The organism is Massilia sp. UYP34 (assembly GCF_056279385.1).
This window is the reverse complement of sequence record NZ_JBWBRF010000007.1, coordinates 1-57,671: the sequence shown is the minus strand read 5'-3', so window position 1 is coordinate 57,671 and position 57,671 is coordinate 1. Positions and strand designations below refer to the sequence as shown.

The following is a 57,671-nucleotide window of genomic DNA, read 5'->3' as shown; positions in this document are numbered from 1 at the left end:
ACACCAGCACGTCGGCCTGCCCGCCGATCCTGGCCGCGCGCAGCTGCGCGTGTTCGGAAGGGTCGAACTCCACGGCGACCGGGAAGCGCTGCGCCTGACGCAGCCAGTCGCGGCTGTTGTCGATCTCGGGCAAGGTGCCGGCCTGGGGCTGCCGGCCCGCATTGACCCCGCTGCCCACGCTGCGCACCCGGCCCTTCAATACCCTGCCCGGCAAGACGTCGAGCACGATGGCGACCTCGTCGCCCGGCGCGATATTGCCGAGGTTATTCTCGGTCATGTCGGCGCTGATCCAGAGGTCGTGGACGGCGATCAGCGTCATCGCCGCCGCACCGGCCTGCAAGACCTGGCCGACATCGGTGCGCAAGTCGGTCACCAGGCCGCGCGCGGGCGCGGTCACGGCCGTACGCTGCAGATCGAGCACGGCCTTCTCGACCGCCGAGCGGGCGCTGAGCAGCTGCGCATTGCGCTCTCCGGGCTCGCCGGCCGCCTCTTCGGCGCGGCGCAGTTCCGCCTCGGCGGCGATTTCCTGGCTGCGCGCCGTGGCCAGCGAAGCGCGCGCATTCTGGACCCGGCGGATCGACAGCGCGCCGGGGTCTTCGGCAAAGATCTGTTCCATCCGGCCCGCATCCTGGCGAGCGAACACATGCACGGCCCTGGCGGCCTGCAGCGCCGCCTCGGCCGCCTTGACCGCCAGCGCCGAGGCATTCACCGAACGCCGCACCGATTCATAGTCCGCCAGGCTGCGCCGCAGGGCGATGTGGTAGGTGCTGGGGTCGATATGGAACAGGAGTTGCCCTTCCTCCACTTCGTCGTTGTTCTTGACGTAGACCTCGTGCACCATGCCCGTCACCTCGGACGCCACCGGCACCACGAAGGCTTGCACCCGGGCCTGCGAGGTGTACGGCGTCAGGCGATCCGCCACCAGATACCAGCCCAGGCTGACCGCGATCAGCACCAGCACGACGATCAACCCCAGCCGGCTTTTCCTGCCCGTCCGCGCCGGCGCCGGCGCGGATGCCGGAACGGGCGCCGGCGCCGCGTCGCCGGGCGGCGCCGCCTGTTCCAGCTTGACCGGATCAAGGTTCATGGCCGGTGCTCCCCGCCCGGCGCGCCCTCGGCGCCGGGCGCCGGCAAGGGCGCGCGCAGGATGTCCTTCCAGTCGCTGCGCCGTTCCATGACGGCGCGGGTCGCCTCATCCACGGGCGGGCGGCGCCTGCCCTGCTCCCAGCCGCCGCCCATGGCTTTATAGAGGGCGATCAGGTTCTGCGCCAGACTGCCCTGGGTCGTGACCAGGAGCTCCTGCTGGCTATACAGGACGCGCTGGGAATCGAGCACGCGCTGGAAATCGGTCAGGCCCTCGCGATACTGAAAGCTGGCGATATCGAGCGAACGCCGGGCGGCCTTGACGCCATCGGCCAGCAGCACGATCTGCGCGCCCGTCCGGACAAAGCCGGCGGCCGTATCGTCGACCTCGCGCGCCGCATTCAGCACCGCTCCCTGGTATTGCTCGTAGAGCTGCTGGAAGCGGGCATCCTGCACCAGCACGCCGTTGCTCAGCCGGCCGTGATCGAACACATTCCACAGCAGGCCCGACCCGAGCGCCCAGTTCAGCACCCGCGGCGCCCCATCCAGCGAGGTGGCCGACAGGCCCACCGATCCCAGCAGCGAGATCGAGGGATAGAGCTCGGCCGCGCTCACGCCGATCAGGGCCGACTGGGCGGCAAGCTGCATCTCCACCGCCCGCACATCCGGCCGGCGCCGCAGCAGATCGGCCGGCAGCTCGGTGATCAGCTCGGCCGCCAGGTCCACGGGCAGCCGGATCATCGTGTGCTGCTCGCCCTGCGCCATCCCGTCTGCGCTCGCGCTCATCTCGGGCAGGGGGCCGGGCGCGCGCGCCAGCAGCGTGCTCAAGGCATTCTGCGCCTGGCGCTGGGCGATCTCGAGCGGCGGGATCGTGGCGAGGGTGCCCAGGTACAAGGTCCGGGCCTGTTGCACATCGAGCTCGGCTTCGTTTCCGCCTCGGAACAGCAGCTCGGTGATCTGCAGGCTGCGCAATTGCAGGGCCGCATTGTCGCGCGCGACCGCCAGCCGCGCCTCGGTGGTGCGGATCGTGCAATACAGGCTGGCCACCTGGGCCGCCATCAAGACCTGCACGTCGTCGTAGCGGGCGATGCTGGCCAGGTAGCCGGCGTCGACCGCCTCGATGCCGCGTTTGAACTTGCCCCAGAAATCGATCTCCCAACTGATGTCGAGATGGGTGTCGAAGTTGCTCAGGCTGCTGTCCGGCCCGCCTGCCCGCCGCTGTCCCGCGCGCAGCAGCTCGCTCCTGAGCTGTTGGCCCTGCGGATAGCGTGTGCTGCCGGCGATCCCGAGCTCGGCGCGTGCTTCCATGATGCGCAGGCCAGCGGCGCGCACCGTCGGGTTCACGCGCTGCGCCTCGGCGATCAGCGCGTCGAGCACGGCGTCATCGAAGCCGCGCCACCATTGCTGGATCGATGCGCTTTCCTGCGCGCCGGCGCGCGGCTTCAGGGAAGCCAGCGAACCGCCGTCCCAGCCAGCCAGCGCGGCCGGCATGGCGGGACGTTCGAAGTCGGGCCCGACCGTCGTGCAAGCACCCAGCAGGGCCGCGCCCGCCAGCGCCAGCGCGCCCCTGCCCGACCGCTTTCCGAGCGCGCCGCACACAATTACTCCGGCGGCGGCGCCGGCGCGGGCGCCGCCACCGCATCGGGGCTGTTCGCCACCCACCACATGAAGGCCTGGTAGCTCAGGGCAAGGAAGACCGCGCCGACGAACATGCCCACCAGGCCGGCGCTGGCCAGGCCGCCCAGGGCGCCGAGCAGGATCACCGGCATCGGGGCATTCACGCCGCGTCCCAGCAGGAGCGGCTTGAGCACATTGTCGAGCGAGCCGGCGAGCAACAGCAGCACGGAATACGTGATCGCCTGCGTGTTGCCGTAGTCCCCGCTGGTCCAGATATAGACAATCACCGGCAAGGTCGCCAGGATGGCCGGCACCTGCACGATGCCCAGCACCAGGACGAGCAGGGACAGCAGGCCGGCAAACGGCACGTCGGCGACGATGAACACCAGGCCGACCACGATGGCCTGGATCAGGGCCACGCCCAGCACGCCCAGGGCCACCGCGCGGATGGTCGCCGTGCACAGCACGACGAACTCTTCGCCGCGCTCGAAGCCCACCATGCGCACGAAGATGGCCCGGATGCCGTTGGCGCTGGCCCGGCCCCAGGCCATGATGATGCCGGCGACGATGAACGAGAACAGCAGCAGCAGCATCGCGCCGGCGATGCTGGCCACCGCCTGCAGCGCCCTCCTGGCCAGGTCGGCCACCTGCTCATGCCTGCTGCGCAGCAGCGCCGGCAAGTCGGCGGAGGCCTCAGCCCACACGTCGTGGATGCGCTTGCCGATCAACGGCCATTCGGCCACGTTGGGTGACGGCGCGGGAATCTTCAGGGTGCCGGCGCGGACGCTGTCGACGGTGTTCTGCAGCGATTCACCGAGCGAGGTCATCAGGATCGCCGTGGGCACCCCGATCGCGACGACGACGACCAGCACCAGCAGGGTCGCCGCCAGTCCCTGCTTGCCCCACAGGCGCTGCGCCAGCTTCTGGTGCGCCGGGTACAAGGTCACCGCCAGGATCACCGACCAGGCCATCAGCGACAGGAAGGGAGAAAAGATGCGGTAGCTCAGCAGCGCCAGCCCGAACACGATGCCGGCCCGGATGAACACATCCAGCAGTTTTCTCGACAGGCGTTCTTCGAGCTGGCTATCGAGCTCGTAGGGTGCGTTCACGGGGCAATCCCTTTCTATCGTGGTCTACTCCATGAACCACCCATGGCTCACGATCAGCGACTGGCCGGTGAGCGCATTCGAGGGGAACGTGGCGAAGAACAGCGCGACCCGGGCAACGTCCTGGACCGTCGTGAACTCGCCATCGACGGTTTCCTTGAGCATCACGTTCCGGATGACCTCTTCCTCGGAAATGCCCAGCTCGCGCGCCTGCTCGGGAATCTGCTTGTCGACCAGCGGCGTGCGCACGAAACCCGGCGCGATCAGGTTGGCGCGCACCCCATGCTTGGCGCCTTCCTTGGCCATGACCTTGGTCAGGCCTTCCAGGCCGTGCTTGGCCGTGACATAGGCCGACTTGAGCACCGACGCTTCTTTCGAGTGCACCGAGCCGATATAGATGATGCTGCCGCCACGGCCGCCCGCGTACATGTGCCGCACGCAGGCGCGCGTGGAGAGGAAGGCGCCGTCGAGGTGAATCGCCAGCATCTTGCGCCAGTCGGCATACGGAAACGCCTCGATCGGATGCACGATCTGGATGCCCGCATTGCTCACCAGGATATCGATGCCGCCCCATTGCGCGACGACCGCGTTGATGCCGGCATCGACCTGCGCCTCATTGGCGACGTCCATGCCCACGCCCAGCGCATCGTGGCCGGCGGCGCGGATCCCGGCCGCGGCCAGCTCGGCGGCATCGAGGTTCAGGTCGGCGATGGCGACGCGCGCGCCTTCGCGCGCATAGGTGAGCGCGATTTCCTTGCCGATGCCGCTGGCGGCGCCGGTGATGACAGCAACTTTTCCTTCGAGCTTCATGACACCTCCCTGGACTATCTGCCAGATGCTCGACCGCCCGCACGGTTCGGACAATTGGACCTTGGTCGCATCAGGCGACGAGACCGGCGCCGCGCGGTGTTCGGCGCCGTGTTCAGCGCCTTGTTTATTGACCGACTGGCGCCATCTGCATGGTTTGCCCCATGTGGGCGCACGATGACCACCGAACACGGAGGCGCCATGGATGACGACATTCTGGTCAGCAAGGCCGGCACCATCGAACGCTGCTGCCGGCGTGCCCGCGACGAGTATGAAAAAGATCCGAATACTTTCTCTGAAGACATCACGCGCCAGGACGCCGCCACCCTGAACGTGATCCGCGCCTGGGAAGCGGCGATCGAGATGGGCGACTATGTGATCGGCAACGCCCGCCTGGGCCTGCCGCGCGACGAACGCGAAGTCATTACCCTGCTGGCCGAACACGGCTGGATCGCGCCCGCCCTGGCCGAAGACCTCAAGCGCACCGGCGAGTTCTGCCGCGCCGAATGGGATCATCAGGCGTCGCCGCTGCCGGCGCTGGTGACCATCGTCAAGCGCGGCCTCGACGATTTCACCGATTATGCGGCGGCCTTGCTGGGCGGCGTACATATCATCGAATAAACTTTTGCCCCGGTTGCCAGCGCGAAAAACAGGCGCCAACTGGTATGATTCGCCTTTTCCCGGGTGGTCCTCTGTTGTCTGACATGACAGGCAGCCATCCCGCACCTGATGATCAAGAAAAAATGAACACACCTTCCAATCTGCCCGGCTTCTTCAGCCGTCTGTCGATCGCCTTCGGCGCCCTGTTCAAGTCGCTCGGCGACGCCGAGTTCGCCGCGCGCGTGCGCGATGACGGCGTCGGCCCTACCGCTGCGCCTGCGCCTGCGCCCGTCCCGACTCCGGCTCCGGCTCCAGCGCCAGCTCCGGCCCCGACGCCACTGCGCGCCCCGACCCCGGATTCGGCCCTGCAACTGCTGAGCCTATTCCAGCGCGAAGCGCGCCTGATCGACTTCGCCCACGAAAACCTCGCCGCCTATTCGGATGCCGATATCGGCGCCGCCGCCCGCGTCGTGCACGAAGGCTGCGCGCGCGTGCTGCGCGAGCATTTCGCCATCGAGCCGGTGCGCCCTGAGTCCGAAGGCAGCCGCGTCACCCTGAACGAAGGCTTCGACGCCGCCAGCGTGCGCCTGACCGGCAACGTGGTCGGCAAGGCGCCGTTCACCGGCACCTTGAGCCATCGCGGCTGGCGCGCGGCCAAGGTCACGCTGCCGCAACTGGCCGAGCGCCACGACGCGCGCGTGCTGGCCCCGGCGGAGGTGGAACTGTGAGCCAGCCGGAAAACCCACGCTACGCCATCGGCATCGACCTGGGCACCACCCACAGCGCCCTTTCGTATGTGGACCTGCAGGCCAGCGACGGCGAGAAGGCCGTCGAGTCGGTGCTGCCTATCCCGCAGCTGACCGCGCCCGGCACGATCGAGGCGCTGCCGCTGCTGCCGTCCTTCCTCTACCTGCCGCACCCGGACGAGATGCCGGCCGGCGACCGCGCCCTGCCCTGGAGCCAGGGCGAGGAAAACGCGGTGGCCGGCGAGATGGCGCGCAGCCGCGGCGCCACGACGCCGATCCGCCTGGTGTCGTCGGCCAAGAGCTGGCTGTGCCACCCAGGCGTGGACCGCCGCGCCGCGATCCTGCCGCAGGATGCGCCGGACGAAGTGCCGCGCGTGTCCCCGCTGGCCGCCTCCGCCCGCTACCTCGAACACCTGCGCCAGGCCTGGAACGCGGCGCACCCGGAAGCGCCGTTCGACCAGCAATCGGTCACGGTCACCATCCCGGCCTCGTTCGATCCCAACGCGCGCGAACTCACTCTTGATGCGGCGCGCCAGGCCGGCTTCGCGCCCACCCTGCTGGAAGAGCCGCAGGCGGCCCTGTACAGCTGGATCCAGGGCAGCGGCGGCCGCTGGCGCAAGCAGGTCCAGCCGGGCGACATCATCCTGGTGGTCGACGTCGGCGGCGGCACCAGCGACTTCTCGCTGATCGCGATCCTGGAACGCGACGGCAAGCTCGAACCGCACCGCGTGGCCGTGGGCGACCACATCCTGCTGGGCGGCGACAATATGGACCTGGCGCTGGCCCACTTCGTGGCGCGCAAGCTCGCCGCCAACGGGACGCAGCTGGACGCCTGGCAGATGCGCGCCCTCACCTACGGCTGCCGCAGCGCCAAGGAAGAACTGCTGGCCAATCCCCATGCCGCCACGCATCCGATCGTGGTGCCGAGCCGCGGCTCGAAGCTGATCGGCGGCTCGATCCGCACCGAACTCACGCGCGAGGAAGTCACGTCGTTCATCACCGACGGCTTCTTCCCGCGCGTGGAAGCTTCCGCCCGTCCGGCCGTGCGCACCCGCGCCGGCCTGACCCAGCTCGGCCTGCCGTATGCGCAGGACGCCGCGATCACGCGCCACCTGGCCGCCTTCCTGGCGCGCCAGGCCGGCGCCACCGCCGACCTCGAAGGTTTCAGCGGCCGCGTGACTGCGGAACATACTTTCCTGCATCCGAGCGCGGTGCTGTTCAACGGCGGCGTGTTCAAGTCCGGCATCCTGGCCCAGCGCGTGATGGACACCATCAACGACTGGCTGTACATGGAAGGCGCAGAGCCCGCGCGCATGCTCGAAGGCGCCGACCTGGACCTGGCGGTGGCGCGCGGCGCGGCCTATTTCAGCTACGCGCGGCGCGGCGGCGGCGTGCGCATCCGCGGCGGCACGGCGCGCTCCTACTACGTCGGCGTCGAATCGTCGATGCCGGCGATTCCCGGCATGGAGCCGCCGCTGGAAGCCCTGTGCGTGGCGCCGTTCGGCATGGAAGAAGGCAGCGAGCTCGAATTGCCCGGCCAGGAGTTCGGCCTGGTGATCGGCGAGCCGGTGACCTTCCGCTTCTTCGGCTCCACCGTGCGCCGCCAGGACCGCATCGGCGACGTGCTCGAATTCTGGGGCCCGGACGAGCTGCAGGAACTGAACGAGATCCAGGCCACCTTGCCGGCCGAAGGCCATGCGGCCGGCGACGTCGTGCAGGTCAAGCTGCATGCGCTGGCCCTCGACACCGGCACGCTGGAACTGGCGGCCGTCGCCCGTGACGGCCAGCGCTGGAAGGTCGAGTTCGACGTTCGCACCGCACCCGACGCACAGTGACGGCGCCAGGCGCTTACCTCGTCGGCATCGACCTCGGCACCACGAATACGGTGCTGGCCTATTCAATGCCGAGCGACAACGGCAAGGGCGCGATCGAGCTGATGTCGATCGACCAGCTGGTGGCGCCCGGCGAAGTCGCCGGCGCTCCGCTGCTGCCGTCGATGCGCTACCACCCGGGCGCGGACGAACTCGCGCCCGGCGAACTGCAACTCCCCTGGAACGTCGCGGACGTGGCCGGCGTCGAACGCGTCGCGCTCGGGCGCCTGGCGCGCGCGCTCGGCGCGGCCACGCCGGGGCGCCTGGTGGCCAGCGCCAAGAGCTGGCTGTCGCATCCCGGCGTCGACCGCATGGCGCCCATCCTGCCCTGGGGTGCCGATGCCGACGTGCCCAGGGTGTCGCCGGTGGCGGCCAGCGCCAGCTACCTGGCCCACCTGCGCGCCGCATGGAACACGCGCTTTCCCAGGCAGCCCCTCGAGCGCCAGCAGATCGTGCTCACGGTGCCCGCCTCGTTCGACGAAGGCGCCCGTGCGCTGACCCTGGAGGCGGCCCGGCAGGCCGGCCTGCCGGACGTGCGCCTGCTGGAAGAACCGCAGGCCGCGCTGTATGACTGGCTGTACCGGCATCGCGCCGACCTCGGCGCGCAGCTTTCCGATACCCGCCTGGTGCTGGTGGCCGACGTCGGCGGCGGCACCACCGACTTCAGCCTGGTCAAGGTCGAGACCAGGGATGGCGAACCATCGCTCACCCGCATCGGCGTGGGCAACCACCTGATCCTGGGCGGCGACAATATGGACCTGGCGCTGGCCCGCCTGGTCGAGGCGCGCATGGCGGAACAGGCCGGCGAAGACGCCGCGCGCACCCGCCTGTCGAGCGCGCGCCTGGCCCAGCTCACCGAACGCTGCCGCGCCGCGAAAGAACGGCTGCTGGCCGACGATGCACCCAGCCACGTCACCGTCACCCTGCTCGGCGCCGGCAGCCGCCTGATCGGCGCCAGCCGCAAGGCGAACCTGGAGCGCGCGGACATCGAGCGCATCGTTCTCGATGGCTTCTTCCCGCTCAACGCGACGCAAGAGGACGCGAAGCGCGCACGCGCCGGCATCGTCGAATTCGGCCTGCCGTATGCGAGCGACCCGGCCATCACGCGCCACCTGGCGGGCTTCCTGCGCCAGCACGCGGCCGCCGCGCGCGAGGCGCTTGGCCTGCCCGACGATGGCGCGCTGCCGGTGCCCGTGCCGGTGCCGGACACCGTGCTGCTCAACGGCGGCGTGTTTCGCGGCGCGGCGCTGGCACAGCGCCTGGTCGACACCCTGGCGGCATGGCGCGGCGCGCCGATGCGCGTGCTGCACAACGACAACCCCGACATCGCCGTCGCCCGCGGCGCCGTGGCCTATACGCTGGCGCGCCAGGGCCTGGCCCCAGGCATCGAAAGCGGCGCCGCGCGCAGTTACTACCTGCTGCTCGACGGCGAAGCGCAAGGCGACAGGCTGCGCACCGTCTGCCTGCTCCCGCGCGGCACGCCGGCAGCGCTCGAGGTGGCGCTGGCGGACCGCAGCTTCGCGCTGCGGGTCGGACGCCCGGTGCGCTTCCACCTGGTCTCGACGGTCGCCGACAGTGGCGCGCCGCCGCAGGCGGGCGACCTGGTCGACCTGGATCCGTCAGGGGTGGTGCGCCTGCCGGCGATCGCCACCGTGCTGCGCGCCGCGCGCGGCGCGCCCGCCGAGATCCCGGTGCGGCTGGTGACGACGCTGAGCGAAGTCGGCACGCTCGACGTGCATTGCGTGGCCGAGGATGGCGGCCAGCGCTGGCAGCTCGCCTTCCAGCTTCGAAGCAACGACAGCGATGACGGCGGCAGCGGTGACGATGGGCAGGAAGAAGCGCTGCCTCTGGAGCTCGATGCCGCCGTCGACAAGATCGAGCGCGTCTTCGGCGCCCGCTCGAAACAGGTCGACCCGAAGGAAGTGAAACAGTTGCGCGCCGGCCTGGAGCACCTGCTGGGCGCGCGCGAGCGCTGGACCACGCCCCTGCTGCGGCGCCTGTTCGACGCCCTGCTGGCGCGCGCGAAGGGTCGACGGCGATCCAGCGAGCACGAGCGCGCCTGGCTGAATCTGGCCGGTTACTGCCTGCGCCCCGGCTTCGGCCATCCGCTCGACGAATGGCGCATGGAACAGCTGTGGGCGATGTTCGAGGGCGGCGTCCAGCACCCAAGGGACAGCCAGGTGCGCGCCGAATGGTGGACGCTGTGGCGCCGGGTGGCGGGCGGCCTCTCGACCGAGTCTCAACTGCGCGTGCTGGACGATTTCGCCTTCAACCTGCAGGCCGACGCCTCGGAGCGCGGACGCCGGCCGCTCACCCTGGTCGACGGCAGCGAGGAAGACATGCTGCGCGTCGGCGCCTCGCTCGAACGCATCCCGTCGGCCTATAAAGCCGAGATCGGCGAATGGCTGCTGGGCCAGATCGACGCCATCCCGTCCGGTGGCAAGCCCGATGCCCGCGCCAGCGCGCGTTACGGCCGCTATCTATGGGCCCTGGGCCGGGTCGGCGCGCGCCAGTCGTTCCAGTCGAGCGCCCACGAAGTGGCGCCGCCCGACGTGGCCGAACGCTGGCTGGAAAAACTGCTGCAACTGGACTGGCGCAAGGTGGAGCCGGCCGGCTTCGCCGCCGCCCACATCGCGCGCATGACGGGCGACCGCTCGCGTGACATCGACGAAGCGGTGCGCGCGGACGTGCTGCGGCGCCTGGCGTCCAGCGGCGCGCCGCCGATGTGGACGGCGATGGTGCGCGAGGTGGTGGAGCTGGACCAGGCCGTCGAGACGCGCTTGCTGGGCGACGCCCTGCCGCCAGGGCTGAAACTGCTGCGCTGAAGGACGGTTGGGGTCGCTTGATGACAACGGCTTGCCATGGTAACTTTTTGGCATCATGTGTTTGTCATCATGCACCGGGAAGCGATTCCAGCATCGACAATGAACCAGCCCATCTCCCCCGACCGGCTGGCGGCGGGAGCCGACGACTGGCACGCCCTGCCGGCCGGCGAAGCACTGGCCAGGCTCGCCTCCTCGCCCGAAGGACTCGCACCGGAAGACGCGGCGCGGCGCCTGGCGCTGCACGGACCCAACACGCTGCCGTCGCCCCCGCGCACGCCCGCCCTCCTGCGCTTTCAGCTGCAATTCAATAACGCGCTGATCCTGTTCCTGCTCGCCGCCGCGGCGCTGGCCGCCGCCCTCGGGCACTGGGTCGACGCGGCCGTGATCGTCGGGGTGGTGACGGTCAACGCCATCGTCGGCTTCGTCCAGGAAGGCAAGGCCGAGCAAGCCCTCGGCGCCCTGCGGGCCATGCTGGCGCCCACTGCGCGCGTGGTGCGCGCCGGCAAGCACGCGACCGTCCCGGTGGCCACGCTGGCGCCGGGCGACGTGGTGCTGCTGGAGGCGGGCGACCGCGTCCCCGCCGACCTGCGGCTGCTGCGTGCCCGCGCCCTGCTGGTCGACGAAGCGATCCTCACCGGCGAATCGGTGGCCAGCGTCAAGACCGGCGACAAGGTCGACGCCGGCGCGGCCCTGGGCGAGCGCGAGGGCATGGCGTATTCCGGCACCCTGGTCGCCGCCGGCCAGGGCCTCGGCCTGGTGGTCGCCACCGGCAGCCACACCGAGATCGGCCGCATCGGCGCCATGCTCGGCAAGGTCGAGCCGCTCACCACGCCCCTGCTGCGCCAGGTCAACGGCTTCGGGCGGCGCCTCACGGTGCTGTCGATCGCCGTCGCCGCCCTGCTGTTCGCCTATGCGGTCGGCCTGAAAGGGATGGACTGGGTCGCGGCGCTGATGGTGGTGGTGGCGATCGCGGTGGCGCTGGTGCCCGAAGGCCTGCCGGCGGTGATCACCATCACCCTCGCCATCGGCGTGCAGCGCATGGCCGCGCGCCACGCCATCGTGCGCCGCCTGCCGGCGGTGGAGACGCTGGGCGCGACCACCGTGATCTGTTCCGACAAGACCGGCACCCTGACCCGCAACGAAATGACGGCCTGCCGCGTGGTGACCGCGACGGGCGGCATCGGCGTGAGCGGCGCCGGCTATGCGCCGCTGGGCGCGTTCGCGCTGCCCGAGGGCGGCGCCGGCCTGCCGGCCAATGCGCGCCGCCTGATCGAAGCCGGGCTGCTGTGCAACGACGCTCACCTGCGCCAGGGCGCGGGCGGCTGGCATGTGGACGGCGATCCGATGGAGGGCGCGCTGGTGACGCTGGCGATGAAGGCCGGGCTCGAGCCGGGCGCCTTGCGCGCCGGCCACCCGCGCGCCGACGAGATCCCGTTCGACGCCCGGCACCGCTTCATGGCCACCCTGCACGGCCTGGCCGACGGCGGCGCCGAGCTGGTCGTCAAGGGCGCGCCGGAGCGCGTGCTGGCCATGAGCGGCAGCCAGCTCGACGCGTCCGGGACCAGCATGCCGCTGGACGCCTCTTACTGGGAAGGCCAGGTCGCCGCGGCAGCCGCCAGCGGCGAGCGCGTGCTGGGCTTCGCCCTGCGCCGCTTTGCGCTCGCGCCGCCGCAGCTGGACTTCGATGCCGTGGACGAGCTGGTGTTCCTGGGCCTGATCGGCTTCATCGACCCGCCCCGTCCCGAGGCGCTGGCCGCGATCGCCGACTGCCGCAGCGCCGGCATCGCGGTCAAGATGATCACCGGCGACCACGGCGCCACCGCCGCCGCCATCGCCGCGCAGCTTGGCCTGGCCGAGCAGCCGGTGGTGGCCACCGGCCAGGACGTCGACGCCGTCTCCGACGCCGGGCTGCGGGCCCTGGCGCGCCGCACCCACGTCTTCGCCCGCACCAATCCCTCCCACAAGCTGCGCGTGGTGCGCGCGCTGCAGGCCGAGGGCGAGGTGGTCGCGATGACGGGCGACGGCGTCAACGACGCCCCGTCGCTCAAGCAGGCCGACGTCGGCATCGCCATGGGCAACAAGGGCACCGAGGCGGCCAAGGAAGCGGCGCAAATCGTGCTGGCCGACGACAACTTCGCGTCCATCGTGGCGGCGGTGAGCGAGGGCCGCACCGTCTACGACAACATCCGCAAGGTCATCGCCTGGACCCTGCCCACCAATGGCGGCGAGGTGCTGGCCATCGTCGCGGCGCTGGCGCTGGGCCTGACCCTGCCGATGACGCCGCCGCAGATCCTGTGGATCAACATGATCCTGACCATCACGCTCGGCCTGGTGCTGGCCTTCGAGCCGGCCGAACCGGGCGTGATGGCGCGCCGGCCGCGCGACCCGCGCTCGCCGCTGCTGTCGCCCTTCATGCTGTGGCGGGCGGCATTCGTGTCGGTGCTGTTTACCGCCTGCGTGTTCGCCGTGATGGCCTGGGCCGAACGGCGCGGCCTGGCCACCGAGGCGGCGCGCACGATGGTGGTCAACGTGCTGTGCGTGCTGGAGATCTTCTACCTGTTCAACGTGCGTTACCTGCACATGCGCTCGTTCACCTGGCGCGGCGCGCGCGGCACGCCGGCGGTGCTGTGGGCGATCGCCGGCGTGGTGGCGGCGCAGCTCGCGTTCACCTACCTGCCGTGGATGCAGGCGCTGTTCGATACCCGCGCCGTGGCGTTGGTGGACGGCGTGGCGATCATCGGCATCGGGCTGGCGTTCATGGCGGTGCTCGAAGCCGAAAAAGCGGTGCTGCGGCGCTGGGGCGTGTTCGTCGACCTGCGCTGAACGCCGGCCCGATGCCCGCGGCGCGCGGCGCGCGAGTCCATGCGCAGCGGATGGCGGTGACAATCGGTGCATCTTTGCCGCGAACCGCTCTCTATGCTCATCTGTTTCAACCGGGAGACACGATGAGAACCCTGCTAGCCGCAATCTGCCTGGCCCTTGGCCTGTTCCTTTCCGCGCCGCAGGCGCAGGCGCAGAACCCTGCCGCCGACAAGCAGCAGATCGAAGCCATCGTCGAGGCCTTCCGCGTGGCGATCATCGACAAGGACGTCGACAGCTTCATGAAGCTGTTCCTGCACGAGGACATCACCTGGGCCGGCGTCACGACCGACGGCAGCCTGGCCCGCATCAATGCCGAGATCAAGGATCCCAACGCGCCGCGGCCCATGAAATACTTCAACAGCAAGCCCCGCAAGTTCATCGAAGGCATCGCCAAGAGCCCGAGCCGGAAAGAAGAGACCTTCGACAGCGTCCACATCGACAGCGATGGCGACGTGGCCCAGGTCTGGTTCGACTACACCTTCGTGGAGAACGGCCACAAGAACAACTGGGGCAAGGAGAGCTGGCAGATGGTGCGCACGGCCAGCGGCTGGAAGATCGCCGCCGTGATCTGGTCGATGGAGCTCAATCCGGTCCCGCCGCCCGCGCGCGCGCAATGAAGGCCGCAATGAAGACTTATCCCGGCAGCCGCCCTGCCAGGATCAGCGACACCGGCTTGCCGGTGCGCGGATCCAGCGGTTCGCGCATCTCGACCACGCGCAGGCCGTGCCGCTCGAACAGCGCGATCCAGCTCGAGATCGTGCGGAAGTACCACGGCGGCGCGTCCTGGAAATCATCGCTGAAGCCGGCCCAGCTGCCGGTGCGCCAGCCGTCGGCGTAGGGCGCGTCGCCGCAGGCCGTCACCGGATGCACGGTCTGCACGACCAGCGTCCCGCCCTTGCGCAGATAGGTGGGCGCGGCGGCCAGCAGGCCATCGACCGCTTCATGCCCGATCAGCGAGAAATTGGCGACCGCGACGTCGGCCGCCAGCGCCAGCGCGCCGGCCGCGATCCGTTCATACGACAGCACGCGAAAGTCGCCGCCGCCGGCGGCGCGCGCCCGTTCGACGAGGCCGTCGATCGCGTCCACGCCGACCATCGTCACTTCGGGCAGCGCGCGTACCAGCCAGCCTTCGCCGCAGCCAAGGTCGACGCCAGTGCGCGGCGCATGCGCACGGACGGCATCGACGATGGCGGCGTTGGTCACCAGCGTGCGGCTCTCGATTTCTCCGCTACGCACTGCGCTGGTCCAGGCAGCCGCATTGCGCGACCAGGACGCGAGGATTGCTGCATCGGTCTGACTCGACATATTCCCTCCTTGACGCCGATTATGCACCAATCGGGGCGCACCGTCCCGGCATGGCGGCCGTGGTTTTCAGTGAGCCTTTTTCGGCTCCGGCACGACATAATGCAGGATCGATTCCGGATGACGCCTGCCCCATGCCCCGATCACGATACGCTTGCCTGCTTGCCCTGCCCTTCTTCACCTTCTGCGCCGCCACCGCGGCCAGCGCCGCCGACGCCACCCGGGTGTTCGTCGAGAACGGCGAGCTGCATTATTCGGGCTACCTGGACGACGACGCCAACCGCCGCCTGTTCTCTTTGTACGACAGCCTGGCCATCAAGCCGACGGTGCTCGCCATCGAGAGCAAGGGCGGCATCGTCGACTTCGGCCTCGACCTGGGTGACTGGGTGTACCGCAAGGGCATGGACGTGAAGGTCAGCGGATACTGCCTGTCTTCCTGCGCGAACTATGTGTTTACCGCCGCGCCGCGCAGGACCGTCGGCAACGTGGCGGTCATTGGCTTTCACGGCGGTATCAGCAGCGCGACGTTCAACCTCGGGGGCGAGCGCAAAGCCGCCTACGATGCCATGACCCCGGAGCAGCAGCACGCATTCCGGGCCGACCAACGGAAGCACATCCAGCCGCTGCTTCAGCGCGAGACCGATTTCTTCAGGAAGATCGGCGTCAGGCAGGACATCACGACCTATGGGCAGGCGAGCCGCTTCGCCCTGCCCGACACGGACGGATGGACCTTCACCAGGGAAGACTTCGCCCGCTTCGGCGTCGATCGCATCGAGGTGATCGATGGACCATGGCGGCCGGCGATGCCCGGCAACGCCATCACGATCACCACGATCGAGGTCGACTAAGCGCCGGCGCTGGGCGGCGTCGGCCATCGGCGGGATCGGTTAGACTGGCCGCCGTCGATTCCACGCACCTGCCAGCGCCCATGAAATCACCGCAACGCCTGCCGATCCTGCTCGTCGCCGTCACGGCCGCCGCCATCACCTTCGCCTTCATCAAGAAGCCGCCCGGCCAGGAGGCGCCGCCACCGCCGCTGGTGGCGCTGGAAAAAATGGGCCACCTGGTCTCGCTCAGGATGAATTATTCGGACGTCATCGAGTTCACGCAGCCGAACGCGGTCGACATCCCCTGGTCGCAATGGGAAGTACGGCTGGGCAGCACCCGCGTGCTGCTGGTCGCGCGCGGCGACTGCACGGTGGCGACCGACCTGCGCCAGGCGCGCTACGAAGACATCGACGAGCGCGCGCGCACCCTCACCGTGGTGCTGCCGCCGCCCGCCCCGCTGCAGGCGCGCATCAGCCACGAGGCGCGCAACCGGGGCGGCTCCTATTTCTATGCGGTCACCGAACAGGGCCTGCAAGCCTTCATCCCTTCCGCCCAGACCCGCACCAATGCGATGAACAATGCGCTGCAGACGGCGCAGAAGGCGGTGCAGGCGGCCTGCCGCCAGAGCGCCGTGCTCGATACGGCGAAGGAAAATGCCGCCAACGTCATGCAGGCCACCCTGGCGGCCACCGGATGGATGCCGACCGTCCTCTGGGAGCCGCCGGCGCCTGCGCGGCCCTGAGCGAGCCGGCCCACGGCGAGAGAGCGCCGCCGAAGGCCGCGCCGCCGCGCCGTAAAGACAACACCCGCGCCAGGCCCGTACCACTACTTACGCAATCCGCATGGGCATTCGTGTAAAATTGTTTCAGCAGGTTATCAAAACAACTGCGCAAAACAACTGCGCAAAGCAACCGCGCAAAGCAACCGTGCAGAACAACTGCGCGACACAACCGCGAAATAATTCAACTATATAGGTGACAAAACCATGCGAGTCTTCCCGTCCAAAGGAAAATCCCTCGTGTTCGCTCTCGCAGCAACCGTCCTTTCCGCCAGCGCCGTCGCCCAGAACTGGCCGACCGGCACCGTGACCGTGGTCGTGCCATGGCCGGCCGGCGGCCCGTCCGACATCGCGGCGCGTCCGCTGGCGAAAGGCCTGACCGAGAGCCTGAAACAGTCCTTCGTCATCGATAACCGCGGCGGCGGCGGCGGCAACATCGGCAGCGCGGCCGTGACCCGCTCGAAGCCGGACGGCCAGACCCTCCTGATCACCTCGAGCGCGCCGATCGTGATCAACCCGAGCCTGTACAAGAAGATGGCGTTCGATCCGGCCAAGGACCTGACCCCGGTCACCAACCTGCTGCGCGCGCCGCTGGTGCTGGTCGCCCACCCATCGGTGCCGGCCAAGAACGTCAAGGAACTGCTGGCCCACATCCAGTCGAAGAAAGGCCAGTTCTCGTACGCGTCGGCCGGCAACGGCACCCCGCAGCACCTGACCGGTGAACTGTTCCGCGGCGTGACCAAGCTCGACATGGTGCACGTGCCGTACAAGGGCTCGGCGCCGGCGATTTCCGACCTGCTGGGCGGCCACATCCCGATCATGTTCGACTCGACCATCGCGATCATGCCGCACATCAAGAGCGGCAAGGTCAAGCCGATCGCCATCTCGGGCAACAAGCGCTCGCCGCTGCTGCCGGACGTGCCGACCTTCGCCGAAGCGGGCCTGAACATCGAGTCCTACGCCTGGTATGGCCTGTTCGTGCCGGCCAAGACCCCGAAAGCCATCGTCGACAAGATCAACGCCGAGTCGCAGAAAGTCATGAAGCATCCCGACTTCCAGCGCGTGCTGGCCGACACCGGCACCGAGTACGTGGGCGATACGCCGGAGAACTTCGCCAAGTTCGTGCAGGCGGAAAGCGCGAAATGGTCGAAGATCGTGAAGGACAGCGGCGCGACCGTCGACTGATCCACACGATCCTGTAGTACCCGCTGAAACGGGTGACGCGGCAATGCCGGGTCACCCGTTTTTTTATGGCGCTGTACCCATTAGCTGTTGATGACCCCGAATGCAATGCGCAGCAATTGCTCGATAGATGGTACCCGCCCGCCATCGAGCGCCCAATGCCAGCCCAGGTAGTTGGGCAGCCAGCGCGACGCCACGCCATGAAAGCGCGACAGCCATTCCTTGAAGCGCCGGTGATAGGCGTTGACATGTTGAACATCGATGGCGCCCTCGGCACCCTTGCGCACCCGTTCGCCGGCACTGACATTGACCGCTTGATGCGCGACGCCGTGGGCGCGGGCGAAGGCGGCATAGGCGGCGTTGGCGTCCGTGACCAGCAGCGCCTGCGGGTCGAGTTTCGGCCGCAGGTGCCTGACCAGCTGCGCCGCTTTCAGGGCGCCGCGTCCGGTCAAGGCGTCGACGGTCTGGCCGCCGCGGTCGCGCGCCACCAGGATGCAGTCGAGGTGGTGCGAGATTCCGCGCAGGGCGGCCCTGCCGCCGCGCTTGCGCGGTTGGCGATCGAGCTTGCGCGAACCCTTTTGCGATTCGAGCAGGAACATTTCGTCGGCCTCGACAATGCCTGAGAGACGCGCCGGTCGGTCGTCCTTGACCCGATCGAGAAAGCGATGACGCCAGCGAAAGGCCGTATTGCGGTGCACGCCGACACGCTTGGCCGCAGAGCGGACCGAGCGGGAATCGAGCACCACTTCCAGATAGGCGAGCCACTTGCCCTTGAGCCTGAGCCGCGCCAGCGGCGTGCCGGTCAGGTCGTTGAAGGTGCGGCCGCACGCGCAGCAGCGGTAGCGTTGCAGGCCGTTGGCCTGGCCATGCCGGTGGCAGCGCTCGCAGGCGCAGTGCGGGCAGCGCCGCCCTGTTGACCGGATCTCGCCGATGAGGGCGATCACCCGGTCCAGCCCGGCTGCCGGATGCAGGGCCGCGAGCACCTTCTGACGCTGCGGCTGGTTCAGCTTTGGCAGCTGGGCGAACAGCTGCGCAAACTGCGGCGCTTTCATCCTACGCTCCCGATCGATGACGACCGGGATTGGACCCCGGGTCAGCTCAGCAGTTCAATGCTCATCCACAGCTAGCGATGACAGCGCCTTTTTTATTGGGCCGCCAAAAGCTGATGCCCCCTGGTCCGCGCCGGTTCTTGCCCACGAGCTACCGTGTTCCGTATCTTTTCGATAACGACTAACATCTTCGTCACTACTTGGCTGCGGTTGCAGCCCCACCCCATCAAGGAGCAAGCATGAGTTCGGAAGACCAGAAGCCAGAAGGCGTGACGCCGTCGCGTCGCCGCTTCGTCAGCACCATGAGCACCGTTGCCGCGGGCGTGGCCGCGTCGGCCGCCGCCGTCCCGGCCCTGGCCCAGCAGGCGGGCGGCGCCAACCAGCCGGCGCCGGGCGCGGCGCGCGAAGCGGCCAAGCGCTATCCGCGTCCGCCCTTCCCCAAGCAGGACCAGCCGTGGCCGGCCCTGGCGAGCAAGATGACGCCGCGTCCCGACCACGGTGAAACCACGTATCGCGGCAGCGGCCGCCTGGCGGGACGCAAGGCCCTGATCACCGGCGGCGACTCGGGCATCGGCCGCGCCGCCGCGATCGCCTACGCACGCGAAGGCGCCGACGTCGCCATCGGCTATCTGCCGGCCGAGGAACCGGATGCGCGCGAAGTCATGCAGCTGATCCGCGACGCCGGCCGCAAGGCGGTCGCCATTCCCGGCGACATCCGCGACGAAGCCTTCTGCAAGAAACTGGTGGAAACGGCGGTGCGCGAGCTGGGCGGCCTGGACATCCTGGTCAACAATGCCGCGCGCCAGCAGAACAACGCGTCGATCCTCGACATCACCAGCGAGCAGTTCGACTGGACCGTCAAGACCAATGTCTACGCGGTGTTCTGGATCACCAAGGCGGCGATTCCGCACATGTCGGCCGGCAGCGTCATCATCAATACCTCGTCGCAGACGGCGTACGACCCGCCGGAAAAACTGCTCGACTATGCAGCCACCAAGGCCTTCGAGGTGGCGTTCACGAAGTCGCTGGCCAAGCAGATGGCGTCGAAGGGAATCCGCGTGAATGCGGTGGCGCCGGGGCCGGTGTGGACGCCACTGCAACTGGCGGGCGGCAATTCGCCGGAAGGGCGCGAACAGTTCGGGGCAAATACGCCGATGAAGCGTCCGGGCCAGCCGGCCGAACTGGCGACGATCTATGTCACGCTGGCGTCGGACGAGGCCAGCTATACCACCGGCCACGTGTATGGCGCGGCGGGCGGCGGCGGGCAGCCGTAAGTGCTTGCCATGAGCGCTTGCCGGGAGCGCTTGCTGTAAGCGGCCATCTTGCGCTCACTGCGCTCCGCCCGGCGTTGCCGGGCGGGACAGTGATTGCCGTCAGCCGCGGCGCAGCAGACGCGCCAGCAGCGAGCCGAAAGAACGGGTACGAATCAGTTGGCCCAGGGGGCCGGCGTTGGTGCAGCGCGAAATGACGGTCATTTCTTTTTCCTCCTAGACATAACTTGGCAGATTAGTCATACCACGCGTCCTCATCTGTGCGCTGGTTCGCATAACGCTGCAGCCTGTCCGGCCCTAGCGCGCGCGCCCCGATTCCGTAGCGTTCTATCATGCACCCTTCGTAGGGCGAGGGTCTGCTCCAATCGGAGTGACCGTCGCATGTTCGCAACGTCAATAGACAAGGAGGAACATATGGGCTACGCAGACCGCGATAAATACGGCATGTACAAGGACAGCGAGAACCTGGGTCCGGGACCGTCGCTGATGGGCGCTGACACCTTGATTGGCGACAGCGTCGTCAATTCCGCCGAGGAAGACCTGGGCGACATCAAGGAAATCATGCTCGACATGCAGACCGGCCAGGTGGCCTACGCCGTGCTGGCCTTCGGCGGCTTCCTGGGCATGGGAGAAAAACTGTTCGCCGTGCCCTGGCAGGCGCTGCACCTCGACACCGTCAATAAACGCTTCGTCCTCAACGTCGACAAGGACCGCCTCAAGACCGCACCGGGCTTCGACAAGGATGCCTGGCCGGACATGAGCGACCTGAGCTGGGCCAGCGGCATCCACAGCTTCTATGGCACCGACCCGAACCGTTCGGGCGCACCGACCATGGGGCCGGGCGTGACGATGGGCGGCCTGGTCGGCGGCGCCGGCAGCGCAAGCGGCGCCCATGCGGGCGGCGCGATGGGTTCCAGCGTGGGCGCCGGCCACGCCGGTTCGAGCAGCCTGGGCAGCGCGGGCGCCGGCATGGGCGATTCGCGGGCGAACCAGGGGCCGGGCCACAGCATCGATCCGCGCTCCGGCAACCAGGGCGACGACAAGGATATCAGCCGCATCCGCGGCAGCAATATCGGCTGAGGCCGGCCCGTCATGGCGGGCTGAGGCAGGAGGGACGGCGGCTTGTCCGCCGTCCTTTCTGTCTACGCCACAACGCCGCTTCGTCAGCAGAACACGAAATCCTCGTTCGACCGGGGAAGCCCACGCAGCACGTCGCGCACCACATACCCTGCCAGTCCGGCCAGGGACATCACCAGCAACCACCATCCAGACATGATCGACTCCTTATGCACAGCACGCTTTCGCACAGTCATGCGAAATTAGTGCAAAAAAAGGGAGGATGAGGCCCTCCCGGCCCGACCTCAGGGCGCCTCGAAAAACCGTCGCGAGCGGCAGCAGTTTCGGTCGAGAAGCGCAGCTGTACCTGCGTACAGCGAGCATCGCAGACCGAAAATGCAACGCGCAGCAGGTTTTTCGAGGTGCCCCTCATTCGAGGTCACTGAAGCTCCTGTAGGTGGAGATCAGGCGGTTGAACGCCCGCTGCGCCCGCCTGGGCGCGTCTGCGTCGTGCAGGAAGCGCGCGTCGTGCATCACGCCGATCACGAGACTGTAGATCTCGAACACCAGCTGTTCGGGTTCGGTGTCGGGCCGCAGATGCCCTGCATCCATCGCCTGCAGCACCGTCTTGCGCAGCGTTGCGCGCCAGCGCAGTACGCCCGCCTCGATGCGCTCGCGCAGCGGATGCGGCACGGGAATGTCGTCGAATTCGAAAGCGCCCGCAGTGTAGAGACACGCGCCGCGCGCGGTTTCGCCGGCGATCTTCCTGAGCCACAGATTGACCATCAGGGACAGGCGCGGCAAGCCGCGCGGCGCGGCCAGCGCCGGCAAAAAGATCTCTTCGGAAAAGCGGCGATCGTATTCGTCCAGCACGGCCGCCTGCAGGGCCTCGAGCGAGCCGACGCGCGAGAAGACGCCGCTCTTGCTGATGCCGGTACGCTTGGACAGCTCGCCCAGCGACAGCTGGCCGATGCCCTCGGTCGACGCCATCCCGACCGCCGCATCGAGGATGGTGGCGTAGGTGGCTTCGCTTTTGGCCGTGGTGTTCATGCACCCACTTTAGCACAGGTGTGCGAAAGAACAAGGGATTTGTGCTGGCCGCGGCAATGCGACCGGGCTGGCCGACGACGATCATTTCAGCCCGCAGCCCCAATACGTCATTCCCGCGCAGGCGGGAATCCAAGTCTCATGCGCTGCCACTAAAGGTAAATCTTGTGGTTTGGCACGCAAACCTGGATTCCCGCCTGCGCGGGAATGACGTGACCTTAACAGGGTACGGGGCGAAGTAGAAAGTAGCGAGGCGATACCGCTTTACCGCTTACCGCTTATCGCTTACCGCAGCATCGACTCCCACACCTTCTGCAGCCGCTTGGCCGACACCGGCATCGGCGTCCTCAGCTCCTGCGCGAACAGCGACACCCGCAGCTCTTCGAGCATCCACCTGAACTCGACCATGCGCGGGTCGTTGTTCTTGCCCGCCATATTCTTGAGCGTGCGCTGGAACTGGCTGGCCGCGGTCTGCCACTCGGCCATCAGCTGCGCATCGCGCGTGGGATTGCCGCGCAGCTTCTCGAGACGCACATTGATCGCCTTCAGGTAGCGCGGGAAGTGCGCCAGCTGGCTGTATTCGTTGTCCGCGATGAAGCGCTTGTGCACCAGCGCCTGCAGCTGCGCCTGGATGTCGGACGCCACGGCCGGCGGCAGGCCCTGTACGCGCTTGGGCAGGCCGTGGTACTCGCCCAGCACCTGTCCGGCCAGGCGCGCCACCTCGTTGATGAGCAGGCCAATGCGGCCCTTGCCCTGGTCACGGCGCTGGTTGAACGAGGCGGCGTCGACCGGCAGCGGATCCTGCAGGCAGGCGATGTCGATCGCCTTGGCCACGATCTGGTCGCGCAAGTCTTCCTGCGAGCCGATGTTCATGAACTGCATGCCCATGCCCTGCAGGCCGGGAATATTCTTCTCGGCGAACTTGAGCTGCTCCTTGAACTGCAGCGCGAACAGCCGGCGCAGGCCCACGCGGTGGGTGCGCGCCGCCACGTTCGGATCGTCGAACACTTCCAGGTCGCAGTAGGCGCCCTTGTCGACCAGCGCCGGGAAGCCGATCAGGGTCAGCTTGCCCTGGTTGATCTCCAGCAGTTCGGGCAGCTCGCCGAAGGTCCAGCCGGTCAGATTCGTGTGCTGGCGGCCCGATGCCGCTTCTTGCGCCGCTTCTTGCGCCGCTGCTTGCGCCCCATCTTTCCCTACCGCGGCGGCCGGCGCGGTCTGCGGCGCGCCCCCCTTGCCTTTGCCGGCAGGCGCGGACGGCGCCGTCGGCGCAGGCGCCACCGGCCGCGCCGCCTGCGCACGCGCATTGGCCGCGGCGGGCGTCGCTTCGGCCATCTTCTGGAAGCTCTGGCGCGCCTGTCCGCCCAGCTCGGCCTGGAGCGTCGAGAGATTGCGCCCCATGTCCAGCTGGCGGCCATGCTCGTCGATGACCTTGAAGTTCATGAACATGTGCGCCGGCAGGGTCTCGAGCTTGAAGTCGGCGGTCTTCACCGCCACGCTGGTCTGCGCGCGCACGTCCATGATCAGGACGTCGACCAGGTCGCCGCGCCCGAAGGCGTTCGCCGCATGGATGCGGTCCACGAACCTGGCCGCGTATTCCGGCAACGGCACGCAGTGGCGGCGCAGCTTCTGCGGCAGCGATTTGAGCAGCAGGTGCACCTTTTCCTTGATCATGCCCGGCACCAGCCAGGCCGGACGCTCCTGCGGAATCTGGTTCAGCGCGAACAGCGGCACGGCGAGCGTGACGCCGTCGCGCACGCTGCCCGGCTCGAAGTGATACGTCAGGCCCATCTCGATGCCGGTGACGACCATCGTCTTCGGGAACAGCTCGGTGGTGACGCCGGCCGCCTCGTGCCGCATCAGCTCTTCGCGGTTCAGGTAGAGCAGCTTCGGATTGTCGCTTGCCTCGTCCTTGTACCACTTCTCGAAACCGGCGCCATTGACGACGTCGCGCGGGATCTCCTTGTCGTAGAAGGCCGCGATCAGCTGGTCGTCCACCAGCACGTCCTGGCGGCGCGACTTGTGCTCGAGGTTCTCGATGTCCTTGACCAGCTTGTGGTTGTGGATGTAGAACGGCAGGCGCGTCTCGTAGTCGCCCGCCACCAGCGCGTCGCGGATGAAGATCTCGCGCGCTTCGACCGGATTGCGCTGGCCGTAGTTGATGCGCCGGCCGCCGTAGATGACGATGCCGTACAGGGTCGCGCGCTCGAGCGCCGTGACCTGCGCCTGTTTCTTTTCCCAGCGCGGCTCGCCCCAGGATTTCTTGAGCAGGTGGCCGCCGATCTTCTCCACCCACTCGGGCTGGATCTGGGCGATGGTGCGCGCGTACAGGCGCGTGGTCTCGACCAGCTCGGCCGCCATCACCCAGCGCCCCGCCTTCTTGCCGAGCGTCGAGCCGGGCCAGATATGGAACTTGATGCCGCGCGCGCCAAGATACACGCCGCCCTGCTCGTCCTCGGACTTGAAGCCGATATTGCCGAGTAAACCTGTGAGCAGCGCCAGGTGCAGCTGTTCATAGGTGGCGGGGCTGTCGTTCAGGCGCCAGCCCTGCTCGCGCACGATCGTCAAAAGCTGTGAGTGAACATCGCGCCACTCGCGCAACCGCAGCTGCGACAGGAAGTTGGCGCGGCAGTTGTCCTGCAACTGGCGATTGGTCTTCTTGTGCGCGATCGCGTCCTCGAACCAGGCCCAGATCTTCAGGTAACTGAGGAATTCGGATTTCTCGTCCGCGAACTTCTTGTGCTTCTCGTCGGCCTGCTGCTGGTATTCGATCGGCCGGTCGCGCGGGTCTTGCGTCGACAGGGCCGAGGCCACGATCAGCATCTCGGTCAGGCAGTGATTGTCGAGCGCGGCCAGGATCATGCGGCCCACGCGCGGGTCGAGCGGCAGCTTGGCCAGCTTGCGGCCCAGCGGGGTCAGCTCGTTGCTGTCGTCGACCGCGCCGACTTCCTGCAGCAGCTGGTAGCCGTCGGCGATCGCGCGGCCCTGCGGCGCCTCGATGAAGGGGAAGGTCTCGACGTCGGCCAGGCGCAGGGACTTCATGCGCAGGATGACGGCCGCCAGCGACGAACGCAGGATCTCCGGCTCGGTGAACCTGGGGCGCTTGAGGAAATCGTCTTCCTCGAACAATCGGATGCAGACGCCGTCGGCCACGCGGCCGCAACGGCCGGCGCGCTGGTTGGCCGCCGATTGCGCGATCGGCTCGACCTGCAGCTGTTCGACCTTGTTCCTGAAGCTATAACGTTTGACCCGCGCCAGGCCGGTATCGACCACGTAGCGGATGCCCGGCACGGTCAGCGACGTCTCGGCCACGTTGGTGGCCAGGACGATGCGGCGCGCGTTGCCGCTCGGGCGGAACACGCGGTCCTGCTCCTCGACCGACAGGCGCGCGAACAACGGCAGGATGTCGACGTGCGGCGGATGGTGCTTGCGCAGCGCCTCGGCGCAATCGCGGATCTCGCGCTCGCCCGGCAGGAACACCAGCACGTCGCCCGAGCCGATGCGGCACAGCTCATCGACCGCGTCGACCACGCCATCCATCAGGTCGCGCTTCTCGCGCGCGGCCTGGGCCTTCGGCAGCGGCTTGGTCGGATCGACGGCGGCGGCGCCCGCGACGGGATCGCGGTCGATCGGGCGGTAACGCACCTCGACCTGGTACAGGCGGCCCGAGACCTCGATCACCGGCGCCGGCTTGTCGTTGGCGGCGAAGTGCCGCGCGAAGCGCTCGGCGTCGATCGTCGCCGAGGTGATGATCACTTTCAGATCGGGCCGGCGCGGCAGCAGCTGCTTGAGGTAGCCGAGCAGGAAGTCGATGTTCAGGCTGCGCTCGTGCGCCTCGTCGATGATGATCGTGTCGTAGTTGCGCAGCAGCGGATCGGTCTGGGTCTCGGCCAGCAGGATACCGTCGGTCATCAGCTTGACCGAGGCGCCCTTTTGCAGGGTGTCGTTGAAGCGCACCTTGAAGCCCACGTGCTCGCCCAGCGGCGAACCGAGTTCCTGCGCGATGCGCTTGGCGGTCGACGAGGCCGCGATCCGGCGCGGCTGCGTGTGGCCGATCAGGCCACTGCTTCCCCGCCCCAGTTCCAGGCAGATCTTCGGCAGCTGCGTCGTCTTGCCCGAACCGGTCTCGCCCGAGACGATGACCACCTGGTTCTCGAGAATGGCTTGCGCGATCTCGGCGCGCCGGCCCGACACCGGCAGGTCTTCGGGAAAGGTAATCGGGGGCAGCGGATTGCGTGGCACAAGCCGCGCCACCGGCGCTTCTTCGCGCGGCGCACGCTCCTGGCGTGGACGCGGTTCACCGCGCTCGCCCGGCGCACGACGGGGACGACGGAGGGCGGAGGTGGCATTGGCGCTGGGCGCCGGCTGTGGCGAAGGCTTGTTACTCTGATCAGACATTGATTTTTACAAGGATTTGGTGCGCACAACGCGCAGCGAATTATAATGCGGCAAATGGAAACTCCTACCCAATTCGTCCAGTGGCTGCGCTCGGTCGCGCCGTATATTCACGCCTTCGGAGGCAAGACCTTCGTGGTCGCCTTCCCGGGCGAACTGGTTGCTTCGGGCGCCCTGCCGGTGCTGGCGCAAGACTTGTCGCTGCTGGTCGGCCTTGGCATCCGCATCGTGCTGGTGCACGGATCGCGACCGCAGGTGGCCGAGCAGCTGGCGCTGCGCAACGTCGAGGGCCGTTTCCACAATGGCGTGCGCATCACCGACACCGCCGCGCTGGAATGCGCGAAGGAAGCCGCCGGCGAACTGCGCCTCGATATCGAGGCCGCCTTCAGCCAGGGCCTGCCCAACACGCCGATGTCGAACGCCCAGATCAGCATCGTCTCGGGCAACTTCGTGGTGGCCCGCCCGCTGGGCGTGATCGACGGCATCGACTTCGAACTCACCGGCGTCACCCGCAAGATCGCCGCCGAAAAAATCCACCCGATCCTGCAGACCGAGGACAACCTGGTGCTGCTGTCGCCGCTGGGCTTCTCGCCGACCGGCGAGATCTTCAACCTGACCATGGAAGACGTGGCCGCGTCGGCCGCGATCGCCCTGCACGCCGACAAGCTGATCTTCATCACCGAATCGCCGATGATGAAGGATGCCGGCGGCGCCGAACTGCGCGAATTGTCGTCGCATATGGCCGAAGCCGTGCTGCAGGCGGGCTTCCTGTCCGACTCCGCCGCTTTCTACCTGCAGCACGCGATCAAGGCCTGCAACGCCGGCGTCGACCGCGCCCACATCATCCCCTACGAGATGGACGGTTCGGCCCTGCTCGAGGTGTTCACCCACGACGGCGTGGGCACCATGATCAGCCACGAGAACCTGGAAAGCCTGCGCCAGGCCACAATTGAGGACGTCGGCGGAATTATCAAGCTCATCGAGCCACTGGAGGCCGATGGCACCCTGGTCTACCGCGGCCGCGAGCTGATCGAGCGCGAGATCGACCAGTTCTCGGTGATCGACCACGACGGCGTGATCTTCGGCTGCGCGGCGCTGTATCCCTTCCCCGAGTCGAAGATGGGCGAGATGGCCTGCCTGACGGTGAGCCCCGATGCGCAGACCCAGGGCGATGGCGAGCGCATTCTCAAGCACATGGAAAACCGCGCCCGCGCGGCGGGATTGAGCAAGCTGTTCGTGCTGACCACGCGTACGTCGCACTGGTTCAAGAAGCGCGGCTTCGTGCCGGCCACGGTGGACGACCTGCCAAAGGACCGGCAACACATGTACAACTGGCAGCGCAGGTCACAGGTCCTGATCAAGACCTTATAATAGCGGTCTTACCCGGAAAACGCATAACAGGAGCACACAATGGCCCGCACCGTCCACTGCATCAAACTGAACAAGGAAGCCGAAGGCCTGGATTTCCCGCCTGTCCCAGGCGAGATGGGCAAGAAGCTGTATATGTCGGTCTCGAAAGAGGCATGGCAGCAATGGCTCAAGCATCAAACGATGCTGATCAACGAAAACCGCCTGAACCTGGCCGACGACCGCGCGCGCAAGTACCTGGCGACGCAGCTGGAGAAGCATTTCTTCGGCGAAGGCGCCGACCAGGCGATGGGCTACGTGCCACCGCCGGCGTAATCAGTTCAGCACCACTGCGGCAAGCACGTCATTCCCGCGCAGGCGGGAATCCAAGTCATCCGCAGACCACTTGATTCAATCATAGTGGAACACCGGAGAACTTGGATTCCCGCCTTCGCGGGAAGTCATTTCTGCCAGTGGCAGGAATGACGTTTACAGGCCCCGGATTCACATCTTCCGGCACTGACGCAATTCACAGCGCGCCATGAACACCTTGCCATCCTGGCAGTGCATCCGGTAGACCTCGATCGGCCCCGGATCGGTGATCAGGCCCGCGCCCTGCTCGCTGGCACAGGCCTGCTCCCTGGCCAGTTTCTCGACCGTGGTCGACGACACACCGACCTTGAAAGGCACGCGCTGGATCTCGACGACGTCGGGCGACCGCGTCACGGCCGGCTCCGACAGATCCACCCCGCTGCCAACGACCGAACAACCGCCCAGCAGGACGGCCGCCGCAATCCACGCGCGCTTCATGGCCGCCCTCAGAGCGAAAGGGTCTTGACGCCGTCGGCCGTGCCCAGCAGGCAGACGTCGGCGCCGGCCCTGGCGAACAGGCCCACGGCGATCACGCCGGTGATCTGGTTGATCGTCTCTTCCAGCGCCACCGGGTCGGTGATCGACAGGCCGGCCACGTCGATCAGCTCACCGCCGTTGTCGGTGATGAAAGGCTGGTCGGTGCCGGGCTTGAGGCGCAGCGTCGGCTGGCCGCCAAGCGCCGCCAACTTGCGCATCACGACCGCACGCGCCATCGGGATCACCTCGACCGGCAGCGGGAACTTGCCCAGCGTGTCGACCAGCTTCGAACCGTCGGCGATGCAGACGAACTTCTTCGACACCGACGCCACGATCTTCTCGCGCGTGAGCGCCGCGCCGCCGCCCTTGATCATCGCGCCTTGCGCGTTGATCTCGTCGGCGCCGTCGATGTAGACGGCCATCGACTCGACGTCGTTCAGGTCGAACACCGGAATGCCGTGGCCGCGCAGGCGGGCGGCGGTGGCTTCGGACGAGGCCACGGTGCCCTTGATGCGGTCCTTGATCTTGGCCAGTTCATCGATGAAGAAATTGGCGGTCGAGCCGGTGCCGACGCCGATGATTTCACCGTCGACCACGTAATCGATGGCGGCGCGCGCCACTGCTTGTTTCAGTTCGTCTTGAGTCATGATGCGGTTGGTAGAGGAAAGGGAATCCGCCATTTTAGCGGATTACCAGGCCCCATTCTCCGAAAAAACAGGGGCGCTCATTGACAACTGCATGCCACGATCATGCAGTCCGCATTCGCCAGGCAGGTCGGACACCGACCTGCGAAAACTCTGCGCGGTGTAATCTGGTGCCGTTGATGAAAGCGGCGAAACCCACGCGCATTTGTCATCAATTGTCGAATATTTGTTAAAAGTAAATATATGCAATATATATGATGGCACTATAAATACCTGCCCGAATATATTTAATGCAGATAATTCTAATGTCTAATTTTTATTAAACTTTAGCAACCAAACATTATTTCGTTTCCTGTTCGCAACATCAAAGGTAAAAAACCTCTTTTAGGTTTCCCTGGCACAGCTACAACGTGTACTTTTGACCGGCCCGATGACGTTTCTCTGACGTCACCTTCCTCGATTTAACAAGTCGCAAGCCGGCCTTTTGTTCTCGGAACTGGAAACCATGAAAATCAACGATCTCAATATCGGCATTCGCCTAGGCGGCGCCTTTGCCGTCATCCTGGCCATGATGGTCGCCATGCTGGGCACCGCCCTCTGGCAGCTGAACGACATCACCAGCGCCAAGGCAGAGATGGCGTCGGCCACCGAGAAAGCCAAGCTGGCTCAGGAAATGCGCGCCGGTATCGTCACCAACGCCGTCAGCGCGTTGGCGAAAATCCGGGCCACCGACCCGGCCGAAGAGCAGTCCTACGAAGCGGGAATGACGGCGATCAGCAAGCGCGCCGGCGAGCTGCAAAAAATCTTCGAAGAAGTGATCGTCAGCGCCGACGGCAAGGTGCTGCTGACGGCGCTGGTCGAACAGCGCGCCAGGTACAGCGCGGCGCGCAACCAGGCCTACAAGATGAAGGCCGAACTCGGGGCCGGCAATCCGGAACTGCTGGCGTTCCTCGATACCAAGGTGATGCCCGAGATGCGCGCGTATACCGTGGCCGCCGGCAAGCTGGCCGACTTCCAGGAAAAGCTGGCCGCCGATGCCAACGCGAGCATCGACGCCATCAGCGCATCGGTGCAGCGCACCCTGATCCTGATCGGCGTCGCCGCGGTCGCCATCGGCGCCGCATTCGGCTGGCTGCTCACCCGCAGCATCACCCGCCCGCTGGCGCACGCCGTCGGCCTGGCCCAGCAAGTGGCCTCGGGCGACCTGACCGCCGACATCCACGTCGATTCGCGCGACGAACTCGGCGCCCTGATTGCGGCGCTCAAGACCATGAACGACAGCCTGCTCAAGACCGTCACCGCGGTACGCGGCGGCACCGAGACCATCGTCACCGCATCGCAGGAAATCGCCAGCGGCAACCTCGACCTGTCGTCGCGCACCGAGCAGCAGGCCAGCTCGCTGGAAGAAACCGCCTCATCGATGGAGGAACTGACCGGCACCGTGCGCCAGAACGCCGACAATGCGCGCCAGGCCAATGTGCTGGCCAAGAACGCTTCCCAGATCGCCGCGCATGGCGGCGAAGTGGTGTCGCAGGTGGTGTCGACCATGGCCTCGATCAATGAATCGTCGAAGAAGATCGGCGACATCATCGCCGTCATCGACGGCATCGCCTTCCAGACCAATATCCTGGCGCTCAACGCCGCGGTGGAAGCGGCGCGCGCCGGCGAGCAGGGCCGCGGCTTCGCGGTGGTGGCGAGCGAAGTGCGCAACCTGGCGCAGCGCTCGGCCGGCGCGGCCAAGGAGATCCGCGGCCTGATCGCCGACTCGGTGGCCAAGGTCGACGCCGGCGGCCGCCTGGTCGATGAAGCCGGTTCGACCATGCAGGAAATCGTCGAAGGCATCACGCGCGTGACCGACATCATGTCCGAGATCGCCACGGCCAGCGCCGAGCAGACCGTCGGCATCGAGCAGGTCAACGAAGCCATCACCCAGATGGACAGTGTGACCCAGCAGAATGCCGCGCTGGTGGAAGAAGCGGCTGCGGCGGCCGGCTCGCTGCAGGAACAGGCGGCCGCGCTGGCGCAGATTGTGAGCGTGTTCAAGGTCGGCGACGGGAATGCGGCCCGCAGCGCGGTCCACAGCGCCCGGCGCGCACCAGGCGGCCATGCGCTGGTCGTGCGCACGCCGGCCCCTGCCCGTGCGGGGCGCACCGCGCCGGCGGAAGCGGAAGAAGCCGTGGTCGCCTGATCCTCCCCGGCCTGCCCTACCTGGCGCGGCGACCCACATGCTACGTGGTCGCCGTGCCCACGAACGATATCAAGCACTTACCGCCTCATATCGTTCCGTTAACTTTGTGTTTCCTGAGAGCAACGATTATGGGAATATGTGGACGTCCGGTGGTCCACACCCCACGATCCATGCTTATCCTTGATGCAGAGCACTGAAATCTCACGCAATATCACCCGGTGACCTTGTATGGGATGACCGGCCACCTCGTCATTCGAACAGGAGACACCATGAAAATCAGCAACCTCAAGATCGGAATCCGGCTCGGCGGCGCATTCGCCGCCGTTCTCGCCCTCGTGGCCGTGATGCTGGTCAGCGCGCTGTGGCAACTCAACCGCATCGCCGAGGCCAAGACCGTCATGGCCGACGCTGCGCTCAGCGTCAACCTTGCCCAGCAGTGGTTGCGGGGCATCGAGGGCAACGCGGTGCGCACCCGCGCCAAGGCCGCCAGCACCGATCCGGCCGAGGACGCGCACTACGATGCCGAGATGAAGAAGACCAGCGCCGGCGTGAGCGTCACGCAGAAGCGCCTCGCGTCGATGGTCGACACCAGCCAGGGCAAGGCGCTGATGGACGCCGTCGCCAGCCAGCGCAGCCGCTATACCGGCTTGCGCGACGACGGTTTCCAGCGCAAGGCGGCGCTGGGCGCAGGCCACCCCGAAGTCCACGATTTCTTTCGCGACAAGGTGATGCCCGAGGTCGACAAGTACGTCGCCGCGGTCCAGGCGGTCGTCGCCTACGAAGAATCGTTGTCGGCCGAGGCGCAGGCCAATATCGACGCGCTCAACGCCACGGCCAGGCAGGTGCTGACGGCGCTCGGCGTGGGCGCGCTCGCGCTCGGCGCCGTGTTCGGCTGGCTGCTCACCCGCAGCATCACGGTGCCGCTGGGCCAGGCCGTGGGACTGGCCCGGCAGGTCGCCGCCGGCGACCTGACCGCCCGCATCGACGTGGCCTCGCGCGATGAAGTCGGCCAGCTCCTCGCGGCCCTCAAGACCATGAACGACAGCCTGCTCAAGACCGTCACCGCGGTACGCGGCGGCACCGAGACCATCGTCACCGCATCGCAGGAAATCGCCAGCGGCAACCTCGACCTGTCGTCGCGCACCGAGCAGCAGGCCAGCGCGCTGGAAGAAACCGCCTCGTCGATGGAGGAACTGACCGGCACCGTGCGCCAGAACGCCGACAATGCGCGCCAGGCCAATGTGCTGGCCAAGAACGCTTCCCGGATCGCCGCGCACGGTGGCGAAGTGGTGTCGAAGGTAGTGTCGACCATGGCCTCGATCAATGAATCGTCGAAGAAGATCGGCGACATCATCGCCGTCATCGACGGCATCGCCTTCCAGACCAATATCCTGGCGCTCAACGCCGCGGTGGAAGCGGCGCGCGCCGGCGAGCAGGGCCGCGGCTTCGCGGTGGTGGCGAGCGAAGTGCGCAACCTGGCGCAGCGCTCGGCCGGCGCGGCCAAGGAGATCCGCGGCCTGATCGCCGACTCGGTGGCCAAGGTCGACGCCGGCGGCCGCCTGGTCGATGAAGCCGGTTCGACCATGCAGGAAATCGTCGAAGGCATCACGCGCGTGACCGGCATCATGTCCGAGATCGCCACGGCCAGCGCCGAGCAGACCGTCGGCATCGAGCAGATCAACGAAGCCATCACCCAGATGGATGGCGTGACCCAGCAGAATGCCGCGCTGGTGGAGGAAGCGGCGGCCGCGGCCGGCTCGCTGCAGGAACAGGCGGCCGCGCTGGCGCAGATCGTGAGCGTGTTCCAGGTCGGCGACGGGAATGCGGCCGGCAGCGCGGTCCACAACGCCCGGCGCGCACCAAGCGACGACGCGCTGGTCGTGCGCAAGCCGGCCCCTGCCCGTGCCGGGCGCACCGCGCCGGTGGAAGTGGAAGAAGCCGCGATCGCCTGAGTCTCCCTGGCCTGCCCTACCTGGCGCGGCGATCCACCATCTGCATGGTCGCCGCATCCACGAACGATATCGAGCACTTACCGCCTCATATCGTTCCGCTACGTTTTTGCTACCCATGAGCCACAAGCATGGAAATTTGTGCACTTGCGGTGGTCCACACCCCGCGATCCATGCTTATCCCTGTTGAAATGCTGACCCGCGACAATTCGTTCCAAGTAGGTTCGGTCAAGAATCGTTGTCACTTCCCCAGCAAAGAACGGAGACGACTATGCCAGGCCGCGAGCATCCCAAGATCGTGGGCAAGGTGTTGTAATGGGCAGGGCCACGAACAGCGCGATTCAAGCGAACGCGAACAAGCCCAAGCCTTCGGCCTACATTGGCGAAATGATGTACAACTGCTTCATCAAGCCGTCAAACTTCAATCACACCTGTGTCGTCGTCGTGTCCGGCGACAGCATCAACTTCTGCGGTCATGCGCTGCTCCATATCGGCGGAACTGGCTGGTACTTCCACGTGGCAGGGTTCAACGAAGTACCGCGATTCATGAACGAAGCCGGATACAAACGCTACCTGAAGGAAGGGGGTAAGCATGAAATCCGCCGCTGGACCGTCCCCATCCGTAACCCACTCGGGGCGCATCGAAAGCTGGAAGAACTGCTGTCCAAGCGATGGCAATGGCTACTCTTACCCAACAACTGCGTGTCGTTCGTGGAAGAGATTGTGTTTGCCGGCGGCTCCAATGCCCACTTGCATTACAACTGCCCGACGCTGGAAGCCTTCAAATGAAAACCACGCTCATCTCGCTTGCCGCCGCTTTCGTAACGGCCGTGCTTGTTTACATCGCCATGCTCATGTTTGCAACGGGCATGTACGTGGAGACTGTCGGGAACATCATCGTCCTTTCATCCATCGGGGCGGGCATCGCCACGGCACTCATCCTGAGACTTCGGAACCGTCGCCAGTAAGCAGCGGCCCCAATCACGAGGCAGATTCGCCACGCTGCCGGGATCGGCCAGGAAGCCCGCAAGCACCTCTTCATACAGTAATAGACTGCCCGCGTAACGCCGCTGGCGCATCGCTGCCGGAGCACGTAAGTGCTTGAGCGCAAAGTAATCCGCCAACAGGTCACCCTGGGCCTCCATGTTGTAGTCTGCAAGCGTTTTACCCGGTTCCAGTTCGTAGTGGTATGGCAGGCCTACACGCACTGCACCGCGTAGACGCACCGCGTATCCAAGCTGATGCTGCCAAACATGCACCATCTCATGAAGATACCAGTGCACCGCCGGCGGGTCGCCCCGGGTGTAATCGGGCAGGAAACAGGAACGGTGAAAGTACATGCTGCCGTTGGGCGTCATGCAGCAGTTCTTCGGCTGGAAAGGCATGTAGCGCCGGTTGTACACGCGTACCCGGCGGTAGTCGATGGCGTCGCCGAACAATAGCGACGCCATCGCGATCTCGCCTTCGCTCATGGAGCGAAAGCGGGGGCGCAGGCGCAGTTGCATCATGCGACCCTCGCGATGCCCAGACGGATGCGCAGCCCGATGTTCAGGCGCGCAGCGCGGCCGCCGCTTTCGCCAGCTCGGTGATGTGCGCCCAGTCGCCGGCCGCGATCGCGTCCTTCGGGGTCAGCCACGAGCCGCCCACGCAGGCCACGTTCTTGCAGGCCAGGAATTTCGGCGCGGTCTCGATCGAGATGCCGCCGGTCGGGCAGAACGTCACGTCCGGCAGCGGGCCGCCGATGGCGTTGAGCATGCCGACGCCGCCCGCCGGCACCGCCGGGAACAGCTTCAGCTGCCTGAATCCCTGCTCGCGCGCCGCCATCACTTCGGACGGCGTCATCACGCCCGGCAGCAGCGGCAGGCCGCTCGATCTGGCGGCGTCGATCAGCGACTGGGTCAGGCCCGGCGAAACGCCGAACACGGCGCCCGCGTCGCGCGATGCGGCGAATTCTTCGGGCTGGGTGAGCGTGCCGACGCCGACGATGGCGCCTTCGACCTGGCTCATGGCGCGGATCGCGCCAAGGCCGTGCTCGGTGCGCAGGGTCACTTCCAGCACCCGGATGCCGCCCGCCACCAGGGCCTTGGCCAACGGCACGGCGTGGGCGGGGTCGTCGATGGCGATGACGGGGATGACGCTCGCCGAGCGCATGATCTCAAGTAGGGTCATTGGTTGGCTCATTGGTTGGCTCTCACGTGGTGGTCCTGAAAAGATGGTCTTCGTCGGAGCCGGGCATGATTTCGCCGGCATCGATGCCTTCGTGCAGCGGCACGACGGTCTGTTTCGGCGACGGCAGCGGGAAGGTGGCGGCACCCTCCTCCGCCGCGCTGATCGAGTTGCGGAACATGGAGAACAGCTCGCGGCCCATGCCGATGTGGCTCGAGCTCAGATCGGCCGTCGCCTGCTTGCGCTGCGCCCAGACGTGGTCCGGCACCAGCGCTTCCATGGTGCCGGCATTGGCGTCGACGCGGATCAGGTCGCCGTCGCGCACCAGGCCGAGCGGGCCGCCGGCCAGGATCTCGGGCGAGACGTGGATCGCCGCCGGCACCTTGCCGGACGCGCCCGACATGCGGCCGTCGGTGACCATCGCGACCTTGTAGCCGGCATCCTGCAGATTGGCCAGCGCCGGGGTCAGCGCGTGCAGTTCCGGCATGCCGTTGGCGCGCGGGCCCTGGAAGCGGATCACGGCCACGAAGTCGCGGTTCAGCTTGCCGTCTTTATAGGCGTGCATGAAGGCTTCCTGCGAGTCGAACGTCAGTGCCGGCGCTTCGACCGTGTAGTGTTCTTTCTTGACCGCCGAGACTTTCATCACCGCGCGGCCCAGGTTGCCCTTCACCAGCACCATGCCGCCGTTGTTGTTGAACGGGTTGGTGGCCGGACGCAGCACGTTCTCGTCGCCGCTTTCCAAAGCGGCGTCGCGGAACACGACCTTGCCGTCTTCGCCCAGGAACGGCTCTTTGCAGTGATTGCGCAAGCCGTGGCCGAGGATGGTGTTGACGTCCTCGTGCGCCAGGCCGGCGTCGAGCAGCTCGCGGATCACGAAGCCCGGGCCGCCCGCGGCCTGGAAGTGATTCACGTCGGCATCGCCGTTCGGATAGATGCGGGTGAGCAGCGGCACCACTTTCGACATCTCGTCGAAATCGTTCCAGTCGATCACGATGCCGGCCGCGCGCGCGATGGCCACCAGGTGCAGCGTGTGGTTGGTCGAGCCGCCGGTGGCGTGCAGCGCGGCGATGGCGTTGACGATGCTTTTCTCGTCGACGATGTGGCCGATCGGCATGTAATCGCCGCCCTGCTGCGAAATCGCGACCGCACGCTGCGCCGCGGCGGCGGTGAGCGCATCGCGCAGCGGCGTGCCCGGCGTGATGAAGGCCGAGCCCGGCAAGTGCAGGCCCATGACTTCCATCAGCATCTGGTTGCTGTTGGCGGTGCCGTAGAAGGTACAGGTGCCGGCGCCGTGGTACGACGCCGACTCGCCTTCGAGCAGCTCTTCGCGGGTGGCCTCGCCCTTGGCGTAGCGCTGGCGGATCGCGGCTTTTTCCTTGTTCGAGATGCCGGTGGTCATCGGGCCGCCCGGCACGAAGATGCCCGGGATGTGGCCGAAGTGCAGCGCGCCGATGAGCAGGCCCGGCACGATCTTGTCGCAGATGCCCAGGTACAGGGCGGCGTCGAACATATTGTGCGACAGGCCGACCGCGGTCGCCATGGCGATGGCGTCGCGCGAGAACAGCGACAGCTCCATGCCCGGCTGGCCTTGCGTCACGCCATCGCACATGGCCGGCACGCCGCTGGCGAACTGGGCCACGGCGCCGACTTCGCGCACGGCTTCCTTGATCACTTTCGGGAAATACTCGAACGGCTGGTGCGCCGACAGCATATCGTTGTAGGAAGAAACGATGGCGACCGACGGGTCCTTGTGCTCGCGCAGCTTCAGCTTGTCGCTGGCCGGGAAGGCGGCAAAGCCGTGGGCCAGGTTGGTGCACGACAGCGCGCCGCGCTGGACGCCCTTGATGCGGGCGGCTTCCAGATGCTCGAGATAGGCTGCGCGCGAGCGCTTGCTGCGCTGAATGATGCGGTGAGTGACCTGTTCTACTACGGGGTGGAGCGCCATGTTCGTTCCTTCCTGAATTTAGTATCTGAAATTTTACTACAGATTAGTCCGCTGCGCTCATTTCCAGACCGCTTCTCTATGAGGATGGCATGCCCGAGCGGCGTCGAATGACGGAGAAAAGCACCTGCCAAATTGGGTTCGCGACGTTTTTTGTAGTGAATTTACGCGCAGATGCTTGTATTATTCGATAATCTATTATTGCCAACATTGTGCCACGCACTCCGACCCCATGCGCCAGCCATCTTTGACCAGCACCGCCAGCTTCCAGGCCCTCGCCCAACATGCCGATACCGCCAAATCGTGGCAGATGCGCGACCTGTTCGCCGCCGATCCCGACCGCTTCGAGCGATTCTCCGACGAGGCCGCGGGCCTGTTCCTAGACTATTCAAAAAATCGCCTCGACGGGCGCACGCTTGAACTGCTCGTCGCGCTGGCGCGCGAGCGCGGCCTCGAGGCGCGCCGCGATGCGATGTTCGCCGGCGAAAAGATCAACAACACCGAGAACCGCGCGGTGCTGCACACCGCCCTGCGCGCGCCGCGCGGCGCCACGCTGGTGGTCGACGGCCAGGAAGTCAATGCCGACATCCACGCCGTGCTCGACCGCGTGAAAACCTTCACCGACGCCGTGCGCAGCGGCGACTGGCTGGGCCATACCGGCAAGCCGATCACCGATATCGTGAACATCGGCATCGGCGGCTCGGACCTCGGTCCCAAGATGGCGGTGCTGGCCCTGCGCCACTACGCCCATCCGCGCCTCTCCATGCACTTCGTGTCGAACGTCGACGGCCACGACATGGATGCCGCGCTGGGGCAGGTCGATCCCGAGACCACGCTGTTCATCGTGGCCTCCAAGACCTTTACCACGGCGGAAACCATGATGAACGCGCAGACCGCGCGCGCCTGGTTCCTGCAGCATGCGCCTGAAGATGCGCTGGCGAAGCACTTCGTCGCCGTGTCCACGAATCTTGAGGCAATCAAGACGTTCGGCATCGACCCTGCGAACATGTTCCCGTTCTGGGACTGGGTCGGCGGCCGTTATTCGGTGTGGTCGGCGATCGGCCTGCCGGTCGCGCTGGCGGTGGGCTTCGGCTACTTCAAGGACTTCCTGGCGGGCGCGCACGAACTGGATGAACACTTCCGCAGCGCCCCGCTCGAGCAGAACCTGCCGACGCTGCTGGCCCTGATCGGCTTCTGGAACCGCCAGTTCCTCGACTGCGCCTCGGTGTCGATCGCGCCGTATCACCAGGACCTGAACCGCTTCCCGGCCTACCTGCAGCAACTCGACATGGAGAGCAACGGCAAGCGCGTGACCCGTGACGGCCAGCCGGTCGACACGCCGACCTGCCCGGCGATCTGGGGCGAGTGCGGCACCAATGGCCAGCACGCCTATTTCCAGCTGCTGCACCAGGGCACCGACGTGACGCCGATGGATTTCATCGCCGCCCTGCGCCCGGCCCACGAGATGGACAACCACCACACCGCCCTGCTGGCCAACTGCTTCGCCCAGTCCGAAGCCTTCATGAAGGGCAAGACGGCGGATGAAGTGCGCGCCGACCTGCAGGCCCAGGGCCTGGCGCCAGCAGAAATCGAGCGCCTCACCCCGCACAAGACCTTCCCGGGCAACCGTCCGAGCAACACCATCCTGATGGAACGCCTGACGCCGTCGACCCTGGGCGCCCTGATCGCGCTGTACGAGCACAAGACCTTCGTGCAGGGCGTGCTGTGGGATGTCAACAGTTTCGACCAGTGGGGCGTTGAGTTAGGTAAAGTGCTGGCGAAGAAGATCGAAGCCGAGCTGGCCGGCGAGCCCGCACCCGGCCAGCACGACAGTTCCACCAACGGCCTGATCGCCCGCGCCAAGGCTGCTTTCTGACCTGTCCACCACCTGACTCATTTAAATATGGCAACGGAAAAATTTGAAGTAGTACACGATGCGCCGATGCTGGTCGGCGAGTCCGCGCTCTGGCACGAAGTCGAATCGGCGCTGTACTGGGTCGACATCGAGGGCTACACCGTTAACCGCCTGCATGCGGCGAGCGGCAAGTTCACCTCGTGGAAGATGGGGTCGAACCCGTCTGCGCTGGCGATCGACGACAACAACTTCCTGGTCGTGGCCACCCGCCACGGCCTGCTGCGCCTGAACACCACCGACGGTTCGGAGTCGCCCGTCGCGGACGCGCCCTACGATCCGTCGAAGGTGCGCTTCAACGACGGCCGGGTCGACCCGGCAGGCCGGTTCTGGATCGGCACCATGTACGAGCCGCGCGACCAGCCGGCCGCCGAGATGTACGTGCTGGACAAGGATCGATTGCGGCGCGCCTGGAGCGGCGGCATGACCAACTCGAACGGCCTGGCCTGGAGCCTGGACGGCCGCACGATGTACCACGCCGACACCACCACGCACCGCATCGACTGCTACGACTTCGACCCGGCCCTTGGTGAGCAGAGCAACCGCCGCACCATCGTGACCTTCCCGAGCGACAAGTCGGCGCCGGACTACGGCGGCCGTCCGGACGGCGCCACGATCGATGCCGAAGGCATGTACTGGGTAGCGATGTTCGAGGGCGCGCGCATCCTGCGCATCGGGCCGAACGGCGAAGTCAATCGCGAGATCAAGCTGCCGGTAAAGTGCCCGACCTCGGTCGCCTTCGGCGGGCCGGACCTGCGCACCCTGTACATCACCAGCGCCAGCCATGGCAGGTCGAAAGAAGAGCTCGAGCAGTATCCGCTCAGCGGCAAGGTGCTGAGCCTGAAGATGGACGTGGCGGGACGCGAAGAGCCGGAATACCGCACCTGACGCCGGCGCGAGCGGCGTGAACCAGCGCACCGAACAAGTCTGACTCCACGGTTATATTGCACTGCAACATAACCGTGGAGGCGGCAGTGGCAAAAATTACCCCGACGACCCGCTTGCTGCGCGACCTGGCGCGCGCCGCGAAATCGCAGCGCAAGCTGGCTGCCAAACTGTTCGATCTCCATGGTGCGCAGCCGGCCAGGCGTTCCGTGGCGAGGCCCACCACGCCAGCGCGGCCAAAGACGGCGCCCCCGGCGCAAGCGCGCCTGCCAGCCGCCTCGGGACGCTGGCTCGAGGGACATCATCTGCTTCCCTACTGGCTGTACCTTCCGCAACGCGCACCCGAGCACCCCACCCAGGGCGGCTGGCCGCTGGTCGTCATGCTGCACGGCTGCCACCAGAGCGCGCTCGAATTCGCGCAGGGTACGCGCATGAACCAGCTGGCGCAGGCCAAGGGTTACGCCGTGCTGTACCCGCAACAACCGGCGGCCGCACAGGCACAGCGCTGCTGGCGCTGGTTCGATCGCGCCGCCCAGGAGGGCCGCGGCGAAACCGGCGCGCTGGCCGCGCTCATCGAACACGTATGCGCACGGCACCGCATCGACCGGCGCCGCATCTATGCGGGCGGCCTGTCGGCCGGCGCCGGCATGGCCGCCGTGCTGGCTCTGAACCACCCGGGACTGATCGCAGCGGTCGGCCTGCATTCCGGCCCCGTGTTCGGCGCCTGCCACTCGCCGTTCGGCGCCCTGCACGTGATGCGCGGCGGCGCCGGGACGCAGGCGGATGCGGCCATCCACGCCCTGCTCGATCGCCACGCCATGGCAGCGCCGGGAACGCTGGCCGGGCCACTGCCGCCCATGCCGGCCCTGTTGATCCACGGTGAAGACGATCCGGTGGTCAGCCAGCTCAACCAGCAACAGCTGGCGCGCCAGTGGCTGCGCCTGAATGGCATTCCGCTTGCCACGGCCAGCCGCGTCACCGCGAAACCCGCCGGACGCGGCGGCGCCAGCAACGCGCACGAGATCCATGATTTCACGGTGCGCCGCAAGGTCGTGGTGCGCGTGGTGCGCATTGCGGGCCTGCGGCATGCTTGGAGCGGCGGCGATCCGACGCTCAGGTTCAACGCCCGGGCCAGGCCCGACGCAAGCCGCATGATGCTGGCGTTTTTCGGCGCGCACCGGCGCTGAGGCGTCGTCGACCCGGACCGGCCAGTCGTGGGGCGGCGCCCGGACGGCACCGGTTCTGCCGAGGTCAATGCCCGGCTCGCCCCATCATCCGGGCCGAGTCGTAGCCGATCCGCACGGCGCCCCAGTGCTTGCCCTGGAACACGATCGGCATCGACAGGTCGTTGATCACCTCTCCGGTATCGCGCAGGTAGGTCTGCAGCAGGAACGGCTCGCGGTTCGTGGCGAGCCTGATCCCCACCGGATCATTGAAGATCCGCTTGTTGCGGCAGTACACCAGGTCGTGCTCGCGCTGCCCGGTCGACGGCCGCGAGAACTTGGTGTTGTGGGTCGGCGCATAACCGCGGTTGTCGACCGCCAGCGCATAGGCGGCGCCCGGCAGGTCGGTCAGCACGCGGTCGAACAGCTGCTGCAGGTCGCGCTCCACCGCGCGGTCGTACGAGGTCGTGAAACGCGGAGGATCGGATCGGTCGATCGGCCGGTACTGCTGGTCGAAGATGTTCGCGCCGCCGGACGCGTGCCCGCTCAGGCAGGCCAGCACCTGGTCGCGCAGCGCGGTGGTGCCGTCCACCAGCGCATCGAAAGCCGTGCCGCCGGTGCGAAAGCCGGCCAGCACGCCCTGCAGTTCCTCGGTGGCCACCCGCACTTCGTCCACGCGGCGCGAAGCGTCCTGCATCGTGGCTTCGGAGCTGGACGCATTCTGCGCCACCTCTTCCACCTTCGCATTGATCTGCTGGTTGACGCCGTCGAGCGACTGCATCGCGGCCGCCATCTGGTCCACGGTGGCGGTCATGCGCTCGAAGTCGGCGACGAAAGCCGTCAGGTGGCTGGCCGCGCTGCCGGCTTCGCGCGCCGACACGTTCACGCCGTCGAGGATGCCGGCAGTGGCGCCGGAGGTCGACGTCACCAGCTCGCGCATGGCGTTGCTGGCGGTCGCGATCTTGACCGCTTCGGCATTGACCACCTGCGACAGGCGCCGCACTTCGGAGGCGACCACCGCGAAACCGCGCCCGGCCGGGCCGGCGCGCGCCGCCTCGATCGCGGCGTTGATCGCCAGCAGATTGGTCTGGTTGGCCACGTTCTCGATCACTGTGCCGAACTCGCCGATCTCGCGCAGGTGGCCAACCAGCAGGGTCACGGTGTCCGAGAACCCCTGCACCTGTTCCTCGATGTGCCGCATGCGCCGCTCGAGGCTTGCCAGCTCTTCCATCGATTCGCGCGCCGCCGCCAGGTTACGCTGGGCAGTGTCGGCGATGCGCACCGTGCCGGCATTGACGTCGGCCGACAGCTCGGCCACTTCGCGCGCGCTGGCCGCCAGCGCATCGGCGGCCTGGTGCTGGCGCGCCGCCTGGGCCTGGGCCTGGTCGACTTCCTTGCGCAAACGCGCGGCATTGATCGCCGTGCGGATGCTGCCGTCGCGCGCCTTGACCACCAGCGTGCGCACGCTCCCCGTGACGCCATGGCCGGCGAGCGGCACCATGGCGCGCGCCCTGCGCACCACCGCATTCATCCACATCTTCATGTCCCCTCCGTCGCCATCTTCGTGATGGTGTGTATTTATCTATGGAAACTATATGCGTAATCCTTCACGGTGTCATTCATACCTTGCACCTGGCGCACTTTTCGTCGCTTTCGCACCACCGATTCCCGACGGCGGTGTCGAAATGGAATTCACCGACAACGCCATTTGAAAATATCGAGCGCGCGGGTTTTACTTCGAAACTTATCGATATGCTACTCGTCACGGAAGCGAATCGACATGGCCAGGTGCTGCCTCGGCATGAATAAAGAAATTGATCAATGAGCGCAAAAAATTATATTTTCGTTTAAAAACATATACTTGAAGTTAACGGAAAACATATGCGCGCTCCGGATTTTTTCACTGAAATTTTTCCGAATGTCAAATTAATTTTCCGAACGCTGTTATGATGACTTCACCGATGCTCGCGGTTTTCGCGAAAACGACAACCAGGACCAAAATGACGAATCATCGGTTAAGCGAATTCATTCGCAGTAATATGGAACAAATTCTGCAAACCTGGGAAGACTTCGCACGCACCATCGAGCCGCCCGCCTTGACCATGGATGACGTCGAGCTCCGTGACCATGCCAGTCAAATGCTGCACGCGATCGCCGACGACCTGGCCACGACGCAGACGGACGAAGAACGAACCGCCAAGTCGCAGGGCCTGGGCAAACGCGAACGTCCGGATACGGCCGCCGAAACGAATGCCGAGGCGCGCTTGCTGTCGGGTTATACCGTCGTACAACTGGTTTCCGAGTACCGCGCGCTCAGGTCGAGCGTCCTTACCCTCTGGATCGGCGACGAGCGCAAGGAATATGCAACAGACGTGGGCGACATCACCCGGTTCAACGAGGCGATCGACCAGGCGCTCGCGGAGTCTGTCGCACGTTACGAGGCCATGGTGAAACGATCTCAAAATATGTTCCTGGCCATCCTCGGACACGACCTGAGGAACCCGTTGAGCACGGTCGTCACCGGTTCCCAATTCATCATGGCCGCAGTGGATATTTCGCCAAGGTACATCCTGGCAGCAACCCGCATGTACAACAGCGCCAATCGCATGAGCAAGTTGATCAGTGACCTGATCGACTTCACGCGTACGCACCTGGGGCCGGGAATTCCGATTCACGTGCGGCAGGGCGACCTGGTCAAGGTGTGCGAGGAAGTCGCCAACGAATTGCGCATCTCGCAGCCGGAAATGCAGATTGATTTCCTTGCACCGGACCGCATCGAGGCGATCTTCGACGGTGCGCGGATCGGGCAGATGCTGTCCAACCTGGCGGGCAACGCCATTCAGTATGGAAATGCAGACAAGCCGATCACCATCAGGCTGCAACGCGACGCCGAAACTGTTGTCATCTCCGTCAACAACCATGGCGCGACGATCGACGCCGACAAGCTGGCGCGCATCTTCGATCCCCTGGTGCGCATTGCCGCGGCTTCCGGCGCTGACGAACACACCAGTCTCGGCATCGGTTTGTTCATTTCGCGCGAGATCGTTCAGGCCCATTCCGGTCGCATCGAGGTGACCTCCAGCGCGCAGGCGGGGACGACCTTCACGGTCACCATGCCGCGCCTTCCCGCCGGGTTCACATCTCCCGGGATCGAGCGTGACCGCACCGGCGAAAGAGCCGTGTGGTAAGGGCCGCCGCCGACCCGGGCGACGGGCTGCCACGCAAGGTGCTCGTCGTCGACGACGAGCCCGACCTTGTCGAACTGGCGCGTATCCTGCTGGGCTACTACGGCATGAGCGTGTGTGTCGCCCACGGTGGCGTCAAAGCGCTGGAGATGCTGGCAGGCGATCCCGACATCGACGCCCTGTTTTCCGACGTAATGATGCCCGGAATGAACGGGCTGGAACTGGCGGACGCCACCCACCTGCGTTACCCGCACATCCATATCCTTCTCACATCGGGCTACACGGCGCCCGAACTGGCCGGGCCGTACAGCCGGCGCTACGCGTACATCCCAAAACCGTACCGGATCGAGGATGTGATCGCGCGCCTGCGCCGCTGAGCCGGAGCGCGGCATCGACCACCGTGAGAACGCTGCCGCCGCGCCGGCGGACCGTCGGAACCCGCAAGCTCTGCGCCCCGACATGACTGGTTATGGCACACTGGCCCCACGGTGCACGTGTAGTAGATTTACTTGATCGAGAACAAATTATGTAGTAAATTTACATCACCATCCGATTGTCCCGTTACTAGCGCAGACCTATTCCTTATGGCTATTTCTGATTTCGACCTCGTTTTCTTTGGCGGCAGCGGCGACCTTGCGATGCGCAAGCTGCTGCCTGCGATGTACGCGCGCGACGTCTGCAACGACTTGCCGGAGAGCAGTCGCATCATTTGCGTCGGCCGTGACGACGCGACGCAGGAAGAATTCCTGCGCATGGTCGAAAACAACTCGAAACCGCACATCAAGGACACGGTCCACGAGCCGAGCTGGGCGCGCTTCCTGCAGCGCATCACGTACGTGGCGCTCAACGCCACCGACGTGTCGACCTACCAGGCGCTGGTCGAGGCCCTGCGCGACGACCCGTCGCTCACCCGGGTCTATTACCTGGCCACGCCGCCGCAGCTGTTCGCCACGATCTGCGACAACCTGGCCGCGACGGGCCTGGCCACCCCGAACTCGCGCGTGGTGCTCGAAAAACCGCTGGGCCGCGACCTGGCCTCGGCCAAGCAGATCAACCTCGACGTCGGCAAGGTGTTCGCCGAATCGCAGATCTACCGCATCGACCACTACCTGGGCAAGGAGACCGTGCAGAACCTGCTGGCGCTGCGCTTCGGGAACATCCTGTTCGAGCCGCTGTGGCGCCGCGAATGGATCTCGGACGTACAGATCACGATCGCCGAAAAGATCGGCGTGGGCAACCGCCTGGGTTACTACGACCATTCCGGCGCGCTGCGCGACATGCTGCAGAACCACCTGCTGCAGCTGCTGTGCATCGTGGCGATGGAACCGCCGACCTCGATCGCGCCGGACGCCGTGCGCGACGCCAAGCTGCAGGTGCTCAGGTCCCTCAAGCGCTTCACCCCGACCACGCTGTCGCAGAACATCATCCGCGGCCAGTACCGCGCCGGCTACATCGACGGCCAGCCGGTGCCGGGCTACCGCGAGGAACCCGGTGCGCCGAAGAGCTCGCGCACCGAGACCTTCGTGGCCATGAAGGCCGAGATCGACACCTGGCGCTGGGCCGGCGTGCCGTTCTACCTGCGCACCGGCAAGCGCATGGCCGACCGCCTGGCCGAGATCGTGGTGCGCTTCAAGCCGATCCCGCACTCGATCTTCAACCAGCCGACGTCGAGCTTCCAGCCCAACAGCCTGGTGATCCGCCTGCAGCCGGACGAGGGCCTCTCGATGAACCTGATGGCCAAGACCCCGGGCGACTCGATGCGCCTGAAGCAGGCCGAGCTCGAGCTCGATTTCCGCGAGCAGTTCAAGGCGCCGCGCATGGAGGCCTATGAACGCCTGCTGCTCGACGTGCTGCGCGGCCAGCTGACCCTGTTCATGCGCGGCGACGAGCTGGAAGCGGCCTGGGAATGGGTCGAGCCGATCCTCGAGCACTGGGAACAGGACGACAGCGCGCCGGCGCCGTACACCTCGGGCACCTGGGGCCCGGCAGCGGCCAGCGCCCTGATCGGCCGCGACGGCCTGCAGTGGCGCGAAGAAGCGCTGCCGGAAGACTGACCGACGCTCATTACCCGCCCGAGGCCCACCATGCTGCTCGACTCGATCCGCACCCAGCTCGACACGCTCTCCAAGTCGGAGCGCAAGGTCGCGCTCGCGGTGCTGGCCGCGCCTTCCGCGACCGTGAGCCAGAACATCACCGCCCTGGCGCGCAACGCCCAGGTGTCGGAGCCGACCGTGGTGCGCTTTTGCCGCACGCTCGGCTACGACGGCTGGCACGAGTTCAAGCTCAAGCTGGCGCAAGGCCTGGCGCTGGCGCTGCCCGGCGCCAGCGAGGCGCCGCACCAGGACGACCTGGCGTCGGACCTGATCAACAAGATCTGCAGCCGCTCGATCAACACCCTGCTCGACCTGCGCAACAACCTCAAGCCGGAACTCGTCCAGCAGGCGCTCGAGATCCTGGCGCGCGCCAACAAGATCGAGTTCTACGGCCAGGGCACGTCCGGCTTCGTGGCGGCCGACGCCCAGCACAAGTTCTTCCGCTCGGGCGTGCCGACGGTGGCCTACACCGACCCGGCGATCCACTCGATCGCGGCGGCCCTGCTGCGCGAAGGCGACGCGGTGGTGGCGATCTCGCAGCGCGGCAACAACCCGGCGCTGACCCGTTCGGCCAAGCTGGCCAAGGCCGGCGGCGCCGACGTGATCGTGCTGGCGCCATCGGGCACGCCGCTGGCCGAGATGGCCACCCTCCTGATCCCGATCGACCTGGTGTTCGCCACCGACCCGTACACGCCCATTTCGGCGCGCCTGGCCTACCTGGTGGTGATCGACGTGCTGGCGGTGGGCCTGGCCTTGCGCCGCGGGCCGGAATTTCGCAAGAAGATGCAGAACGCGCAGAAGGCGCTGCAGGAATTCGACATGCAGTTCGATTCGTTCATCGGCTGATCACGCGCTGGAAAGGCGATCCGGTCCCGCGACGGATCCTCGCCCATTTGAAGGACGTGCGCTGACGGCAAGCAACGCATTTGGTCTAGAATGGGCGGTTCCTGCCCTTGCCAATCAACCCATGGACATCGATCCCTCAATGGGTGATCGGTCCTGACTAGCCAATGCCGACGTTCTACAAGCTACTCCTGTCGTCCCTTGTTGCGGCCGGCGCCCTGACGATGTGCATGACCAGGTCCGAGTTGCAGCTGCCCGATCCGATCGTGATGCGCAGCGTGAGCGGCGTCGAGGGCGTCGAATTGCGCCACACCGGCTTCGACCGGCCCGGCGCGGGCCCGTTCCAGCCGCTGTTCGGCCTTGACGACGCGTTGCGGGCCAGCTATCCGTTCGTGCTCCATCGTGACAAGGTCTATCGCCGCGCCGGCCCGGGCAGCTTCGTCGTGCAGCCCCGCGGCGACGTACGCGCGCACTACGTGGTCGAGGAACACGCGGACCGGTCCGAAGACCGGCCCGATCGCATCACCAGCCTGTCCATCCGCGAGCACGACAGTCACGAACTGCTCGGCCTGCGGTACTTGCGCGCCCGGCAGGACGAAGCCGGACGCGGCCGGGTGGGCGACGATGCGACGGCGTTCGTGCGCAAGATACTGCGGACGGCGGCCCCGGCCGGCGGCCGGCTCGACGAGCCGCCGTATGGCGCCGCGCCCGTCACGCACACGCCGCTTCGGGCCGGCCGCATCGACCCTCCCGTCGATGGCGGCGATGGCTGTCCGCCTACCTATGAAATCGGGATGGCGGCGTCGCCCCGGCAGTTCGATGCCGGCGCGTGGTCGTTCCGGCCCTGGTCCGACGTCGACAGCTTTGCCTGCACCGGCAACTTCATCCTGGTGGCGTCGGGCGACGGCGCGCGCATGCTGCTCGACCTGCTGGACCCGACCGGCAAACACCTGTTCCAGACCGAGGTGGCGATGCCGCTCGACGCGCGCGCCGAGGCGACGGTGCAACGCCTGCGGGTGAACGGCGAGCGCCTGCAGGTCGACGTGCATTATCGTCCTGGCAAGCTCCCCGACGGCAAGCCGAGCCCACGCCAGCGGTTCAGGCTGGTTATTTCGATGGCGCCGCCCGAGGCCGACCCGCCTGCGGCAGCGCTGGCTGTAAAATAGCGTTTTTGGACCAGCATTTTCGACTGACATGCATATCAATCCCGAACGCAGCGCCCGTCCCGACTACGACCTGCTGGTGCGCCAGGTCACCAGCGTCCTCGAGGGCGAGCGCGACCTGACCGCCAATGCATCCCAGTTCTCGGCCCTGGTCTACGACACGCTGTCCGATCTTAACTGGGCCGGCTTCTACTTCACCGTGCCGTCGAAGAAGGGCGAAGGCCAGGATTTGCTGGTCGGCCCGTTCCAGGGCAAGCCCGCCTGCGCCCGCATCCCGTTCGGCCGCGGCGTGTGCGGCGCCACCGCCGTCAAGCGCGAGACCATCGTGGTGCCGGACGTGCATGCCTTCCCGGGCCACATCGCCTGCGATTCGGCATCCGCCTCGGAAATCGTCATTCCGGTGATCAAGGACGACAAGCTCATTGGCGTGTTCGATATCGACAGCCCGCGGGCGGACCGTTTTTCGGAAGAAGACCGCGCTGGCCTGGAAGCCATGCTCGCCGCCTTCATCGCCGCCACCGACTTCTGACTGCCTCACGCTCCACCCTTCACGAGACCACCATGAACCAACTCGAACAGCTCAAGCAGTACACCACCGTGGTCGCCGACACCGGTGACTTCCAGTCGATCAAGGCCTACTCGCCGAAAGACGCGACCACCAATCCCTCCCTGATCCTGAAGGCCGTGCAAAAGCCGGAATACCGTCCGCTGCTGGAAAAAGCCATCGCCGACGCCCCCGGCGCCTCGATCGAAGCGATCGTCGACAGCCTCTTGATCGCCTTCGGCGTCGAGATCCTGAAGTACGTGCCGGGCCGCGTCTCGACCGAGATCGACGCCGCGCTGTCGTTCGATACCGAAGCCACCGTCGCCAAGGGCCGCGAGCTGATCGCCCTGTATGAAAAGAACGGCGTGTCGCGCGAGCGCGTGCTGATCAAGATCGCCTCGACCTGGGAAGGCATCCGCGCCGCCGAGATCCTGGAGAAGGATGGCATCCACTGCAACCTGACCCTGCTGTTCTCGCTGTGCCAGGCGGTGGCCTGCGCCGAAGCCGGCGTCAAGCTGATCTCGCCGTTCGTCGGCCGCATCTACGACTGGTACAAGAAGTCGACCGGCCTCGAATACCAGGGCGCCGACGATCCGGGCGTGCAGTCGGTCAAGCGCATCTACCAGTACTACCGCAAGTTCGGCTACGACACCGAAGTGATGGGCGCGAGCTTCCGCAACACCTCGCAGATCCTGGAGCTGGCCGGTTGCGACCTGCTCACCATCTCGCCCGACCTGCTGCAAAAGCTGGCCGACAGCGATGCGCCGGTCGAGCGCAAGCTGAGCAAGGACGAGAGCATCGATATCGACAAGATCGCGATCGACGAAAAGACCTTCCGTTTCATGCTGAACGAAGACGCGATGGGCACCGAGAAGCTGGCCGAAGGCATCCGCGCCTTCGTCGCCGATTCGCTCAAGCTCAAGCAGATGATCGAAGGCATGCGTTAATTCCTTTGTTGGCCATAGCATGTCGTCCCCGCGCAGGCGGGGACCCAAGTATTGCTTGCGTTACCGAGACGCTCGCACCTTAGGTCCCCGCCTGCGCGGGGACGACGTTTTGGGGCTGACGAAAGAAGGTAGTTTTTGGGCTTTGGCTCTCAGCGCGCCTTCAGCCCCGCCAGGAAGGTATCGATCAGCTCCCCGCCCAGCGCCATCAGGTCGAACGATTCCAGGTCGAACAGCCAGTTGCGCAGCAGGCCGTCGATGATGACCCACATGCAGGTCGCGGCATTGTGCGGATCCACGCCGGCAGGCAGCTGGCCGTTGGCGCGCGCCTCGGCCAGGTTCGTTTCCATGCGCCCGCGCCACTCGGCCACCGCTTCGCGCTTGCGCACGCGCGCCGAGTCCACTTCTTCGGTGAACTCGGTCTTGAGGGTGGCGATCTCGAACACCCGGCGCGCCTTCTCATCGCTGACGACGATGTGCAGCACCGCCATCAGCTCGTCGCGCAAGCGCTGCAGCGGGTCGGCGATTTCGCGCTCGCCCAGCTGCTGGATCGCCGTGTCCATCGGCATCTTGGCGCGATCCATCATCGCGCTGAACACCGCCCCCTTGTCGACAAAATGCCAGTAAATCGCGCCGCGTGTCACACCCGCCGCTGACGCGATATGCTGTAATGTCGTTCGCGAGACACCCTGTTTTGCGAACAAGACCTCTGCTGCATCAAGAATGCTGTCGCGGGTCGCCGCTGCTTCTTCCTTCGTCCTGCGAACCATTTCTTTTGAGTTACCTTCGAATAAAAACCGCTTAAAAACATTTTACATACAGTCGTGATAGTATATAAAACTATTTGCAAAAGCCAGCGCTGATCTTACACCCATGCATATGTTGTCGACGGGGTGTGACATCGCCGCAATTATTAATTAGAAGGATGCACACGTAATGCGCTCTGCCCACTCCTCATCCCTGTCCCTCACCCGGGTCGCGGCGGCCACCCTGGCTGCGGTGGTCCTGCTGTCCGCCTGCGGCAAGAAAGACGAACCGGCCAAGGCCGGCGCCCCCGCCGGCCAGCAGATGCCGGCGCCCGAAGTCGGCGTCGTCACCACCGTCTTCCAGACCGTCGCGCTGCAGAACGAGCTGCCGGCGCGGGTGGAGCCGATCCGCACCGCCCAGGTTCGCGCTCGCGTCGACGGCGTGGTGCTCAAGCGTTCCTTCACCGAGGGCAGCGTCGTCAAGCAGGGCCAGTCGCTGTTCACCATCGATCCGGCGCCTTACCAGGCCCAGCTCGCCGCCGCCCGCGCCGACGTCGCGCGCGCCGAAGCCAACCTGGTGGCGTCGCGCGCCATCGCCGAGCGCTACAAGCCGCTGGTCGAGGCCAACGCCGTCAGCAAGCAGGAATTCGACAACGCCGTCGCTGCCCAGAAGCAAGGTGAGGCCGAAGTCGCCGCAGCCAAGGCCCAATTGCGCGTTGCCCAGATTAATCTTGGCTACACCAATGTGAACGCCCCCATCACGGGCCGCATCGGCCGCGCGCTGGTGACCGAAGGCGCGCTGGTGTCAAGCACCCAATCGACCGAGCTGGCCCTGATCCAGCAGACCGACACCATGTACCTCAACATCACCCAGTCGGCCACCGAGCTGCAGCGCCTGAAGAAGCAGGGCGGCGGCGCCAGCGACGTGCCGGTCACCGTGCTGCTGGAAGACGGCTCCGTCCTGCCGCAGCGCGGCAAGCTGCTGTTCTCGGATGTGACGGTCGACCAGGGCACCGGCCAGGTCACGCTGCGCGCCACCGTGGCGAACCCGGACAATGCCCTGCTCCCGGGACAGTACGTGCGCGTGCGCGTCGCCCAGGCTTCGCTGCCGAACGGCATTCTGATTCCTCAGCAGGCGGTCACCCGCGGCGGCCAGAACGGCGACATCGTGACCGTCATCGGCGCCGACAACAAGCCGGTTCCGCGCCAGATCCAGATCGCTTCGCAGCAGGACGAGAGCTGGGTCGTCACCGGCGGCCTGAAGGAAGGCGAAAAAGTCATGGTCGACGGCTTCCAGAAGTTGCAGATGCTGCCGCCGGGCACCCCGGTCAAGCCGGTGGCGTGGACGCCGGCCGGTGCGCAGCAGGCGCCGGCCCAGGCGGGCGCACCGGCGGCCCAGCCGAACGCGGCTGCCGCCGCCGGCGATACCCGCACCCCGGATGCCGGCTCGCCGGTCGCGGGCGCGACCACGCCAGCCGACAGCAGCCGATAAGAACAAAGAAATAGGACTTTCCAATGGCACGTTTTTTTATTGACCGCCCGATTTTTGCATGGGTGATCGCGCTATTCATCATGGTGCTCGGTGGCGTCGCCATCAAGCAGCTGCCGATCGCGCAATACCCGACTGTGGCGCCCCCCTCGATCGTCATCAACGTCGCTTACCCGGGCGCATCGGCGCAGACGCTCGAAGACTCCGTCATCTCGATCATCGAACGCGAGATGAACGGTGCGCAAGGCATGATTTACATGGAATCGACCAGCCAGGCCAACGGCAGCGGCTCGATCACCATCTCGTTCGAGACCGGCACCGACCCGAACCTGGCGCAGGTCGACGTCCAGAACCGCCTGTCGCGCGCCACCCCGCGCCTGCCGCCGGCGGTCACGCAGCAAGGCGTGCGCGTCGACCAGGCGCGCTCGAACTTCCTGCTGTTTACGATCCTGTCGTCGGATGACCCGAACATCACCAGCATCGAGCTGGGCGACTATGCCTCGCGCAACGTGCTGCCGGAAATCCAGCGCATCACCGGCGTCGGCCAGGCCCAGCTGTTCGGCACCGAGAAGGCGATGCGCGTCTGGATCGATCCGACCAAGCTGGTCGGCCTGAACCTGTCGCCGGCCGACGTCACCGCCGCGATCTCGCAGCAGAATGCCCAGGTCGCTTCCGGCACCATCGGCGACCTGCCGGTCGCCAAGGGCCAGCAGATCAGCGCCACCGTGATCGTCACCGGCCAGTTGTCGAACGTCGAACAGTTCGGCAACATCGTGCTGCGCGCGAATCCGGACGGCTCCACCGTGCGCCTGAAGGACGTGGCGCGCATCGAGATCGGCGGCCAGGCCTATTCCACCACGGCGCGCCTGAACGGCAATCCGTCGGCCGGTATCGGCGTGCAGCTGGCGCCGTCGGGCAACGCCCTGCAGACCGCCGAGCTGATCAAGGCGCGCATGGCGGAACTGCAGAAGTACTTCCCGAAAGGCATGAAGTACTCGATTCCCTACGACTCGACCACCTTCATCGACATCTCGATCGAGCAAGTGGTGCACACCCTGATCGAAGCGATCGTGCTGGTGTTCCTGGTGATGTACCTGTTCCTGCAGAACATCCGCTATACCCTGATCCCGACCATCGTGGTGCCGATCGCGCTGCTCGGCTCGTTCGCCTGCCTGCTGGCGCTGGGCTTCTCGATCAACGTGCTGACCATGTTCGGCATGGTGCTGGTGATCGGCATCGTGGTCGACGACGCCATCGTGGTGGTGGAGAACGTCGAGCGCATCATGAGCGAGGAAGGCTTGCCGCCGCTGGAAGCCACCCGCAAGGCGATGGGCCAGATCTCGGGCGCCATCATCGGCGTGACCGTCGTCCTGATCGCCGTGTTCGTGCCGCTGGCGTTCTTCGCCGGCGCGGTCGGCAACATCTACCGCCAGTTCTCGGTGGTGATGGTGACCTCGATCGGCTTCTCGGCCTTCCTGGCGCTGACCCTGACCCCGGCGCTGTGCGCGCACCTGCTCAAGCCCGTCGAGGCCGGCCATCACATGGAAAAGAAGGGCTTCTTCGGCTGGTTCAACCGCAACTTCACCGCCGGCGCCAAGAAATATGAAGGCTTCGTCGGCGCCATCCTCAAGCGCGCCGGCCGCTGGATGGTCGTGTTCGCGCTGCTGGTCGCCGTCGTCGCCCTGATGTTCACCCGCATGCCCAACGCCTTCCTGCCGAACGAAGACCAGGGCTACGTGATCGCCAACATCCAGCTGCCGCCCGGCGCCACCGCCGAGCGCACCGGCGCCGTGCTGCGCTCGCTGGAAGAGTATGTGATGAAGCAGCCCGAGACCGCCAACATCGTGGCCGTGACCGGCTTCTCGTTCTCGGGCCAGGGCCAGAACATGGGCCTCGCGTTCATCCCGATGAAGCCATGGGACGAGCGCACCGGAGAAGGCCAGGACGCGCAATCGTTCGCCGGCCGCATCACCGGCCACATGGGCGCGGTGCGCGACTCCTTCATCTTCGTGGTGAGCCCGCCACCGATCCCGGAACTGGGCACCGGCACCGGCTTCTCGTTCCGCCTGCAGGATCGTGGCGGCAATGGCCACAACGCCCTGCTCGCAGCGCGTAACCAGCTGCTGGGCATGGCAATGCAGAGCAAGGTCTTGACCGGCATGCGTCCGGAAGGCCTGGAAGACGCGCCGCAGCTCAAGCTGAACATCGACCGCGACAAGGCGCAAGCCCTGGGCGTGACCTTCGCCGCGATCAATACCGCATTGTCGACCTCGCTGGGTTCGTCGTACGTGAACGACTTCCCGAACGCCGGCCGCCTGCAGCGCGTGATCGTGCAGGCCGATGCGCCCCAGCGCATGCAGCCGAACGACCTGCTGCGCATCAATGCCCTGAACAGGAATGGCCAACCGGTGCCGCTGTCGTCGTTCGCGACCACCGAATGGACCACCGGCCCGATGCAGACCAACCGCTACAACGGCTATCCGGCGATGAAGCTCACCGGCGAACCTGCTCCGGGTTACTCGAGCGGCGACGCGCTGGAAGAAATGCAGCGCCTGGCGGCCCAGCTGCCGGCCGGCTTCGCCTTCGAATGGACGGGCCAGTCGCGCGAAGAGATCCTGTCCGGCTCGACCGCGGGAATCCTGATTGCCTTCTCGCTGCTGGCGGTGTTCCTGGCCCTGGCCGCACTGTATGAAAGTTGGACGATCCCGGTGTCGGTGATGCTGGTGGTGCCGCTGGGCGTGCTCGGCTCGCTGATCGCGGCCAATATGCGGGGCTTGCCGAACGACGTGTACTTCAAGGTCGGCCTGATCACCATCATCGGCCTGGCGGCGAAGAATGCGATCCTGATCGTCGAATTCGCCAAGGACCTGCAGGCCGAGGGCAAGACGCCGTACGAAGCGGCGCTGGAAGCGGCGCACCTGCGCTTCCGCCCGATTATCATGACCTCGCTGGCCTTCATCCTCGGCGTGCTGCCGCTGGTGATCGCGGGCGGCGCCGGCTCGGCCTCGCAGCGCGCCATCGGTACCGGCGTGATGGGCGGCATGATTACCGCGACCGTGCTGGGCGTGATTTTCGTGCCGGTCTTCTTCGTGGTGGTACGCACGCTCTTCAAGGGCAGCGAGCGCCAGAAGAAGATGTACACGCAACAACATGAACATGCGCTAGAACAAGGAAAGTAACGATGATCAAGCACATCAAATTCGCCACGCCGCTGGCGCTGTCAATGGCGCTGGCAGGCTGCATCTCGCTGGCCCCCGACTACGAACGCCCGGCCGCCCCGGTGGCCGCCGCCTTCCCGGAAACGCCGAAAGCGGCGACCGAGTCGACCAGCCCGGTGCTGAACGCGGCCCCGGCCACGGTGGCCTGGCAGTCGTTCTTTGCCGATACGCGCCTGCGTTCGCTGATCGACGCCGCGCTGGTCAACAACCGCGACCTGCGCGTGGCGATCGCCAACATCGAGCAGGCGCGCGCGCAATACCGCATCACCCGCGCCGACCGCCTGCCGACCGTGGGCGTAGGCATCAGCGGCAGCCGCCAGACCACCGGCGAAGACCAGCCGATCAACAGCGTGTACCAGTCGGGCCTGTCGGTCTCGCAGTTCGAGCTGGACCTGTTCGGCCGCGTGCGCAACCTGTCCGAAGCGGCGCTGGCGCAATACCTGGCCACCGAAGAGGCGCGCAAGGCGACGCAGATCAGCCTGATCTCGTCGGTCGCCAGCGCCTGGCTGCAACTGCTGGCCGACGAAGAGCTGCTGCGCATCACGCAGGATACGCTGAACACCCGCCTGGAATCGGACAAGCTGACCCAGCTGCGCTTCGAGAACGGCGTGGCCTCGCGCCTGGAACTGCAGCAATCGCGTTCGCTGGTCGAGACGGCCCGCGCGACCCTGGCCCAGCAGCAGCGCCTGCGCGCCCAGGACATCAATCTCTTGACCCTGCTGGTCGGCGGCCCGCTGCCGGCCGACGTGAGCGCCGGCGCCACCCTGGCCAAGACCGAGCTGCCCGACATCCCGGCCGGCCTGCCGTCCGACCTGCTGGCCAACCGTCCGGACATCCGTTCGGCCGAGCAGCAGCTGATCGCGGCCAACGCCAACATCGGCGCGGCGCGCGCGAACTTCTTCCCGCGCATCACGCTGACCGGCAGCGCCGGCAGCGCCAGCAACGAGCTGTCGGGCCTGTTCGACAGCGGCACCTGGGGCTGGACCTTCGCGCCGCAGGCGATCCTGCCGATCTTCGACTACGGCCGCAACAGCGCCACGCTGGGCAGCGCCCGCGCCCAGCGCGACATCGCGGTGGCGCAATACGAGCAGTCGATCCAGACCGCGTTCCGCGAAGTGGCGGATGCGCTGGCCGGCCAGGCGACCTTCAGCGAACAGCTGCGCGCACAAAACGCGGTGACCGAGGCCGAAGCCGACCGCTTCAACCTGTCCGACCTGCGTTACCGCAGCGGCGCGGCCAGCTACCTGGACCTGCTCGATGCACAGCGCTCGCTGTTCCAGTCGCAGCAGTTGTCGGTGCAGGCGAATCTGCTCAGGTTGCAGAATCAGGTGGCCTTGTATCGCGTGCTGGGTGGGGGGTGGATGGAGCCGGTCGTGCCTGCCGACGGCGCCACGCCGGTGGCGGCGCGGTAAGCGTACGCCAGGCACTTGCCGAACGAGAGCCGGGCCTTGCGGCCCGGCTTTCTTTATTCTACTGAAATCAAGCTAACTTGAGCGGTACCCAAGTCGTGGTAACCCTGCACCATCAACGAATACTGAAATTATCAACTGTGGACGTCAAAGTAGCTCCGCAGCTGGTTCGGTGTCCATCGTAGGCGACAGAAGCGCCGCCTATGGTATGGCGGGAATTCCCTTCTACGATTGTTCCCTCCCCGTGTATCGGACAAACACATTTGTCCCCGACACAAGCGACCGCAATCCCGCCAACTGTGAAATGGGTGGCCTCGACTCGAGTAACCTTGCCTCCGTGGCTGGTTGGATCGTTGAGGCGAATGACGTTAGGCATGATTACCTGCCTTGCCGTCGGCTTGGCTCGGAACGTTCGCCGGTTCCCCCACTCCATCGTTTTTGTGACTTTCGTCTTCGTACGCAACCAGCCTCCAGGTGAATCGCCACGAGTTTCCTAGACACTCGCGAGCCGCTTGAAATACTGCTTTTCATACTCGACCGGCGACAAGTCATTGCTGGAGCTGTGCCGGC

General features: G+C 66.4%; 45 protein-coding genes (1 of these 45 running past the window's edge). 29 read left to right on the top strand and 16 right to left on the bottom strand.

The genetic code is table 11. From position 1 onward, the window contains the following. The 4 genes in view from ACZ9AQ_RS13305 to ACZ9AQ_RS13290 are tightly spaced (at most 24 nt apart) and all read right to left on the bottom strand, a layout consistent with a single transcriptional unit that may run on beyond the window. Nucleotides 1-1,087, bottom strand: partial view of an HlyD family secretion protein gene (locus ACZ9AQ_RS13305; protein WP_429203752.1) — the 5' portion only. It extends 80 nt beyond the left edge of the window; 1,087 of the gene's 1,167 nt are visible here — the first part of the coding sequence; its start codon is at nt 1,085-1,087; the stop codon falls past the left edge of the window. Then, complete coding sequence (locus tag ACZ9AQ_RS13300) at nt 1,084-2,682, bottom strand: efflux transporter outer membrane subunit (RefSeq protein WP_429203751.1); 1,599 nt, start codon at nt 2,680-2,682, stop codon at nt 1,084-1,086. The genes ACZ9AQ_RS13305 and ACZ9AQ_RS13300 overlap by 4 nt, the downstream gene beginning before the upstream one ends. Before the next feature lie 2 nt (nt 2,683-2,684). Continuing rightward, nucleotides 2,685-3,809 (bottom strand): AI-2E family transporter, encoded by a 1,125-nt coding sequence (locus tag ACZ9AQ_RS13295; protein WP_429203750.1) that lies wholly within the window; start codon nt 3,807-3,809, stop codon nt 2,685-2,687. Nucleotides 3,810-3,833: 24 nt separating this feature from the next. After that, nucleotides 3,834-4,616, bottom strand: coding sequence for a 3-hydroxybutyrate dehydrogenase (locus ACZ9AQ_RS13290; protein WP_429203749.1), 783 nt, complete (start codon nt 4,614-4,616; stop codon nt 3,834-3,836). 198 nt (nt 4,617-4,814) lie between these two features. Between ACZ9AQ_RS13290 and hepT the strand changes: the two genes are divergently transcribed. From hepT to ACZ9AQ_RS13260, 6 genes are all read left to right on the top strand, one after another. Beyond that, nucleotides 4,815-5,234, top strand: a complete 420-nt coding sequence (gene hepT, locus ACZ9AQ_RS13285) for a type VII toxin-antitoxin system HepT family RNase toxin (RefSeq protein ID WP_429203748.1) — start codon at nt 4,815-4,817, stop codon at nt 5,232-5,234. Between the two features lie 122 nt (nt 5,235-5,356). Beyond that, nucleotides 5,357-5,941 carry a DUF2760 domain-containing protein gene (locus ACZ9AQ_RS13280; protein WP_429203747.1) on the top strand — a complete coding sequence of 195 codons (585 nt, stop codon included), beginning with the start codon at nt 5,357-5,359 and terminating at the stop codon, nt 5,939-5,941. Next, on the top strand, nt 5,938-7,794 hold the full coding sequence (locus ACZ9AQ_RS13275) for an Hsp70 family protein (RefSeq protein WP_429203746.1): 1,857 nt from the start codon (nt 5,938-5,940) through the stop codon (nt 7,792-7,794). Before ACZ9AQ_RS13280 ends, ACZ9AQ_RS13275 begins: the two co-directional genes overlap by 4 nt. A gap of 65 nt (nt 7,795-7,859) precedes the next feature. Further along, nucleotides 7,860-10,655, top strand: coding sequence for an Hsp70 family protein (locus ACZ9AQ_RS13270; RefSeq protein WP_429203935.1), 2,796 nt, complete (start codon nt 7,860-7,862; stop codon nt 10,653-10,655). 99 nt (nt 10,656-10,754) lie between these two features. Continuing rightward, nucleotides 10,755-13,478 (top strand): HAD-IC family P-type ATPase, encoded by a 2,724-nt coding sequence (locus ACZ9AQ_RS13265; RefSeq protein WP_429203745.1) that lies wholly within the window; start codon nt 10,755-10,757, stop codon nt 13,476-13,478. A gap of 122 nt (nt 13,479-13,600) precedes the next feature. Then, on the top strand, nt 13,601-14,134 hold the full coding sequence (locus tag ACZ9AQ_RS13260; protein WP_429203744.1) for a YybH family protein: 534 nt from the start codon (nt 13,601-13,603) through the stop codon (nt 14,132-14,134). A 16-nt stretch (nt 14,135-14,150) separates the two neighbouring features. Here the strand turns inward: ACZ9AQ_RS13260 and ACZ9AQ_RS13255 are convergent, their stop codons facing one another. Continuing rightward, complete coding sequence (locus ACZ9AQ_RS13255; protein WP_429203743.1) at nt 14,151-14,822, bottom strand: methyltransferase domain-containing protein; 672 nt, start codon at nt 14,820-14,822, stop codon at nt 14,151-14,153. A gap of 131 nt (nt 14,823-14,953) precedes the next feature. Between ACZ9AQ_RS13255 and ACZ9AQ_RS13250 the strand changes: the two genes are divergently transcribed. The 3 genes from ACZ9AQ_RS13250 to ACZ9AQ_RS13240 all read left to right on the top strand — a co-directional run bounded on the left by ACZ9AQ_RS13250 (nt 14,954) and on the right by ACZ9AQ_RS13240 (nt 17,610). Beyond that, nucleotides 14,954-15,667 (top strand): hypothetical protein, encoded by a 714-nt coding sequence (locus ACZ9AQ_RS13250; protein WP_429203742.1) that lies wholly within the window; start codon nt 14,954-14,956, stop codon nt 15,665-15,667. A gap of 80 nt (nt 15,668-15,747) precedes the next feature. Next, the gene (locus tag ACZ9AQ_RS13245; RefSeq protein WP_429203741.1) at nt 15,748-16,389 is read left to right on the top strand and encodes a DUF4230 domain-containing protein; all 642 of its coding nucleotides are present in this window, start codon (nt 15,748-15,750) and stop codon (nt 16,387-16,389) included. Nucleotides 16,390-16,665: 276 nt separating this feature from the next. Further along, entirely contained in the window at nt 16,666-17,610 is a 945-nt protein-coding gene (locus ACZ9AQ_RS13240) for a Bug family tripartite tricarboxylate transporter substrate binding protein (RefSeq protein WP_429203740.1), read from the top strand. 80 nt (nt 17,611-17,690) lie between these two features. On the opposite strand, the gene ACZ9AQ_RS13235 is transcribed toward ACZ9AQ_RS13240, so the two are convergent. Continuing rightward, nucleotides 17,691-18,659 carry an IS1595 family transposase gene (locus ACZ9AQ_RS13235; protein ID WP_429203739.1) on the bottom strand — a complete coding sequence of 323 codons (969 nt, stop codon included), beginning with the start codon at nt 18,657-18,659 and terminating at the stop codon, nt 17,691-17,693. 236 nt (nt 18,660-18,895) lie between these two features. On the opposite strand from ACZ9AQ_RS13235, the gene ACZ9AQ_RS13230 reads away from it, so the two are divergent. After that, nucleotides 18,896-19,930, top strand: coding sequence for an SDR family oxidoreductase (locus ACZ9AQ_RS13230; protein WP_429203738.1), 1,035 nt, complete (start codon nt 18,896-18,898; stop codon nt 19,928-19,930). Between the two features lie 411 nt (nt 19,931-20,341). Beyond that, nucleotides 20,342-21,007 (top strand): PRC-barrel domain-containing protein, encoded by a 666-nt coding sequence (locus ACZ9AQ_RS13225; RefSeq protein ID WP_429203737.1) that lies wholly within the window; start codon nt 20,342-20,344, stop codon nt 21,005-21,007. 405 nt (nt 21,008-21,412) lie between these two features. Here the strand turns inward: ACZ9AQ_RS13225 and ACZ9AQ_RS13220 are convergent, their stop codons facing one another. Continuing rightward, nucleotides 21,413-22,033: a TetR/AcrR family transcriptional regulator gene (locus tag ACZ9AQ_RS13220; protein WP_429203736.1), complete on the bottom strand. Its 621-nt coding sequence runs from the start codon at nt 22,031-22,033 to the stop codon at nt 21,413-21,415. Nucleotides 22,034-22,315: 282 nt separating this feature from the next. Next, a complete protein-coding gene (gene hrpA / locus ACZ9AQ_RS13215) occupies nt 22,316-26,425 on the bottom strand; it encodes an ATP-dependent RNA helicase HrpA (RefSeq protein WP_429203735.1) in 4,110 nt (1,369 codons plus the stop codon). A gap of 54 nt (nt 26,426-26,479) precedes the next feature. Between hrpA and argA the strand changes: the two genes are divergently transcribed. Beyond that, nucleotides 26,480-27,793 carry an amino-acid N-acetyltransferase gene (gene argA, locus ACZ9AQ_RS13210; RefSeq protein WP_429203734.1) on the top strand — a complete coding sequence of 438 codons (1,314 nt, stop codon included), beginning with the start codon at nt 26,480-26,482 and terminating at the stop codon, nt 27,791-27,793. 39 nt (nt 27,794-27,832) lie between these two features. After that, nucleotides 27,833-28,105, top strand: coding sequence for an oxidative damage protection protein (locus ACZ9AQ_RS13205; RefSeq protein WP_429203733.1), 273 nt, complete (start codon nt 27,833-27,835; stop codon nt 28,103-28,105). Nucleotides 28,106-28,273: 168 nt separating this feature from the next. Here ACZ9AQ_RS13205 and ACZ9AQ_RS13200 read toward each other — a convergent pair whose 3' ends face one another. Together ACZ9AQ_RS13200 and rpiA are read right to left on the bottom strand one after the other, a co-directional pair. Next, nucleotides 28,274-28,579, bottom strand: coding sequence for a hypothetical protein (locus ACZ9AQ_RS13200; RefSeq protein ID WP_429203732.1), 306 nt, complete (start codon nt 28,577-28,579; stop codon nt 28,274-28,276). An 8-nt stretch (nt 28,580-28,587) separates the two neighbouring features. After that, on the bottom strand, nt 28,588-29,265 hold the full coding sequence (gene rpiA, locus ACZ9AQ_RS13195; RefSeq protein ID WP_429203731.1) for a ribose-5-phosphate isomerase RpiA: 678 nt from the start codon (nt 29,263-29,265) through the stop codon (nt 28,588-28,590). 502 nt (nt 29,266-29,767) lie between these two features. Here rpiA and ACZ9AQ_RS13190 point away from each other — a divergent pair. The 3 genes from ACZ9AQ_RS13190 (at nt 29,768) to ACZ9AQ_RS13180 (ending at nt 34,188) form a co-directional block, all read left to right on the top strand. Next, the gene (locus ACZ9AQ_RS13190; RefSeq protein WP_429203730.1) at nt 29,768-31,450 is read left to right on the top strand and encodes a methyl-accepting chemotaxis protein; all 1,683 of its coding nucleotides are present in this window, start codon (nt 29,768-29,770) and stop codon (nt 31,448-31,450) included. 269 nt (nt 31,451-31,719) lie between these two features. Continuing rightward, nucleotides 31,720-33,402, top strand: a complete 1,683-nt coding sequence (locus tag ACZ9AQ_RS13185; protein WP_429203729.1) for a methyl-accepting chemotaxis protein — start codon at nt 31,720-31,722, stop codon at nt 33,400-33,402. A 312-nt stretch (nt 33,403-33,714) separates the two neighbouring features. Further along, the gene (locus ACZ9AQ_RS13180; protein WP_429203728.1) at nt 33,715-34,188 is read left to right on the top strand and encodes a hypothetical protein; all 474 of its coding nucleotides are present in this window, start codon (nt 33,715-33,717) and stop codon (nt 34,186-34,188) included. Nucleotides 34,189-34,304: 116 nt separating this feature from the next. On the opposite strand, the gene ACZ9AQ_RS13175 is transcribed toward ACZ9AQ_RS13180, so the two are convergent. From ACZ9AQ_RS13175 to edd, 3 genes are read right to left on the bottom strand one after another with little or no spacing between them, the layout of a single operon-like run. Continuing rightward, nucleotides 34,305-34,907, bottom strand: coding sequence for a Rhs element Vgr protein (locus tag ACZ9AQ_RS13175; RefSeq protein ID WP_429203727.1), 603 nt, complete (start codon nt 34,905-34,907; stop codon nt 34,305-34,307). A gap of 40 nt (nt 34,908-34,947) precedes the next feature. Continuing rightward, on the bottom strand, nt 34,948-35,568 hold the full coding sequence (gene eda, locus ACZ9AQ_RS13170; protein WP_429203726.1) for a bifunctional 4-hydroxy-2-oxoglutarate aldolase/2-dehydro-3-deoxy-phosphogluconate aldolase: 621 nt from the start codon (nt 35,566-35,568) through the stop codon (nt 34,948-34,950). Nucleotides 35,569-35,590: 22 nt separating this feature from the next. After that, entirely contained in the window at nt 35,591-37,510 is a 1,920-nt protein-coding gene (gene edd, locus ACZ9AQ_RS13165; RefSeq protein ID WP_429203725.1) for a phosphogluconate dehydratase, read from the bottom strand. A 229-nt stretch (nt 37,511-37,739) separates the two neighbouring features. Between edd and pgi the strand changes: the two genes are divergently transcribed. The 3 genes from pgi (at nt 37,740) to ACZ9AQ_RS13150 (ending at nt 41,491) form a co-directional block, all read left to right on the top strand. Continuing rightward, nucleotides 37,740-39,383, top strand: coding sequence for a glucose-6-phosphate isomerase (pgi, locus tag ACZ9AQ_RS13160; protein ID WP_429203724.1), 1,644 nt, complete (start codon nt 37,740-37,742; stop codon nt 39,381-39,383). Nucleotides 39,384-39,410: 27 nt separating this feature from the next. Continuing rightward, nucleotides 39,411-40,307, top strand: a complete 897-nt coding sequence (locus tag ACZ9AQ_RS13155) for an SMP-30/gluconolactonase/LRE family protein (protein ID WP_429203723.1) — start codon at nt 39,411-39,413, stop codon at nt 40,305-40,307. Nucleotides 40,308-40,393: 86 nt separating this feature from the next. Continuing rightward, nucleotides 40,394-41,491: an extracellular catalytic domain type 1 short-chain-length polyhydroxyalkanoate depolymerase gene (locus tag ACZ9AQ_RS13150; protein WP_429203722.1), complete on the top strand. Its 1,098-nt coding sequence runs from the start codon at nt 40,394-40,396 to the stop codon at nt 41,489-41,491. Nucleotides 41,492-41,555: 64 nt separating this feature from the next. Here the strand turns inward: ACZ9AQ_RS13150 and ACZ9AQ_RS13145 are convergent, their stop codons facing one another. Beyond that, entirely contained in the window at nt 41,556-43,010 is a 1,455-nt protein-coding gene (locus ACZ9AQ_RS13145) for a methyl-accepting chemotaxis protein (protein ID WP_429203721.1), read from the bottom strand. Between the two features lie 496 nt (nt 43,011-43,506). On the opposite strand from ACZ9AQ_RS13145, the gene ACZ9AQ_RS13140 reads away from it, so the two are divergent. The 7 genes from ACZ9AQ_RS13140 (at nt 43,507) to tal (ending at nt 50,242) form a co-directional block, all read left to right on the top strand. Further along, nucleotides 43,507-44,655 carry a sensor histidine kinase gene (locus ACZ9AQ_RS13140; RefSeq protein WP_429203720.1) on the top strand — a complete coding sequence of 383 codons (1,149 nt, stop codon included), beginning with the start codon at nt 43,507-43,509 and terminating at the stop codon, nt 44,653-44,655. Beyond that, nucleotides 44,649-45,029, top strand: coding sequence for a response regulator (locus ACZ9AQ_RS13135; RefSeq protein ID WP_429203719.1), 381 nt, complete (start codon nt 44,649-44,651; stop codon nt 45,027-45,029). Before ACZ9AQ_RS13140 ends, ACZ9AQ_RS13135 begins: the two co-directional genes overlap by 7 nt. A 207-nt stretch (nt 45,030-45,236) precedes the next feature. Next, nucleotides 45,237-46,706, top strand: coding sequence for a glucose-6-phosphate dehydrogenase (gene zwf, locus ACZ9AQ_RS13130; protein ID WP_429203718.1), 1,470 nt, complete (start codon nt 45,237-45,239; stop codon nt 46,704-46,706). 30 nt (nt 46,707-46,736) lie between these two features. Next, nucleotides 46,737-47,591: an SIS domain-containing protein gene (locus ACZ9AQ_RS13125; protein ID WP_429203717.1), complete on the top strand. Its 855-nt coding sequence runs from the start codon at nt 46,737-46,739 to the stop codon at nt 47,589-47,591. Between the two features lie 164 nt (nt 47,592-47,755). Then, nucleotides 47,756-48,754: a hypothetical protein gene (locus ACZ9AQ_RS13120; protein WP_429203716.1), complete on the top strand. Its 999-nt coding sequence runs from the start codon at nt 47,756-47,758 to the stop codon at nt 48,752-48,754. Nucleotides 48,755-48,782: 28 nt separating this feature from the next. Beyond that, nucleotides 48,783-49,280, top strand: coding sequence for a GAF domain-containing protein (locus tag ACZ9AQ_RS13115; protein WP_429203715.1), 498 nt, complete (start codon nt 48,783-48,785; stop codon nt 49,278-49,280). 32 nt (nt 49,281-49,312) lie between these two features. Further along, the gene (tal, locus tag ACZ9AQ_RS13110) at nt 49,313-50,242 is read left to right on the top strand and encodes a transaldolase (RefSeq protein WP_429203714.1); all 930 of its coding nucleotides are present in this window, start codon (nt 49,313-49,315) and stop codon (nt 50,240-50,242) included. Nucleotides 50,243-50,391: 149 nt separating this feature from the next. On the opposite strand, the gene ACZ9AQ_RS13105 is transcribed toward tal, so the two are convergent. Continuing rightward, nucleotides 50,392-51,009: a TetR family transcriptional regulator gene (locus ACZ9AQ_RS13105; RefSeq protein WP_476108129.1), complete on the bottom strand. Its 618-nt coding sequence runs from the start codon at nt 51,007-51,009 to the stop codon at nt 50,392-50,394. A gap of 166 nt (nt 51,010-51,175) precedes the next feature. Here ACZ9AQ_RS13105 and ACZ9AQ_RS13100 point away from each other — a divergent pair, with 166 nt between their 5' ends. The 3 genes from ACZ9AQ_RS13100 to ACZ9AQ_RS13090 are packed head-to-tail and all read left to right on the top strand — an operon-like array spanning nt 51,176 to nt 57,104. Continuing rightward, entirely contained in the window at nt 51,176-52,477 is a 1,302-nt protein-coding gene (locus ACZ9AQ_RS13100) for an efflux RND transporter periplasmic adaptor subunit (RefSeq protein ID WP_429203713.1), read from the top strand. Nucleotides 52,478-52,500: 23 nt separating this feature from the next. Next, a complete protein-coding gene (locus ACZ9AQ_RS13095) occupies nt 52,501-55,653 on the top strand; it encodes an efflux RND transporter permease subunit (protein WP_429203712.1) in 3,153 nt (1,050 codons plus the stop codon). Between the two features lie 2 nt (nt 55,654-55,655). After that, a complete protein-coding gene (locus ACZ9AQ_RS13090; RefSeq protein WP_429203711.1) occupies nt 55,656-57,104 on the top strand; it encodes an efflux transporter outer membrane subunit in 1,449 nt (482 codons plus the stop codon). A 112-nt stretch (nt 57,105-57,216) separates the two neighbouring features. Here the strand turns inward: ACZ9AQ_RS13090 and ACZ9AQ_RS13085 are convergent, their stop codons facing one another. Continuing rightward, nucleotides 57,217-57,477, bottom strand: a complete 261-nt coding sequence (locus ACZ9AQ_RS13085; protein WP_429203710.1) for a PAAR domain-containing protein — start codon at nt 57,475-57,477, stop codon at nt 57,217-57,219. Nucleotides 57,478-57,671 lie beyond the last annotated feature (194 nt).

Excerpts from the sequence above, each read along its gene's own strand:
- ACZ9AQ_RS13290 (WP_429203749.1), bottom strand. The coding sequence starts at position 4,616 with ATGAAGCTCGAAGGAAAAGTTGCTGTCATCACCGGCGCCGCCAGCGGC.
- hepT (WP_429203748.1), top strand. The coding sequence starts at position 4,815 with ATGGATGACGACATTCTGGTCAGCAAGGCCGGCACCATCGAACGCTGC.
- ACZ9AQ_RS13280 (WP_429203747.1), top strand. The coding sequence starts at position 5,357 with ATGAACACACCTTCCAATCTGCCCGGCTTCTTCAGCCGTCTGTCGATC.
- ACZ9AQ_RS13270 (WP_429203935.1), top strand. The coding sequence starts at position 7,860 with ATGCCGAGCGACAACGGCAAGGGCGCGATCGAGCTGATGTCGATCGAC.
- ACZ9AQ_RS13265 (WP_429203745.1), top strand. The coding sequence starts at position 10,755 with ATGAACCAGCCCATCTCCCCCGACCGGCTGGCGGCGGGAGCCGACGAC.
- ACZ9AQ_RS13260 (WP_429203744.1), top strand. The coding sequence starts at position 13,601 with ATGAGAACCCTGCTAGCCGCAATCTGCCTGGCCCTTGGCCTGTTCCTT.
- ACZ9AQ_RS13255 (WP_429203743.1), bottom strand. The coding sequence starts at position 14,822 with ATGTCGAGTCAGACCGATGCAGCAATCCTCGCGTCCTGGTCGCGCAAT.
- ACZ9AQ_RS13250 (WP_429203742.1), top strand. The coding sequence starts at position 14,954 with ATGCCCCGATCACGATACGCTTGCCTGCTTGCCCTGCCCTTCTTCACC.
- ACZ9AQ_RS13245 (WP_429203741.1), top strand. The coding sequence starts at position 15,748 with ATGAAATCACCGCAACGCCTGCCGATCCTGCTCGTCGCCGTCACGGCC.
- ACZ9AQ_RS13235 (WP_429203739.1), bottom strand. The coding sequence starts at position 18,659 with ATGAAAGCGCCGCAGTTTGCGCAGCTGTTCGCCCAGCTGCCAAAGCTG.
- ACZ9AQ_RS13230 (WP_429203738.1), top strand. The coding sequence starts at position 18,896 with ATGAGTTCGGAAGACCAGAAGCCAGAAGGCGTGACGCCGTCGCGTCGC.
- ACZ9AQ_RS13225 (WP_429203737.1), top strand. The coding sequence starts at position 20,342 with ATGGGCTACGCAGACCGCGATAAATACGGCATGTACAAGGACAGCGAG.
- ACZ9AQ_RS13220 (WP_429203736.1), bottom strand. The coding sequence starts at position 22,033 with ATGAACACCACGGCCAAAAGCGAAGCCACCTACGCCACCATCCTCGAT.
- hrpA (WP_429203735.1), bottom strand. The coding sequence starts at position 26,425 with ATGTCTGATCAGAGTAACAAGCCTTCGCCACAGCCGGCGCCCAGCGCC.
- argA (WP_429203734.1), top strand. The coding sequence starts at position 26,480 with ATGGAAACTCCTACCCAATTCGTCCAGTGGCTGCGCTCGGTCGCGCCG.
- ACZ9AQ_RS13205 (WP_429203733.1), top strand. The coding sequence starts at position 27,833 with ATGGCCCGCACCGTCCACTGCATCAAACTGAACAAGGAAGCCGAAGGC.
- ACZ9AQ_RS13200 (WP_429203732.1), bottom strand. The coding sequence starts at position 28,579 with ATGAAGCGCGCGTGGATTGCGGCGGCCGTCCTGCTGGGCGGTTGTTCG.
- rpiA (WP_429203731.1), bottom strand. The coding sequence starts at position 29,265 with ATGACTCAAGACGAACTGAAACAAGCAGTGGCGCGCGCCGCCATCGAT.
- ACZ9AQ_RS13190 (WP_429203730.1), top strand. The coding sequence starts at position 29,768 with ATGAAAATCAACGATCTCAATATCGGCATTCGCCTAGGCGGCGCCTTT.
- ACZ9AQ_RS13185 (WP_429203729.1), top strand. The coding sequence starts at position 31,720 with ATGAAAATCAGCAACCTCAAGATCGGAATCCGGCTCGGCGGCGCATTC.
- ACZ9AQ_RS13180 (WP_429203728.1), top strand. The coding sequence starts at position 33,715 with ATGGGCAGGGCCACGAACAGCGCGATTCAAGCGAACGCGAACAAGCCC.
- ACZ9AQ_RS13175 (WP_429203727.1), bottom strand. The coding sequence starts at position 34,907 with ATGATGCAACTGCGCCTGCGCCCCCGCTTTCGCTCCATGAGCGAAGGC.
- eda (WP_429203726.1), bottom strand. The coding sequence starts at position 35,568 with ATGACCCTACTTGAGATCATGCGCTCGGCGAGCGTCATCCCCGTCATC.
- edd (WP_429203725.1), bottom strand. The coding sequence starts at position 37,510 with ATGGCGCTCCACCCCGTAGTAGAACAGGTCACTCACCGCATCATTCAG.
- pgi (WP_429203724.1), top strand. The coding sequence starts at position 37,740 with ATGCGCCAGCCATCTTTGACCAGCACCGCCAGCTTCCAGGCCCTCGCC.
- ACZ9AQ_RS13155 (WP_429203723.1), top strand. The coding sequence starts at position 39,411 with ATGGCAACGGAAAAATTTGAAGTAGTACACGATGCGCCGATGCTGGTC.
- ACZ9AQ_RS13145 (WP_429203721.1), bottom strand. The coding sequence starts at position 43,010 with ATGAAGATGTGGATGAATGCGGTGGTGCGCAGGGCGCGCGCCATGGTG.
- ACZ9AQ_RS13140 (WP_429203720.1), top strand. The coding sequence starts at position 43,507 with ATGGAACAAATTCTGCAAACCTGGGAAGACTTCGCACGCACCATCGAG.
- zwf (WP_429203718.1), top strand. The coding sequence starts at position 45,237 with ATGGCTATTTCTGATTTCGACCTCGTTTTCTTTGGCGGCAGCGGCGAC.
- ACZ9AQ_RS13125 (WP_429203717.1), top strand. The coding sequence starts at position 46,737 with ATGCTGCTCGACTCGATCCGCACCCAGCTCGACACGCTCTCCAAGTCG.
- ACZ9AQ_RS13120 (WP_429203716.1), top strand. The coding sequence starts at position 47,756 with ATGCCGACGTTCTACAAGCTACTCCTGTCGTCCCTTGTTGCGGCCGGC.
- ACZ9AQ_RS13115 (WP_429203715.1), top strand. The coding sequence starts at position 48,783 with ATGCATATCAATCCCGAACGCAGCGCCCGTCCCGACTACGACCTGCTG.
- tal (WP_429203714.1), top strand. The coding sequence starts at position 49,313 with ATGAACCAACTCGAACAGCTCAAGCAGTACACCACCGTGGTCGCCGAC.
- ACZ9AQ_RS13105 (WP_476108129.1), bottom strand. The coding sequence starts at position 51,009 with ATGGTTCGCAGGACGAAGGAAGAAGCAGCGGCGACCCGCGACAGCATT.
- ACZ9AQ_RS13100 (WP_429203713.1), top strand. The coding sequence starts at position 51,176 with ATGCGCTCTGCCCACTCCTCATCCCTGTCCCTCACCCGGGTCGCGGCG.
- ACZ9AQ_RS13095 (WP_429203712.1), top strand. The coding sequence starts at position 52,501 with ATGGCACGTTTTTTTATTGACCGCCCGATTTTTGCATGGGTGATCGCG.
- ACZ9AQ_RS13090 (WP_429203711.1), top strand. The coding sequence starts at position 55,656 with ATGATCAAGCACATCAAATTCGCCACGCCGCTGGCGCTGTCAATGGCG.
- ACZ9AQ_RS13085 (WP_429203710.1), bottom strand. The coding sequence starts at position 57,477 with ATGCCTAACGTCATTCGCCTCAACGATCCAACCAGCCACGGAGGCAAG.